Source organism: Bartonella sp. AP331QHHD (genome assembly GCF_042195905.1).
Taxonomy (GTDB): domain Bacteria; phylum Pseudomonadota; class Alphaproteobacteria; order Rhizobiales; family Rhizobiaceae; genus Bartonella.
This window is the reverse complement of sequence record NZ_JBHIPG010000019.1, coordinates 1-57,671: the sequence shown is the minus strand read 5'-3', so window position 1 is coordinate 57,671 and position 57,671 is coordinate 1. Positions and strand designations below refer to the sequence as shown.

48 protein-coding genes, 3 tRNA genes and 1 pseudogene (1 of these 52 running past the window's edge) are annotated in these 57,671 nt (G+C 37.0%); 43 read left to right on the top strand and 9 right to left on the bottom strand.

Going from position 1 to position 57,671, the window contains the following annotated elements; genetic code table 11:
* Both bafA and ndk read left to right on the top strand, forming a co-directional pair.
* Positions 1–252: the end of a BafA family autotransporter gene (gene bafA, locus ACFIMS_RS02160; RefSeq protein ID WP_375681185.1), read on the top strand. 2,358 nt of this gene lie to the left of the window's left edge; only the last 252 of its 2,610 coding nucleotides appear in the window; its start codon lies off the left edge, out of view; its stop codon occupies positions 250–252.
* A gap of 268 nt (positions 253–520) precedes the next feature.
* Positions 521–943, top strand: a complete 423-nt coding sequence (gene ndk / locus ACFIMS_RS02155) for a nucleoside-diphosphate kinase (RefSeq protein ID WP_375612918.1) — start codon at positions 521–523, stop codon at positions 941–943.
* 329 nt (positions 944–1,272) lie between these two features.
* Here the strand turns inward: ndk and pgsA are convergent, their stop codons facing one another.
* The 3 genes from pgsA to ACFIMS_RS02140 form a co-directional block, all read right to left on the bottom strand.
* A complete protein-coding gene (gene pgsA / locus ACFIMS_RS02150) occupies positions 1,273–1,854 on the bottom strand; it encodes a CDP-diacylglycerol--glycerol-3-phosphate 3-phosphatidyltransferase (RefSeq protein ID WP_273723320.1) in 582 nt (193 codons plus the stop codon).
* Positions 1,855–1,926: 72 nt separating this feature from the next.
* Positions 1,927–3,906 (bottom strand): excinuclease ABC subunit UvrC, encoded by a 1,980-nt coding sequence (gene uvrC, locus ACFIMS_RS02145; RefSeq protein WP_375638105.1) that lies wholly within the window; start codon positions 3,904–3,906, stop codon positions 1,927–1,929.
* Positions 3,907–4,305: 399 nt separating this feature from the next.
* A complete protein-coding gene (locus tag ACFIMS_RS02140; protein WP_375612916.1) occupies positions 4,306–5,169 on the bottom strand; it encodes a 23S rRNA (adenine(2030)-N(6))-methyltransferase RlmJ in 864 nt (287 codons plus the stop codon).
* Between the two features lie 1,632 nt (positions 5,170–6,801).
* On the opposite strand from ACFIMS_RS02140, the gene tatA reads away from it, so the two are divergent.
* The 9 genes from tatA (at position 6,802) to ACFIMS_RS02095 (ending at position 15,538) form a co-directional block, all read left to right on the top strand.
* On the top strand, positions 6,802–7,104 hold the full coding sequence (gene tatA / locus ACFIMS_RS02135; RefSeq protein WP_375612915.1) for a twin-arginine translocase TatA/TatE family subunit: 303 nt from the start codon (positions 6,802–6,804) through the stop codon (positions 7,102–7,104).
* A gap of 55 nt (positions 7,105–7,159) precedes the next feature.
* On the top strand, positions 7,160–7,564 hold the full coding sequence (locus ACFIMS_RS02130) for a twin-arginine translocase subunit TatB (protein ID WP_375638106.1): 405 nt from the start codon (positions 7,160–7,162) through the stop codon (positions 7,562–7,564).
* Positions 7,561–8,343 carry a twin-arginine translocase subunit TatC gene (gene tatC, locus ACFIMS_RS02125; protein ID WP_375612913.1) on the top strand — a complete coding sequence of 261 codons (783 nt, stop codon included), beginning with the start codon at positions 7,561–7,563 and terminating at the stop codon, positions 8,341–8,343. The genes ACFIMS_RS02130 and tatC overlap by 4 nt, the downstream gene beginning before the upstream one ends.
* Positions 8,344–8,404: 61 nt before the next feature.
* Entirely contained in the window at positions 8,405–9,682 is a 1,278-nt protein-coding gene (gene serS, locus ACFIMS_RS02120) for a serine--tRNA ligase (RefSeq protein WP_375612912.1), read from the top strand.
* A 133-nt stretch (positions 9,683–9,815) separates the two neighbouring features.
* Positions 9,816–10,475 carry a protein-L-isoaspartate(D-aspartate) O-methyltransferase gene (locus ACFIMS_RS02115; RefSeq protein WP_273791164.1) on the top strand — a complete coding sequence of 220 codons (660 nt, stop codon included), beginning with the start codon at positions 9,816–9,818 and terminating at the stop codon, positions 10,473–10,475.
* 155 nt (positions 10,476–10,630) lie between these two features.
* The gene (locus ACFIMS_RS02110; protein WP_375611257.1) at positions 10,631–11,812 is read left to right on the top strand and encodes a peptidoglycan DD-metalloendopeptidase family protein; all 1,182 of its coding nucleotides are present in this window, start codon (positions 10,631–10,633) and stop codon (positions 11,810–11,812) included.
* Between the two features lie 685 nt (positions 11,813–12,497).
* Positions 12,498–12,950 carry a preprotein translocase subunit YajC gene (yajC, locus tag ACFIMS_RS02105; RefSeq protein ID WP_375628961.1) on the top strand — a complete coding sequence of 151 codons (453 nt, stop codon included), beginning with the start codon at positions 12,498–12,500 and terminating at the stop codon, positions 12,948–12,950.
* Between the two features lie 462 nt (positions 12,951–13,412).
* Positions 13,413–13,799, top strand: coding sequence for an Mth938-like domain-containing protein (locus ACFIMS_RS02100; RefSeq protein WP_375681186.1), 387 nt, complete (start codon positions 13,413–13,415; stop codon positions 13,797–13,799).
* Positions 13,800–14,677: 878 nt separating this feature from the next.
* Positions 14,678–15,538, top strand: coding sequence for a phytoene/squalene synthase family protein (locus ACFIMS_RS02095; RefSeq protein WP_375681187.1), 861 nt, complete (start codon positions 14,678–14,680; stop codon positions 15,536–15,538).
* Between the two features lie 912 nt (positions 15,539–16,450).
* Here the strand turns inward: ACFIMS_RS02095 and ACFIMS_RS02090 are convergent.
* Positions 16,451–18,340, bottom strand: a complete 1,890-nt coding sequence (locus ACFIMS_RS02090; protein WP_375696336.1) for a peptidyl-prolyl cis-trans isomerase — start codon at positions 18,338–18,340, stop codon at positions 16,451–16,453.
* Between the two features lie 154 nt (positions 18,341–18,494).
* Here ACFIMS_RS02090 and tpiA point away from each other — a divergent pair, with 154 nt between their 5' ends.
* The 15 genes from tpiA (at position 18,495) to ACFIMS_RS02015 (ending at position 33,506) form a co-directional block, all read left to right on the top strand.
* The gene (tpiA, locus tag ACFIMS_RS02085; protein WP_375612907.1) at positions 18,495–19,259 is read left to right on the top strand and encodes a triose-phosphate isomerase; all 765 of its coding nucleotides are present in this window, start codon (positions 18,495–18,497) and stop codon (positions 19,257–19,259) included.
* Between the two features lie 82 nt (positions 19,260–19,341).
* Positions 19,342–19,794, top strand: coding sequence for a preprotein translocase subunit SecG (gene secG, locus ACFIMS_RS02080; protein ID WP_375612906.1), 453 nt, complete (start codon positions 19,342–19,344; stop codon positions 19,792–19,794).
* 129 nt (positions 19,795–19,923) lie between these two features.
* The gene (locus ACFIMS_RS02075; RefSeq protein WP_375638113.1) at positions 19,924–21,552 is read left to right on the top strand and encodes a CTP synthase; all 1,629 of its coding nucleotides are present in this window, start codon (positions 19,924–19,926) and stop codon (positions 21,550–21,552) included.
* Positions 21,553–21,588: 36 nt separating this feature from the next.
* Positions 21,589–22,425 carry a 3-deoxy-8-phosphooctulonate synthase gene (gene kdsA, locus ACFIMS_RS02070; RefSeq protein ID WP_273791141.1) on the top strand — a complete coding sequence of 279 codons (837 nt, stop codon included), beginning with the start codon at positions 21,589–21,591 and terminating at the stop codon, positions 22,423–22,425.
* A gap of 71 nt (positions 22,426–22,496) precedes the next feature.
* On the top strand, positions 22,497–23,768 hold the full coding sequence (eno, locus tag ACFIMS_RS02065) for a phosphopyruvate hydratase (RefSeq protein ID WP_375683096.1): 1,272 nt from the start codon (positions 22,497–22,499) through the stop codon (positions 23,766–23,768).
* 111 nt (positions 23,769–23,879) lie between these two features.
* Positions 23,880–24,287: a TM2 domain-containing protein gene (locus ACFIMS_RS02060; protein WP_375668183.1), complete on the top strand. Its 408-nt coding sequence runs from the start codon at positions 23,880–23,882 to the stop codon at positions 24,285–24,287.
* A gap of 382 nt (positions 24,288–24,669) precedes the next feature.
* A complete protein-coding gene (locus ACFIMS_RS02055; protein ID WP_375611267.1) occupies positions 24,670–25,080 on the top strand; it encodes a TM2 domain-containing protein in 411 nt (136 codons plus the stop codon).
* Positions 25,081–25,463: 383 nt separating this feature from the next.
* The gene (locus tag ACFIMS_RS02050; RefSeq protein ID WP_375611268.1) at positions 25,464–25,916 is read left to right on the top strand and encodes a TM2 domain-containing protein; all 453 of its coding nucleotides are present in this window, start codon (positions 25,464–25,466) and stop codon (positions 25,914–25,916) included.
* A gap of 182 nt (positions 25,917–26,098) precedes the next feature.
* Positions 26,099–26,410 (top strand): septum formation initiator family protein, encoded by a 312-nt coding sequence (locus ACFIMS_RS02045; RefSeq protein WP_012754998.1) that lies wholly within the window; start codon positions 26,099–26,101, stop codon positions 26,408–26,410.
* Between the two features lie 135 nt (positions 26,411–26,545).
* Positions 26,546–27,586: a pyruvate dehydrogenase (acetyl-transferring) E1 component subunit alpha gene (pdhA, locus tag ACFIMS_RS02040; protein ID WP_273791144.1), complete on the top strand. Its 1,041-nt coding sequence runs from the start codon at positions 26,546–26,548 to the stop codon at positions 27,584–27,586.
* A 16-nt stretch (positions 27,587–27,602) separates the two neighbouring features.
* The gene (locus ACFIMS_RS02035; protein ID WP_375696335.1) at positions 27,603–28,970 is read left to right on the top strand and encodes a pyruvate dehydrogenase complex E1 component subunit beta; all 1,368 of its coding nucleotides are present in this window, start codon (positions 27,603–27,605) and stop codon (positions 28,968–28,970) included.
* Positions 28,971–28,984: 14 nt separating this feature from the next.
* Entirely contained in the window at positions 28,985–30,328 is a 1,344-nt protein-coding gene (locus tag ACFIMS_RS02030; RefSeq protein ID WP_375612899.1) for a pyruvate dehydrogenase complex dihydrolipoamide acetyltransferase, read from the top strand.
* Positions 30,329–30,551: 223 nt separating this feature from the next.
* Positions 30,552–32,012, top strand: coding sequence for a dihydrolipoyl dehydrogenase (gene lpdA, locus ACFIMS_RS02025; RefSeq protein ID WP_375612898.1), 1,461 nt, complete (start codon positions 30,552–30,554; stop codon positions 32,010–32,012).
* Positions 32,013–32,079: 67 nt separating this feature from the next.
* Complete coding sequence (lipA, locus tag ACFIMS_RS02020; RefSeq protein WP_375612897.1) at positions 32,080–33,042, top strand: lipoyl synthase; 963 nt, start codon at positions 32,080–32,082, stop codon at positions 33,040–33,042.
* Between the two features lie 2 nt (positions 33,043–33,044).
* The gene (locus ACFIMS_RS02015) at positions 33,045–33,506 is read left to right on the top strand and encodes a type II toxin-antitoxin system RatA family toxin (RefSeq protein ID WP_273791149.1); all 462 of its coding nucleotides are present in this window, start codon (positions 33,045–33,047) and stop codon (positions 33,504–33,506) included.
* 599 nt (positions 33,507–34,105) lie between these two features.
* On the opposite strand, the gene ACFIMS_RS02010 is transcribed toward ACFIMS_RS02015, so the two are convergent.
* The 3 genes from ACFIMS_RS02010 to rirA are packed head-to-tail and all read right to left on the bottom strand — an operon-like array spanning position 34,106 to position 36,249.
* Positions 34,106–34,594 carry a CinA family protein gene (locus ACFIMS_RS02010; protein ID WP_375628982.1) on the bottom strand — a complete coding sequence of 163 codons (489 nt, stop codon included), beginning with the start codon at positions 34,592–34,594 and terminating at the stop codon, positions 34,106–34,108.
* A complete protein-coding gene (locus ACFIMS_RS02005) occupies positions 34,591–35,781 on the bottom strand; it encodes a bifunctional 2-C-methyl-D-erythritol 4-phosphate cytidylyltransferase/2-C-methyl-D-erythritol 2,4-cyclodiphosphate synthase (protein ID WP_375613044.1) in 1,191 nt (396 codons plus the stop codon). The genes ACFIMS_RS02010 and ACFIMS_RS02005 overlap by 4 nt, the downstream gene beginning before the upstream one ends.
* A 24-nt stretch (positions 35,782–35,805) precedes the next feature.
* The gene (gene rirA / locus ACFIMS_RS02000) at positions 35,806–36,249 is read right to left on the bottom strand and encodes an iron-responsive transcriptional regulator RirA (protein WP_375611276.1); all 444 of its coding nucleotides are present in this window, start codon (positions 36,247–36,249) and stop codon (positions 35,806–35,808) included.
* A 172-nt stretch (positions 36,250–36,421) separates the two neighbouring features.
* Between rirA and ACFIMS_RS01995 the strand changes: the two genes are divergently transcribed.
* The 8 genes from ACFIMS_RS01995 to ACFIMS_RS01960 all read left to right on the top strand — a co-directional run bounded on the left by ACFIMS_RS01995 (position 36,422) and on the right by ACFIMS_RS01960 (position 47,606).
* The gene (locus tag ACFIMS_RS01995) at positions 36,422–38,689 is read left to right on the top strand and encodes an ATP-binding protein (RefSeq protein WP_375611277.1); all 2,268 of its coding nucleotides are present in this window, start codon (positions 36,422–36,424) and stop codon (positions 38,687–38,689) included.
* 1 nt (position 38,690) lies between these two features.
* Positions 38,691–40,049, top strand: a complete 1,359-nt coding sequence (locus ACFIMS_RS01990) for a sigma-54-dependent transcriptional regulator (RefSeq protein ID WP_375611278.1) — start codon at positions 38,691–38,693, stop codon at positions 40,047–40,049.
* A 4-nt stretch (positions 40,050–40,053) separates the two neighbouring features.
* Positions 40,054–41,430 (top strand): Trk system potassium transporter TrkA, encoded by a 1,377-nt coding sequence (gene trkA / locus ACFIMS_RS01985; RefSeq protein ID WP_375611279.1) that lies wholly within the window; start codon positions 40,054–40,056, stop codon positions 41,428–41,430.
* 10 nt (positions 41,431–41,440) lie between these two features.
* Positions 41,441–42,250, top strand: a complete 810-nt coding sequence (locus ACFIMS_RS01980; RefSeq protein ID WP_375611280.1) for a hypothetical protein — start codon at positions 41,441–41,443, stop codon at positions 42,248–42,250.
* A gap of 147 nt (positions 42,251–42,397) precedes the next feature.
* A complete protein-coding gene (clpP, locus tag ACFIMS_RS01975) occupies positions 42,398–43,030 on the top strand; it encodes an ATP-dependent Clp endopeptidase proteolytic subunit ClpP (protein ID WP_375611281.1) in 633 nt (210 codons plus the stop codon).
* A 183-nt stretch (positions 43,031–43,213) separates the two neighbouring features.
* Positions 43,214–44,488, top strand: a complete 1,275-nt coding sequence (gene clpX, locus ACFIMS_RS01970; protein ID WP_273723371.1) for an ATP-dependent Clp protease ATP-binding subunit ClpX — start codon at positions 43,214–43,216, stop codon at positions 44,486–44,488.
* 183 nt (positions 44,489–44,671) lie between these two features.
* A complete protein-coding gene (gene lon / locus ACFIMS_RS01965) occupies positions 44,672–47,098 on the top strand; it encodes an endopeptidase La (protein ID WP_375612894.1) in 2,427 nt (808 codons plus the stop codon).
* A gap of 229 nt (positions 47,099–47,327) precedes the next feature.
* A complete protein-coding gene (locus ACFIMS_RS01960) occupies positions 47,328–47,606 on the top strand; it encodes an HU family DNA-binding protein (RefSeq protein ID WP_375611283.1) in 279 nt (92 codons plus the stop codon).
* 1,056 nt (positions 47,607–48,662) lie between these two features.
* Here the strand turns inward: ACFIMS_RS01960 and trmFO are convergent.
* The gene (gene trmFO, locus ACFIMS_RS01955) at positions 48,663–50,075 is read right to left on the bottom strand and encodes a methylenetetrahydrofolate--tRNA-(uracil(54)-C(5))-methyltransferase (FADH(2)-oxidizing) TrmFO (protein WP_375645457.1); all 1,413 of its coding nucleotides are present in this window, start codon (positions 50,073–50,075) and stop codon (positions 48,663–48,665) included.
* A 134-nt stretch (positions 50,076–50,209) separates the two neighbouring features.
* On the opposite strand from trmFO, the gene ACFIMS_RS01950 reads away from it, so the two are divergent.
* From ACFIMS_RS01950 to ACFIMS_RS01925, 6 genes are all read left to right on the top strand, one after another.
* A tRNA-Leu gene (locus ACFIMS_RS01950) sits at positions 50,210–50,292 on the top strand.
* 135 nt (positions 50,293–50,427) lie between these two features.
* Positions 50,428–51,855 carry a trigger factor gene (gene tig / locus ACFIMS_RS01945; protein ID WP_375628989.1) on the top strand — a complete coding sequence of 476 codons (1,428 nt, stop codon included), beginning with the start codon at positions 50,428–50,430 and terminating at the stop codon, positions 51,853–51,855.
* 130 nt (positions 51,856–51,985) lie between these two features.
* The gene (gene gatB / locus ACFIMS_RS01940) at positions 51,986–53,485 is read left to right on the top strand and encodes an Asp-tRNA(Asn)/Glu-tRNA(Gln) amidotransferase subunit GatB (protein ID WP_375696334.1); all 1,500 of its coding nucleotides are present in this window, start codon (positions 51,986–51,988) and stop codon (positions 53,483–53,485) included.
* A 181-nt stretch (positions 53,486–53,666) separates the two neighbouring features.
* Positions 53,667–54,065: an NADH:ubiquinone oxidoreductase subunit NDUFA12 gene (locus ACFIMS_RS01935; protein ID WP_375612891.1), complete on the top strand. Its 399-nt coding sequence runs from the start codon at positions 53,667–53,669 to the stop codon at positions 54,063–54,065.
* An 89-nt stretch (positions 54,066–54,154) separates the two neighbouring features.
* On the top strand, positions 54,155–54,580 hold the full coding sequence (locus ACFIMS_RS01930; protein WP_375613043.1) for a DUF2155 domain-containing protein: 426 nt from the start codon (positions 54,155–54,157) through the stop codon (positions 54,578–54,580).
* An 876-nt stretch (positions 54,581–55,456) separates the two neighbouring features.
* The gene (locus ACFIMS_RS01925) at positions 55,457–56,188 is read left to right on the top strand and encodes a rhomboid family intramembrane serine protease (RefSeq protein WP_375612890.1); all 732 of its coding nucleotides are present in this window, start codon (positions 55,457–55,459) and stop codon (positions 56,186–56,188) included.
* Here the strand turns inward: ACFIMS_RS01925 and ACFIMS_RS01920 are convergent.
* Positions 56,185–57,015, bottom strand: coding sequence for a TrmH family RNA methyltransferase (locus tag ACFIMS_RS01920; protein ID WP_375612889.1), 831 nt, complete (start codon positions 57,013–57,015; stop codon positions 56,185–56,187). The genes ACFIMS_RS01925 and ACFIMS_RS01920 overlap by 4 nt on opposite strands.
* 205 nt (positions 57,016–57,220) lie before the next feature.
* Here ACFIMS_RS01920 and ACFIMS_RS01915 point away from each other — a divergent pair.
* The 3 genes and pseudogenes from ACFIMS_RS01915 to ACFIMS_RS01905 form a co-directional block, all read left to right on the top strand.
* Positions 57,221–57,304, top strand: a tRNA-Tyr gene (locus ACFIMS_RS01915).
* Positions 57,305–57,335: 31 nt separating this feature from the next.
* Positions 57,336–57,409, top strand: a tRNA-Gly gene (locus ACFIMS_RS01910).
* A 182-nt stretch (positions 57,410–57,591) separates the two neighbouring features.
* Positions 57,592–57,671, top strand: a pseudogene (locus tag ACFIMS_RS01905) (elongation factor Tu); the annotation flags it as partial.

Here is a 57,671-nt window from a genome sequence, read left to right as displayed (position 1 = left end):
CACATGGATTCCTCATCGCTTGCGTATATTACAGCAGCATGGTTGCGTGAGAATAAAGATGACAATCAAACGTTAATTAATCAACGCCATCCATTTACCACTGACTTATCGGGGAATGCAGGTAAATTAGGAATAGGTTTAAGCAGTTTAGTGAGTGAGAAGTTAAAGTTATATGGTGAGGCCCATTATATTAAAGGGCGTAAAACAAAACAGTCCTTTCAGGGTATTTTAGGTGTACGCTATCGTTTCTAACGATATGGTTATTTTTTAATTGATCTCAATGATAATTTTGATAGGAAGCATTTAAGATTATGAAAGAAGATTCAATATTTATTGAGATTCTGTAGCGTATCTTTATGATGGGATGAGCAATTGCAGGTATTTTTATTAAAGTTTTCTTTATAATTTATTCTATGTTTTTGAGAATTTGTGTAGATTTTTGCAGAGTCACTTGGCAAAGGGTTCCTTGCTCGCTATAGAAATGGCTAGAGAATATTATAAATGAAATAAAGGTGGTTAAATGGCTTTAGAGCGTACTTTTTCGATGATTAAACCAGACGCAACCCGTCGTAATTTGACTGGCGCAATTACTAAAATGCTTGAGGATGCGGAGCTACGTGTTATTGCGTCTAAACGTGTCTGGATGAGCAAACGTGAGGCTGAAAAATTTTATGCTGTTCATAAAGAACGTCCTTTTTTTAGTGAATTGGTTGAATTCATGTCTTCTGGTCCAACCGTTGTACAAGTTTTGGAAGGTGAAAATGCAATAGCTAAAAACCGTGAAGTAATGGGGGCTACGAATCCTAGTGATGCAGAAGAAGGGACAATTCGTAAGGTTCATGCTTTATCGATTGGCGAAAATTCTGTCCATGGATCCGATAGTGCTGAAACGGCAAAAACAGAAATCGCCTTTTGGTTTCCTGAGGTAGAAATTGTTGGTTAATAAAGCGTTTATAATAATAAAGCGTATATAAGAAGCAAAAATCCGAAACACTATATTTCGGTTTTTTGCTTATGAGATTATAGATTTTTTTGAAAGCATATGGAGCATTAATCGTTTTTTTAGCTTTTAATATTGCAGCTGCTTTTACGAAAATATAAAGGCTATTTACTCTTTTTTGAATAGCTTTTATCTATACGTCCCCCTTATTTGTAATGTGCAAAAAAGCATTTTATTGATCTATCATTAATAAAAATAAATCAATCTTATGCTATTCTCATCTCTTATTTAAGTACAAAAAGATAAATCATCATTATAAAATTCCATACTATTCATAGGATAACGTGTTTTAAACCTGCACGAAAATAATCCCACCCTGTCCACAATGTAAGGAGGGCAGAAATCCACAGCATAGTAATGCCAAACTCTACTGTGTAAGGGAAAATTTTATTACCGGCTGGTCCAGCTAAAAGAAATACAATAGCGATCATCTGTACAAAAGTTTTCCATTTTGCAAGACGAGAGACAGGAACACTAACTTTTAACTCCGCCAAATATTCACGTAATCCTGATACAAGAATTTCTCTGCAAAGAATGATAATAGCTGCCCATAGAGTCCACCCAGCGATGGTACTGTCTGCGGCAAGCAAGAGCAAACAAGCAGAGACGAGAAGTTTATCGGCGATTGGATCTAACATGCGACCAATATTGGATGTTTGTTCCCAAATACGAGCAAGGTAACCGTCAAGAAAGTCAGTAATGGATGCAACGATAAAAATAGAAACAGCAATCCAGCGAGTGATATCACTTGATTGTAGTCGCCCTTCTAAAAAAAAGCATGCAACAACCATTGGGACTGCAACAATTCGTGCATAAGTTAAAATATTTGGAAAAGAAAAAGTATGATTTTTCATGGAGCCATTTTTAATTCTTGTGAAAGAGAATATATTTCCTAAACGTAACAAGGCGAAGGTTATGAAACAAGCCTATTTTTCATGAAAATGGTTATAAATTTTTTGTGCAATTGTCATAGAGATTCCCGTAACTTTTTTTAAATCTTCAAATGAGGCACTAGCAACAGCTTTGGCACTTCCAAAATGATGAAGCAATGCACGCTTTCTTGTCGGACCGATATTTTCGATTTCATCAAGTGGGTTTTTGAATGTTGCTTTTTTTCGTTTTATCCTATGAGTTCCAATCGCAAAACGGTGTGCTTCATCACGCAGACGTTGCAAAAAATAGAGGATAGGATCACGTGGAGGAAGTGTAAAGGGGGGAATACCTTTTATAAAAAATCGTTCACGTCCCGCATGACGGTCAACACCTTTGGCGATTCCAACAACTGTGAAGAGATCATTTAATTGTAATTCAGCAAGTATTGCATGTACGCTGTTGATTTGTCCTTCACCACCATCGATTAAGATAAGGTCAGGCCAAATGGGAAAAAGATCATCATCTTTTATGTTATGACTTCTATTTGGCAGATCATGCTCTTTGATAAGGCGTGAAAATCTTCGTTTAATCACTTCTTTCATCATGCCAAAATCATCGCCAGGCGTGATATCTGTTGAGCGAATGTTGAATTTTCGATATTGATTTTTAATAAATCCCATTTGACCAGCAACAATCATAGCCCCTACAGCATTTGTTCCCATGATATGAGAATTGTCATAGACTTCTATCCGGTGTGGAGGAAAAGGTAGTTGGAATGTTTTAGCAAGACCTTGAAGCAATTTTGTATGGGTGGCTGTTTCAGAAAGCTTATGTTCAAGTGCTTCATGAGCATTGAGATAGGCACGATTAACAAGAGTTTTCCGTTCACCTTGTTTAGGTAAAGAGAGGGATACTTTGTGGTTTGCTTTGAGACTAAATGCTTCTGTAAGAAGTGCCTTTTCTTCAATTTCTTCAGATAAAAGGATGCTTTTGGGAAGTGGTTTATCATCGTAAAATTGGGCAAGAAAACTCGCTAAAATTTCAGTGCGGGAAAAAGAGGGATCTGCTTTAGGAAAATAGGCACGGTTTCCCCAATTTTGCCCCATGCGAAAAAAGAACACTTGAATACAGGTCATTCCTTCTTTTTGCGCAATTGCAAATACATCCGCTTCTTTTATCGTTTGAGGATTAATACCTTGATGGCTTTGTATGTGAGAAAGGGCTGATAAGCGGTCACGATAGGAAGCTGCTTGTTCAAAATCAAGATTTTCTGCGGCTTTATGCATAGCTTGAACCATATCGCTTTTAATAGATTGATCTTTTCCCGAAAGGAACGCTTTTGCTCCTTTCACCAGTTCTTTATAATCACTGTCACTAATTTCATGAGTACAAGGTGCAGAACATCGCTTAATTTGATAAAGCAAACAGGGGCGTGTACGGTTTTCAAAAACTGAATCAGTACAGGTTCGTAATAAAAAGGCGCGTTGTAAAACATGAACTGTTTGTGTCACTGCACCAGCAGAAGCAAAAGGACCAAAATAGTGAGCTTTTCGTGTTCGAGCACCACGATGTTTGTAAAGTGCAGGCACTCGATGATCATCTGTAATCATAATATAAGGGAAACTTTTATCATCACGCAGGAGTACATTAAAATGTGGATGCAATCTTTTGATGAGATTGGCTTCTAAAAGGAGTGCTTCTGTTTCTGTATGGGTGACGATAAATTCCATATGATATGTTGCACGAATCATGCGGGTAATACGATTATTGTGTCCTTGTTCACGTGTATAGTTTGAAACACGTTTTTTGAGATTACGGGCTTTGCCAACATAAAGAATATCACCATTTTCACCAATCATCCGGTAAACCCCTGGCTTATGCGGAAGGTGTCTAACAAACTCTTGTATGAATTTGATACCTTGGAACTGATTTTTCTCATTGCTTTGATTGGCATTATGCCATGTAACATTAGAGAGAAAAGAAAGTTTTTCCCGTTCATTTTGCGGACAATTTGTATTATTTTTCAGGACCATTCCGTTTGTTACGAATATGTTGTTTGTTTAATATATGAAATATTCTTTTTTATTAAATAATGATTATTTATGTCTTTATAATTTTTTTCTATAAATAATATCTTATAACATAAGAGTATGATTTTAGAGAGCCGATCTTTCATAAAAAATATGAGAGTTGTTATTCTAAGACAGCTTTATGAATTTGCCCAATTTATCCATTAAAATGATTGAAATAAGAAATCCATGATGATTAAGAGGATAGACTTTCTAAAAGGAAAAAAATTAATTCACGCTGATCGTTATTAGCTTACCATTATAATATGTTGGTATTATCCAAAGAATCAAAGAACTTTATCATTTAATGCCTTTGTATTTTACAACATGATATTTGATTTAGAAAAAATATCAGAGAAAGATCTAACATAACAGATGTTCTTTTTGAAGCCACTTATGCGTTATTTGGGCATTTTCATCTTGTCCCAGACGGTTGATAAGAAAGGGGCTGAGTTTTTTCATTTCTTCTTCCAAAAGGTAGGGAGGGTTAATAATAATCATACCACTTCCATTCATTGTCGGTGGACTTGAACTTTTTCGGATACGCATTTCAAGCTGTAGAATCTTAGGAATTCCGGTTTGATAAAGCGCGTGAAGAAAACTTTCAATTTCTTTGTCATATTTAACAGGATACCATAAAGCGTAGATTCCTCCAGAAAAGCGACGATAGGCTTTCGTTAATCCATCAATAAGGCGGGAAAACTCTCCAGTTTTTTCAAAGGGAGGGTCAACAAGGATAAAACCACGTTTTTCTTTTGGTGGTACATGAGCATTTAAGGAAAGCCAACCATCTAAATGCAGAACTTTTGTTTGATAATCTCCTGCAAAGTTTTTTGCTAAAATATGATAATCTTCATTGTGCAATTCTATTGCGGTGAGGCGATCTTGTTTCCGTAATAATTGACGAATAAGAACAGGAGATCCAGGATAAAATACAATTTCTTTTTCCCCTTTATTGAGGGCATCAATGATATCACACCATGGACAAAGGAGTGTTCTTAAATCTTCTGGGATAGGAGTTGAAAAAAGTCGTTGGACACCTTCGCGACACTCTCCTGTTTTATGTGCTTCTAAAGAAGAAAGGTCATAAATACCGATTCCAGCATGCGTATCTATAACGCGAAAAGCTTTTTCTTTGCGTTTGAGATATTCTACAATGCGAGTGACAATAATGTGTTTAAAAACATCAGCAAAATTGCCAGCATGATAAATATGCCGATAATTCATGGAGTAAACTCTATCATATGTATAACTGTACCGGATTATTAGCATAGAATAATAGAATTGATATCCATAAAAATACTCTTGTAGAAATCAAACAATACCCTCACTCCCACATTATACACTACAGAAAAAATATTAATGTCATCAGAGCATTTATTCACAGAGCTATTTTTATATAATGAGATTAATCGTTAAAATTTTAATTTTTTTATATGAAAGATAGACAAGAAGAGATCAAACATTTCAATAGAGATATTTATGTTGTAAGAGAATTTTTTTATGACCGCGGACTCTTTCAGGAAAACTATAAAAAAACTCAATTAACGAGAATATTAGTGAAGTTTGTTGAAAAATTGAAGGGTATCTTTCAAATTCATTTTGTTTAAAGATTAAAGAATTTCAAATGCTTGATAAAAACATTGTTACATTTATAAGTTTTTTAGCAAGCGTAAAATTATGGATAGAGCAATAAAGTGCTGGTGTTATAGTGATAGATTTTTGTAAAAGTGTGAATGAATTTCATTGTTTTAAGCGGAGCCGAAGCTTTACATTATACACGCTAAATAGCTAGGTTATTGTGTATGATGCTAAAATAAAACTTTTGAAAATTGATATGTGCTCTGCAAGCTATCTCAATCAAAATGAGGAATTTTAAACTAAAGTAAATAGGTTTATCTATCTCTAACACTGTATTATCGAGCGGCTTTATGAGGTAATCTTATAAAAAAGGCTAGGATAAGAAATTCTTTTTATATGGATTATGCTTCTATACCATGCTTTTGATTGAATGTAATTTTCTATTCATGCCCATTCTGTTTTCAATACTGAGATAGGTTAAACACATGATATTATGAGAACGCATGCCCAGAATCCGGAGACTTGTAATAGTTAGAGCATACAGTGGCTTAGAGAGCTGGTTATATGGAGGTATTTTACTGAATAAAGGCACAAGCTGGTACCTTTTTTATTTTTTAGCAGTATTGCCATACCTCTTGGCACTTGAGTTGGTTCATAAAGTGCATTTTTACTCTTTCCGCTAATAGTTTTATTTACACGACAGATATTTAATTGAATACGATGATGGCTCATATTTCGTATTGTATATGGAATAATGGATGATAAAATTCCCACCCCAACGCAAAGAGTAAATGTTGTGCGTAAGATGATCGTTTTTGAAGAGACTGATGATGTGTTAAGAAAGTTTTTTAGAGATTTTTCTTTCTGATTTTTTTAATTGAATACGTAAAATGTTTTACAGCATGTTATGATTTTTATCAGTAAAGGATAATTTGGCGGAAATGTTTGTAATGATACGTACAACATTGTTTAAAAGGAAAGACATTGGCTATAGTATTTACAGGAAGATGAGTAACCTAAGAGATCAGATGAAGTTATTTTAGAAAAGTTTTTAAGTGTTTTGAACTTTGTATGAAGTGGTTTATCATTTTTGAATGGTTTGTGTTATAATACGCTAAAAAAGGATGAGAGGATAAAAAGTTCTTTTTGCAATAAAAGCGTGTAATTGCTTTTAAGTTAAGAAGAAAATATATAAGTAAGATATTATATTTGATACCTCCTTCAGAGGAAGCATGAATAAATGAAATCAAATTTAAAAGCATAAAGTTAGAGAGAATAATGGGTAATATTTTTTCACCAACGCATTTAATTATAATTTTATTGATTATCTTTGTGCTTTTCGGTCGCGGTAAAATTTCTGAATTAATGGGCGATGTTGCTAAAGGAATTAAAGCCTTCAAAAAAAATATGAAAGAAGAAGATGATAGCATTGAGGATAAAGTTGAAATGGCTCCTACTTCCCAAATGATTGATGTAGAATCTCAACAATCTCAGCCGTTATCGGTAAAACATGCAACAGCGCGCAGAAAGGTTTCTTCTGCTTCTAAAAAAAGCAAAACATCTGTTGCTAAAAAACAGTAACAAAAACGCAATCATCATTGTGCAATATTTTTTGATGAGAAAGTCGAATTAAGAGATGTTTGGGATTGACGGACCAGAGTTTATCGTAATCTTACTTGTTCTCATCATTGTCGTTGGACCAAAAGATTTACCTAAAATATTAAAGACAGTAGCAAAGATAAGAGCGTATGTGTATTCAACAGCAAATGAACTTCGTCATCAGTTTGATGATGTAATAAAACAAATCGAGCGCGATAATTTGCAAAAAGTATGTTCGGATATTAGCGATTCAAGCAAGAAGTTGGCAGAAACTTTTGATCCCACTCAAAATATATTAGAGGATATCCACGATAATTGGGATGTTAAGGAAACACATCATAAATCAAAAAAAGATAAAGAAATTTTGGAATGTGATCAAAACGTAACCAATAAAGATACGACAGTATCTATTGCTTCTAAAGATAAAGAAGATATGTCATGAATGTTAAGAAAGATGAAGTTGATGCTAATATGGCTCCACTTTTAGAACATTTAATTGAACTTCGTCAGCGAATTATTTCTGCCTTGGTTGCATTTATGATCGCTTTTATGATGTGTTTTCTTGTTAAAGATTATATTTTAAATTTTTTACTATGGCCATATCAGTGGGCAATGAAAATAGCAGAGGGTAATCCTGAGGGGATTCGTTTACAATCAACGCAAGTATGGGAAACTTTTTTAACGAAGATGAAGCTTTCTGTTTTTGGGGGAATTATTTTATCTTTTCCCTATACGGCTTTTCAGTTTTATAGTTTTATTGCACCAGGGCTTTATAAAAATGAGCGGATGGCTTTTTTACCATTTCTCATTGGGGGGCCTATTTTATTTTGTATTGGGGGAGCGTTTGTTTATGGTCTATTAGCGCCAATAATACTATGGTTTAGCCTTTCTCAACAATTTCTTCCAGATGTTCATTTAAAAATAGAGTTTATAGTGCGTATTTCTGATTATTTGGGCTTTATGACATCGTTTATCCTAATTTTTGGTTTGATTTTTCAATTACCTCTTGTCATCAGTCTTTTAACAAAAATTGGATTTGTAACATCTCATGATTTGGCGTCTAAACGAAAATGGGCTATTTTGCTCTCTTTTATCATAGCGGCAATCATAACGCCGTCGGATTTTTTTACGATGTTTGCAGTGGCTTTACCAACGATAGCACTTTACGAGATTTCAATTTTAATTGCTTACAGTATAGAAAAGAGAAGAAAATCCGCTTAAGAAAAGTGTATAATCTTATGCGATAAGGAATGAATAAAAACAATATAAATGAGGAATTTTTATGCTTGATATTAAGTGGATTCGTGACAATCCTGAGAAATTAGATAAAGCACTCGTAAGTAGAGGTCTTGAGCCACAAGCTGAAAGGTTAATACAACTTGATCTTGCACGTCGGTCGTATATTGCTAAGGTGCAATTGGCGCAGGAACGTCGCAATGCTGTTTCAAAGGAAATAGGACAGGCTTTAGCGGTATCGGATCAGCAAATGGCTGAACGTCTTAGGGCTGAAGTTGAAGAGATTAAAGCTTTTCTTTCCTCTGCAACAGTGGAAGAAAAACAGCTGACGGAGAGTCTTGAGAAACTTCTTTCAGCACTTCCAAATATTCCATTAGATGATGTTCCAGAAGGTAAAGATGAAAGTGATAATGTCGTCATTCGACATTTTGGTACACCTCCAACATTTAATTTTACACCAAAGGAACATTTTGATCTTGGTCAAGATCTCAAACAGATGAATTTTGAACGAGCTAGTCGTTTGTCTGGAACACGTTTTACAGTACTTTCAGGGGCATTAGCACGGCTAGAACGAGCATTAGGCCAGTTTATGCTTGATGTGCATGTCAATGAGAATGGTTACACAGAAGTCTCAATACCTCTTCTTGTTCGTGATGAGATTGTTTACGGAGCAGCACAATTACCGAAATTTGCTGAAGACCTTTTTCGTACAACAGATGGTCGATGGCTTATTTCCACAGCAGAAGTGCCATTAACCAATTTGGTCAACGATGAAATTCTTGAAATATCAGATTTACCACTGCGATTTTCTTCTTTATCTCCCTGTTTTCGTTCAGAGGCGGGAGCAGCCGGTCGTGATACGCGCGGTATGTTGCGTCAGCATCAATTTTGGAAAGTTGAAATGGTCTCGATTACCAGTGAAGAGCAGTCTTTAATTGAATTGGAACGTATGACGGAATGTGCAGAAGATATATTAAAGCGGCTTGGTTTGCCTTTTCGCACAGTGGTTCTTTCTACGGGTGATATGGGGTTTGCAGCGCGTAAAACCTATGACATCGAGGTTTGGCTTCCTGGTCAAGAATGTTATCGTGAAATTTCTAGCTGTTCAGTTTGTGGAGATTTTCAAGGTCGCCGTATGAATGCGCGCTATCGTAAAGAAGGCGATAAAAAATTGCATTTTGTTCATAGCCTTAATGGTTCTGGTACGGCTGTTGGACGTTGTCTTATTGCCGTACTTGAAAATTATCAACAGGCTGATGGATCAATTATTATTCCAGATGTTTTACAACCTTATATGGGAGGCATGCGCTGTATTACTGCTTAATTTTACGAAAGGAGAGACAATATGCGTTTATTGCCAAGAGGTGATGATACACAGACGCAAGTTTTTGCCATTTTAAAAGAAGCAGTTTGTCAGTATGATAAAAGTGCACCTCCATTGGAGATTGAATGATACTATGGGGCAAAAGGGTATTTTACAATTTCGTGAGGAGTTAGCCGCTCTTGTACTGAAAATGCGTAGCAAAGGCATTGATGACGTGCGATTTTTTTCGGCATTAGAGAAAATTCCGCGTCAACAGTTTGTTGCTGCTCCTTGGTTCAATAGTGCTTATGATAATAAAGTTATTCCCCTTGAGTGTGGTGAATATATGGAACGTTTGGAAGAACAACTCTTAATTCTTTCGGCATTATCGTTGAAAAAAAGGCATCGTGTCTTAGAAATTGGTACAGGATCTGGTTTTTGTACTGCTCTTATGGCATGTCTGAGTGACCGTGTGACAACGATTGATCGTTATAAAACGCTTGTTGATTTAGCACGCCAAAAATTTCAAACTTTAGGAATTGAAAATATTGTTATACGGCAGATTGATGGAAGTCATAGCGTGACAGGCTTAGGATCATTTGATCGCATTCTTATTTGGCCATCACGTTTTGATGAACCAAAGGAATTTTTAGAACTTTTAGCTGAAAATGGAATTCTCATTCAGGCGATAGGACCTGACGAAGGGGTACAAACGGTGACGCGCTATACAAAAATTGGTAGTCGATTTGAGTGTTTAGAACTGTTCCAAGTGCGTTACCAACCTTTTATTAAAGGCATTGCGGAGATACTTTAATTTTTAAAAGCTAAGAAGTTTCTGCGAATTGTCTACGTTAAATTCATTTTGATCTTATATAAAGATATTTATGAATAAAACATCTCATTTTAACTCTTCGGTAATTTAAAAAAGCTTTAATGGAGTGAGTTGATTATTGATGAGTGAGCAAAACGATGTGTCTAAAAGCTTTGGATAATATTTTCCAGCATAATTTTCAGAGAATAACTTTGTTAGCGGTGGTAACTATTGTTGCTGGTTGTAGTTCTGGTACACAGCGTTTTTCCAATACGTTCTCTCATCGTACGGTATCATCTCAATCAAATATATCAAGCACTATGTATACAGACCCGCGAATGCTATCATACGGTAGTGGTATGATACAAAGCACTGAATTGCCACCTGTGGAATCAAGCGATGATTCGTGGGGAGATGATAATTCCCCCTATAATTTTCCACATCAAGATAGGATAACTTCTTCTGATGGTCGCGTTATGGGCTCCCCTCCACGTAATCTTGGAACACTTTCTCGTTCACAAATGGATAAATCTCCTATTTTTCGGCGGAATTCTTATATTGTCCAGAGCGGAGATACACTGCTCAGTATTGCACGACAAGTAGGGGTTAGTGTTGAGGCATTAAAATTAGCAAATGGTATAAACAGCAATTCCATTTATATCGGTCAGGTCCTTGTTGTTCCAAGCAGGCGTACATTAGCAGCTTCAAATGCACACAATAATAACGATTGGGCAGTGTCAACAACAGAATCTGCATCCCAATCTCAAGTGATGTCCTCTATAAAAAACAAGAAGTCCTCTCCTATATATAAAGCTCCTGTAACAACGCCACCCTCTGCAAAGATGAACAAATCAAGTTCTGAGAAAAATTTTTCTAAACAGATGACGCAATTGAAACATGAGACTGGTTTGTCAAGTACTGTTACGAATACAGATAATATGACGACTCCGCAAGCCACAGGAATTTCTAAGATGCGTTGGCCAGTACGAGGGCGTTTATTAAGCCAGTTCGGTCAAAAAAAGGGAACAGTAATGAATCGAGGAATAGATATTGCAGTGCCTGAAGGGTCTTCGGTAAAGGCGGCAGAAAATGGTGTGGTTATTTATGCGGGAGATGGACTAAAAGAGCTTGGTAATGTTGTGATGATTCGACATGAAAATGATATTATCACTATTTATGGATGTAATAGTAAGCTTGTTGTTAACAAAGGACAAAGGATAAGACGCGGTGATGAGATTGCTAAATCTGGTGTTTCAGGAAATGTTAAAACGCCACGTGTCTATTTTGAGATGCGTAAGAATTCATTACCTGTTGATCCCCTTAAATATTTAGAAAACTAATTTATTGATGACTTTTACATTTGAATAGTCTTACAGTTTATAGAAAATTCATGAAAAACAATTGATTTTCTTAAATTAATAACATTGCAGCAAAAAATCATTGGTTTTAGAAAAGTAGTTCGTTGGGGTCGTTAGATATTACCATCTTTGTATTTATGAAAGTGTAAGACAATAGTATCATACTATTTGTCAGCTTTGAGTGTTCCAATTGCTCTTGCATTTGAGAGAAGCATGAAAAAGATATTTTCACGCCTTTCTTAAAAAGTTTTTATCTACAGGCTCATTTAATATGTGTGACGTGCAAGAAAATCGTTTTGATTAATTCAGAAGGTTTGAAATGAGAGCGTTTTATTGTATTTAGATCTGTCATTTGATATCAAAAACGATAAATTATCTATATAAATTAAGTTTGTTCATTAGAAAAATTATCTTGTATAATTTATTGAGTTAGTGAAAAGATTTGTATTGTAGGATATACAATAGGGGAAAGTGAATCTATTTTTTAAGATTTTTCTCATTGTATTTTGGTATTCTGCCTCTTAAGGATTTATTGTATTTTTGTAAAGCTGTGATTAGATTATGTAGTTATTGCTTTTTATGATAAATTCTTTAGGAATTTTTTCTGTATCGGAATTTCATTTTAATAGAGTGGGAAATACCTGAGGTTTAACTATAGGAGATAAAAATGTTTATTACGAACGCTTATGCTCAAGTTGCAGGCGATGTTTCCGGTGGAATTTCATTTGCTAGCGCTGTCCCATTCATTTTAATTTTTGCAATTATGTATTTTTTTATCATTCGTCCACAGCGTGCCCAAATGAAAAAACGCCAAGAAATGCTTAATGCAGTACGTCGTGGTGATACAGTTATAACGGGTGGTGGTATTATCGGCAAGGTTACGAAGGTTCACGACGAGAGTGGTGAATTAGAGGTTGAAATTGGTGAGAGTATGAATATTCGTGTTATTCGCTCAACATTAGCTGATGTGCGCGTTAAAGGTGAGCCGGTTGCAGAAAAAAAATCAAAACTTAATGCTAAAGCAAAAAGACCACAAAAGTCTAAATCTAAAACGACAACGAAAGAAGATATGAGTATCTCTGAAGAGAAAAAAGCTATATCAAAGGAAAATGCATCTTAAGGTGTAATGGCAGTTTATTACATTTTTTAAGCATTTTTATAAAAAGCTTGGCAAGATCAAGACAATTTCATTGAAAAAGAGGCTTTTATAGTGGCTACAGAAAATGGAGTTTTTGTTTTCTTTAGATTATTAAAATAGTTGTTTTATTTATAGAATATTACGCAATTTTTTTCTGTTTTTTAAACAAGATCATTGTTTTTATAAAAAGCAATTTGTGAGTAAATAAGCTGAGGAAACTTTTTAAAAGATAGATTTATTTAAGCAGGTATAGCATTTTACCGCGGTTTATTCCCAAATTTTCATATATTTGTTGTATGAGAAGATTAGGGCATTATATAAAAATTTTTACTTCAATACTAGGCTATGTTTAACATATCAATGTTTATATCAGCCTTATTTTAATTTTTATGATGAGAAGAAGCAAAGACAATTGGATTATTCAAAAATAAAAGGTGCATATTCATGTTCGATGCAATTCAAATTCGTGAAGCACATTTTCCAAGTCGCGCACCTATTGATGCTTATGGAAATGGTGGGTTTCGTTTTGCTGATATGTCTCATAGAGGTTCTATTATTTGTGTACCATCAGGTATTTATGGCATTGAGATGGCAGTGCCTGTTCCCACTCAAAGGGATATATCTCGTATTTTAGAAGAAGCTTCTGAAATCGAAGTTTTATTAATAGGTACTGGAATTGAATTATTACGATTACCTGAAGAGTTACGGGTGCTTTTATGGGAAAAACGTATTTCATCAGATACAATGAGTACGGGAGCGGCGGTGCGTACATTTAATGTTTTATTGGCTGAAGATCGCGCTGTTGCGGCGTTATTATTTGCGGTAGAATAGAGTATTGTTTAATAAAACAAAGGCTCTGGTCTAGCATGAAAGACTTGTGTGATTATTTTCTGCGCTGTAAAATACTGTCGTTTAAGGCGGTGATATAAGGGTATAGAATATACATAACTTAACACATTAAGTGTTTTTTAAATACAGCAGCAAGTATTCAGGACAAAGTTTGCTCATAGTTCCTAATGAATCACATGAGTGATCAGCTCTTGGCACTTAAGACGGTTCATAAGAGGCATTTTAATTCTTTCTTATACAGTTTTTACCTACAAGCCAGTTCCGCTTGTGACGTGCAAGGGAATAGTTTTTATTGATGTAACATGGAATTGGTTTGAAATGAAAGTATATCTACGATATTTGGGATTCTAATTTAACATACAAAACACAAAATTATCATTATAAATCAATGCGTTTATAGTAACAGAAACGTACCGAGAGCAATTGGATTTTTTACAAATTGGTGTTGGTAAGAGCCTTTGTCTTTTAGGATGGGGAGGAGGTCAATGATTTGATGAAGTTTTTGTGATCAGTGCATTTTTTATAAAATAACATTGTCATCTATCCACTGAAAAAGTGTCTTGCATTGTTTGTTGTTCAAATTTTACTATGCATGTTACGATTGGTTTTTAGCTTTTTTATTGCAAATGAAAACTTGAAGTCCGATAAGATAAGTTTTATCAGAAAAATTATTTATTTAATTTTTTTCTTTCTAAAACGAAAAGGGATTAGAAAAGAAATTTTAATTCATAATACAGTTAAGAGACACATTTAAAAATCTTATTTTCTGAACTGTATTTGCTTATCCTTCATTTTTTAATATGAATAAAAAGAGGGTATTAATTTAATTGCTAAAAAAGGGACGTTAATAGGTTCATAGAATGATAGGCTCTCTTCCTTATTGTCTTGATATTTTACGTACCATAGATCGTGATCGCTATATATCGGTTTTATTTGCACCTAAAAAAAAGCGCCAAGCATTGGCTGCTCTTTATGTATTTAATGCTGAAGTTTCTCGTATCCGCGAAAGTGTACATGACCCACTCATAGGAGAAATACGGTTACGTTGGTGGAATGATGCTATTGCTCATGGTGAAATGCAAACGAGTGGAAACAATCCGATTTTGAATGATTTATTAAAAGCAATCACTCTTTTTAATTTACCTAAGACAGCTTTTTTACGTTATTGTGATGCGCAAATTTTAGATCTTTATCACAATCCAATAGAAACACTTCATGATCTAGAGCATTATTGTGGTGAGACAGCAGGCATAATTTTACAGCTTTCTTGTCAGATATTAGATCCTGAAACTGCACAAGAGTTTACAGATATCTATGAACATGGAGGGATTTCTCAAGGATTAAGCGGTGTATTGCGTCTTTTATCATTCATGCAATCACGATATCAATATTATTTACCCACTGATATATTAAAGGCTGTAGGAGTGAATAGGGAAGATTTGGAATCTCATCGTCTCAGCGATCAACAAAAGGGTTGTATTGTTGAAGCTATGGTAGCATTATCGCGCGATCATTATACCCAATTTTACGAGTATTCTTGTACTTTACCTAGAGTTCTTAAGCCAGCTTTTCTTCCATTGGTCATTGTACCAGCTTCTCTTCAAAAAGCTATACAGTTGGGGGCAGCAATTTTTCAAGAGAGTGCAACTTTGCCATTGATGTATCGCTATTGGTTGATAACAAGGGCAGCAATAAGCGGCAATTTTCCAAAGATATTGTAAAAAAATATTACTACGTTGGAATGCGTAACATGTAGACTGATTTTTTCATATGAAGATAAAAGGAGCTATTGTGATTCCAAACCATTTTTTTGTTATAAAAAATGTTGATGTTTTGGTTGTTATGAACGCAAAAGAATAAGAAATTTTATGATCTTGAAAATACGCTGTATTTCTTCATCAGTAATATGTTTTATTCAGAGTATTGGATGGGTGAGATGCAGAGAAAGAAAAACATGAGATAAATCTTAATACATTGGTTTGTTTGAAGAAGAACTTTTAAGTACTCTGAATGTATTGATTGTATCTCATTTGCAAATGAAATGAAATTTCTATTTTATGAGAGAAGTTATCTTAGCAGTCTATAAGTCTATAAAAAACTCTTATTTTTGAGAAATTATAACATCATAATTGATGACTGTTATGATTGATGAATATATTGATTTATAATGATAATACGTTTTTTCTTATATTGAATGAGAGTCTTGAATAGAAAAAGATTTCTCCATTTTTATAATGAATTTTAAAAATAGTTTTTTTATCTATTATAAGTTGGATGTGTAAATGAAATCATTTAAGGAAGAAGCAATACGCTCCCTATGAATGAATATTAAGAGTAGCAATATAATGAGCTATGAATGAATGACGATAGGGATGATGTTTATAGCTTAATGGGCGGCAACCTTTACGACCTTTGGATGGATAATGTTTTTTAATGCATTGCAAAAACGATTCTACATTCCATTGACTATTTTCTCGCAAATCCATACATGCACTGTTTTGCGAGAAAATGAATCATTATACAAACGCTGATCCTAAGATATGCAGACAAGAAATCCGTCTTACCTCTTCAACTATAGACGAAGAGCTGATGAAAACTTTATCAATAAGTTCTTAAAATTATGCACAATCTTTTTATTGGAGAGCGTTAAAGATCTGATTATAATTTGTGCTATTAATTTCCAAAGGATGTTCTTTATTGGCAACTTGTAGCATTTCTAGCTTGAGATCTTCTCTTATCATCATATCTATATTGGCGCGGACCTCAGTTGAAAGATTATGAGACGTGATATCTTTAGGCATGGTTACAGTCTTTATTTGATAAATGATGCGGTTTGTTGCAACCGGACCTTTTATGATGCCATAATGACCTTTGGGAGCGGAAAATAATGCTTTAATGCCTTCAACGCCAAGGGTTTCAGATGAGTCTTGACGCCGGAGGGTTGGTGTTGTTTGTTTTGTAACACCAAGGGTATGAGCAAGAGCAACAAGACTTTTTCCTTCCGTGAGCTGTTTGAGAGCATTTTGGGCTTTTTCATCAAGAAGACGTTGGATTTCCTCATCTTTCCATTGAGAAAGAACATCTAGCTTAGCCTCTTCAAGTGTCTTATCACGGGAAGGAATAATTTTATCGACCTTGTACCAGAGATATCCACCATTTTGAAAAGAGAGAGGATCAAGATCGACTCCTTCGTTTGATTGATAGATGGCATTCAGTAAAATATCTTTTTGAGGTAAATCCGTGAGTATTGCACCTTCAAGCGTTTTTCCCGTTTTATCAATAGTAATTGTGCGCAAAGATAACTTGTATTGGTCAGCTAACTCTTTGAGAGAAGCACCCTCAAAACGAGCATTTTCAATGGCAGCATAATTGTTACGGATATCATCAGTAGCACGATTTTTGGCAAGTATTTGGCGAATATTTTCTTCTACACTTTCAAAAGGAAGAGAGCTTGAAGGTTCAATATGCGTAACGCGAATGAGAACAGGTCCCTGTAAGTCATTTATCACAGGACTGACTTGGCCTTGTTGAAGTTCAAAAATTTCAGATGTCAGATGATTAGGACGTTCGTTTTCTGCGAGAGGACCTTTTTTTATGTCATTAAGAGTCTTTTTTTCAGCTTTTACCAGTTCATCAAAACTCAATCCATCAGCTATTTTTTTTGCTGCATTATCGGCTTCTTCGCGTGAGGGGAATCGCAGTTCTTCGAATGTACGCTTTTCAGGCGTTACAAAACGTGAAGCATTTTGTGTATAATAGGCTTTCGCCTCATCTGTTGAGATATCTTTAGGTTTTACAAAATCATTAAGTTCCATAGATAGCAAAGAGACAGTACGGTATTCTGGAGCACGAAATTGACTTTGATGTGTTTCAAACCATTTTTGTAATGTTTCGTAATCAGGATCAGCAATTGTTTTCTTTTCTTTTAGATCAATAACGAGATAATCAGCAATACGCATTTCTCCTTGATAAAGAGCAAGTGCTTTATAAAAGAGATTTGGTGCCTTCATATCAGAAAGTAAAGCAGCAATAAGCTGATTACGCTTTTCTTGTTTGGTGTAATAATTAAGAAAAGCACTTTCACTAATACGTAAATGCTGAAGATAGTTATAAAACAAGTTTTTATCAAAAGTGCCATTTACCTGGAACATCTTATCAGAACCAATCGTATGAGCTATTGTATCTTTTGAAAGACTTATTTTCATTTTACGTGCTTGTTCATCAAGCAGTACATTTTGTTGTAATTGATTAAATACAAAAGCAGGAATTTGGTATTGCTGCATTTCATTTGTTGTAAACATTCGTCCAAGATGAGCAGCATATGCTAAACGTGCGCTTTGATCGGCGAGTGCAAGACGATAATCATCGACAGTTACTGTGGACTTTCCAGAAGTAATAAGATCTCTTTCACTTTTTTTGTGTAACTGCGGTACCCCCCATAAAAGAATGAAGCATAAGAGTAAAATAGCAAGGAAAATTCTAAAAATCCAAGAATTTGTAGCATTTCTTATGATGTCAAGCATTGTTCAAGTCCATTTTTAATGTGAGTTATTATCAAAGCTGTAATGGAATTTGCAATAAAGAGATGAAAGATGCAAGCTTTAAAGACTTGCTTTCATTTTATAATTTGGTAACTACAGATAAACAATGTATTGCAAAAGCTCTTGAGGTGAAAATATGTCTCAAAATATTCGGCCTTTTCTTGCTGGAAATTGGAAAATGAATGGAACGAGTGAATCGCTTGGAGAGTTGCGTGCTATTGCTACAGGCGTTAGCTCTGATCTAGGTCATCTATTTGAAGCCCTAATTTGTGTTCCAGCAACGCTTTTATCGCGTGCTTCTAATACGCTGAATGGTGAAAATCTCCTTTTAGGAGGACAAAATTGTCACTTTGATGATCATGGTCCTTATACTGGAGATATTTCAGCTTTTATGCTTAAAGAAGCGGGAGCAAGTCATGTTATTATTGGGCATTCAGAACGTCGTACAGTGTACCAGGAAAATGATGCGATTGTCTGTGCCAAAGTGCAAGCTGCGTGGCGAGCAGGTCTTGTGGCTCTTGTATGTATTGGTGAAACATTGGAGGAGCGTAATAATAATAAAGTACTGGATATTCTCACGCAGCAGCTTGAAGAATCTCTCCCAGATGATGCAACAGCAGAGAATACCATTATCGCTTATGAACCAGTTTGGGCAATAGGCACCGGCAATACAGCGACTCCAGAAGATATTGCAAAAGTACATCATTTCATTCGTGATAGGGTGCGCTCTCGTTTTGGTGATGAAGGCAATAAGATACGTTTGCTTTATGGTGGATCCGTAAAACCATCCAATGCATTTGAGCTTTTAAGCATTGCTCATGTTAATGGTGCTTTGATAGGTGGAGCAAGCTTAAAAGCGATTGATTTTTTAACTATTTGCGATGTTTGTCGTAAACTATAGCAGAGAAATTTGAGTTTCCCCTTGGATTGTGCGTTATTTATGTGTAAATAGCTATTAAAGAGTTATTTGAAGAGCAGGGTTTATGCAAACAGTACTTATAGTTATTCATTTTTTGATTGTGATTACTTTGGTTGGTGTTATATTAATTCAACCTTCAGAAGGTGGTGGGCTAGGTGTGAGTAATAGCTCAGGGTTGATGAAAACTCGTGGATCTCGAAACCCTTTAACACGTTTGACTGCTATTTTAGCCTGTTGTTTTTTTGTTGTGTCTATTGGACTTACCGTGGTGAGTAATATATCAAATTCTAGTTCTGATATCTTAAAGCGTATACCGGTTAATTCAGAACAGAATTCTACCAATAAAGACTCAGGATCAGTCCCATCGTCAGATGGTGAGTCTTCCCCTTCTATTCTTGAACAGCTAGGAGGCACTTCGAATTCTTCGCAGGAACAGAAACAGTCCACAAATCCTGAAGCAGAAAGTCCAGTTCCTCAGGTTCTTGAAAATACAGTTCCCGATAACAGTACAAAATAGTTTTTTAAGAAAACATAGACTTTTTAAAAAAGGTGATTTTTTTCGCCTTTTTTATTTTAGAAGAAAAATTGTTTCTTTTTGCATTTTTTGCTGGAAAAATCATTATAAATTGCTTATCACCATAAGCCCATGGCACGTTATGTTTTTATTACTGGTGGTGTGGTTTCTTCCCTTGGAAAAGGCATCGCAGCGGCGGCGTTAGCAGCGTTATTACAGGCTCGTGGCTATCGCGTACGTCTTCGCAAACTTGATCCTTATTTAAATGTTGATCCAGGTACGATGTCACCTTATCAACATGGTGAAGTATTTGTGACCGATGATGGTGCAGAAACGGATCTTGATCTTGGTCATTATGAGCGTTTTACTGGGCGTTCTGCAAATAGCCAAGATAATATTACAACAGGGCGTATTTATCGCAATATCATTGAACGAGAGCGGCGTGGTGATTATTTGGGGGCAACAGTCCAAGTTATCCCTCATGTTACAGATGAAATTAAGAGATTCATTACGATGGGAAATGAAGAATTTGATTTTGTTTTGTGTGAGATAGGTGGAACGGTTGGTGATATTGAAGCAATGCCTTTTCTAGAAGCGATTCGTCAGCTTCGCAATGAGCTACCGAGACAAAATGTCGTTTATGTCCATCTCACATTAATGCCTTATATTCCTTCAGCAGGTGAATTAAAAACGAAACCAACACAACATTCTGTCAAAGAATTGCAAGCAGTTGGTATTTCTCCTGATATTTTGCTTGTACGTGCAGATCGATCTATTCCAGAAACAGAACGGTGCAAATTATCACTTTTTTGCAATGTTCGCTCCAATGCAGTCATTCAGGCATTAGATATGCCAACAATTTATGATGTTCCTATGGCATACCATAAGGAGGGTTTGGACTCTGAAGTTCTTTGCGCTTTTGGAATCGATTCGGCACCTTCCCCCAAAATGGATCGTTGGGAAGATATTACGCATCGTATTCACCATCCTGAAGGAGAAGTTACGATTGCTGTTGTGGGAAAATATACGGGCTTAAAGGATGCTTATAAATCTCTTATTGAAGCGATTGCGCATGGTGGTTTAGCGAATAGAGTGAAGGTTAGTATTGAGTGGATTGATTCGGAGCTTTTTGAAAAAGAAGATTCTGTTTCAGCTTTACAAAAAGCCCATGGAATTTTGGTTCCAGGTGCTTTTGGGGCACGAGGGGCAGAAGGGAAGATTCGAGCAATTCAATTTGCGCGAGAGCGTAAAGTTCCATTTTTAGGGATTTGTTTTGGGATGCAATTAGCTTGTATAGAAGCTGCGCGCAATATTGCACAGATTGAGAATGCTTCATCAAGTGAGTTTTGCGAAACAGACAATCCAATTGTAGGTTTAATGACAGAATGGCTTAAAGGAGACGTTCTTGAAAAACGTACAAGAAATGGTGATCTCGGCGGTTCAATGCGCCTTGGTGCTTTTGCTGCTGAATTAAAAGAAGAGAGTCATATTGCTCAAATTTATGGGGTGACCAAGATTGTCGAGCGACATCGTCATCGTTATGAGGTCAATATTGATTATAAGGATAAGTTAGAACAGTGTGGTTTGATTTTTTCTGGGATGTCTCCTGATGGTATTTTACCAGAAACGATAGAATATGTAGATCATCCATGGTTTATTGGTGTTCAATATCATCCAGAATTAAAATCCCGTCCTTTTGATCCACATCCGCTTTTTTCTTCTTTTATTGAAGCTGCTGTAGAACAAAGTCGATTAGTTTAATGCATAAATTGGGTTACTTTGCTTTTGAGGGATAAAATGACTAAACCAAATGCCCGTGTGAAAGTTGGAAATATGATTTTTTCAAATGAAATGCCTCTTTCATTAATTGCAGGGCCGTGTCAGATGGAAAGTCGTGATCATGCTTTTGAAATGGCTGGTCGTATTAAAACAATTACCGATCAGCTTGGTATCGGGTTTGTTTATAAATCAAGTTACGATAAAGCCAACAGAACCTCTTTGGGGGCGGCACGTGGTATTGGTCTTGAAAAAGCAATGTCCATTTTTTCTGATTTAAAAAAAGAGTTTAATTGTCCCATATTAACTGATGTGCATACAGAAGAGCAATGTACAATTGTTTCTTCTACAGTTGATATTTTACAAATACCGGCTTTTTTATGTCGTCAAACAGATCTTTTGGTAGCAGCCGCCAAAACAGAATGTGTTATTAACATTAAAAAAGGTCAGTTTTTAGCGCCGTGGGATATGGAGAATGTTTTAAAAAAGGTTGTTTACAGTGGTAATCCGAATGTTATGCTTTGTGAGCGAGGCACGTCATTTGGTTACAACCGACTTATTTCTGATATGCGTTCGTTGCCTATTTTACGTTCATTTGGAGCTCCTGTTATTTTTGATGCAACGCATTCTGTTCAAGAACCTGGGGGGCAGGGGGCTTCATCTGGTGGACAGCGTCAATTTGTTGAAATTTTAGCGCGTGCAGCTGTTTCTGTTGGGGTAGCTGGTATTTTTTTAGAAACACATCAAGATCCAGATAATGCACCTTCTGATGGACCCAATATGGTTAAAGTTGATGATTTACAAAGATTGCTTGAGACTTTAATGGAATTTGATTATCTGTCAAAAAAGTTGAGTTGAGAAGAGAAAAAATATTTCATTAATAGGGCATTATAAATGAATCGAGACTTTTATTGGATAAGGAAACACATATGACTATAATTGTCGATATCATTGGGCGTGAAGTTCTTGATAGCCGTGGTAATCCAACGGTAGAAGTTGATGTTCATTTGGAGAATGGAGCTTTTGGTCGCGCTCTGGTTCCTTCGGGAGCTTCAACAGGAGCACATGAGGCTATAGAGCTTCGTGATGGTGGTTTGCGCTATCAAGGGAAAGGTGTTGAAAAAGCGGTTGCTGCAGTTAATGGCGAAATTCTTGAAGAACTTGGTGGGCGGGATGCAACAAATCAAATTGCTATTGATCAAGCAATGATTGCTTTGGATGGAACGCCAAACAAAGCCCGTCTTGGTGCCAATGCACTTCTTGGTGTTTCATTAGCTGTTGCGAAAGCAGCTGCGGATTCATTAAATTTACCTTTGTATCGTTATATTGGTGGTACACAAGCGCATATTCTTCCAACCCCCATGATGAATATTATTAATGGTGGCGTTCATGCTGATAATTTGATTGATTTTCAAGAGTTTATGATTATCCCTATAGGAGCTCCTACTGTAAGAGAAGCTATCCGTTATGGCGCTGAGATTTTCCATGCATTGAAAAAGCGTTTAAAAGATGCAGGTTATAATACCAATGTTGGTGATGAAGGTGGTTTTGCACCTCAATTTAAAAGTGCTGATCAAGCAATTGATTTTATTATGGAATCTATCATGATATGTGGTTATAAACCAGGTGAACAAATTGCCATTGGTTTAGACTGTGCTTCAACCGAATTTTATAAAAATGGTTCGTATTTTTATAAAGGTGAGGGGAAATGCCGAGACATCCAAGAGCAGGTAGATTATTTAGCGCAGCTTGTGAAAAATTATCCTATTATTACAATTGAAGATGGAATGGCAGAGGATGATTGGGAAGGTTGGAAGCTACTTACTGACACAATTGGAGAAAAATGTCAGCTTGTTGGCGATGATTTGTTTGTAACGAATTCAGCACGTTTGCGTGATGGTATCAAAATGGGGGTAGGCAATTCTATTCTCATAAAAGTTAATCAAATTGGTACATTGAGTGAAACACTTGATGCTGTAGAAGTAGCACATAAAGCAGGTTATCGTGCCATTATATCTCATCGTTCAGGCGAGACAGAGGATTCTTTCATTGCAGATCTTGCTGTTGCAACGAATTGTGGACAAATTAAAACAGGTTCTCTTGCACGTTCGGATAGATTAGCAAAATACAATCAACTTATTCGTATTGAAGAAATGCTAGGAGCCCAAGCGCATTATGCGGGTGATTTATATCGTGTATAGTTGTGAGCAAAAAATATGAAAGTATAAGATCATTTAGATTATGAAATTGAGATTTCTTATCAAAGGCATATACGCAATAATTTTTAAGTGTTTAAATTTATAGGGATTAAGATGAGAGGTATAATTATTAGTCAAGATCAAGGAAATTATCTCGTTTCGGGTGATGATGGTAAACGTTATCAGTTTGCGACTTGGGATTGGTTGGGAAAGAATCCACCAAGGATTGGTAATGCTGTTGATTTTGTCTGTGAAGGAGGTGTTGTCAGTTCTGTTTTCCCATTGTTGAGACCAGGTACAGAGAACACAAAGATAATGTTCGCACTGCTTTGTTGGGTTGCAGGTATCTTTGGTGTCCATCGCTTTATGGTTGGTAAAGTTAGGACTGGGGCTTTAATGCTGGTTCTATCTTTATCATTGTTTGGATTGATAATTACCGGCATTTGGGCAATTGTTGATTTTATAGTCATTCTTGGAGGAAGATTTACGGATAAAGATGGAAATCAGATTACAGATTTGTGAAAATCTTATAATAAAAAAAGGTAATTTAGCTCGCTTTTTATTTTTATAAATATATTAAGTTGCATCATGCAAAATTATTGTACTATATTTATTTAATATGAGATATTAAAAAACATGTACAGCTAAGTAAAAGTATTGAAAAAGATAATGCTATTTTATATGGGTAAAGCAAAGATATAAATCAACTAAAGCATGTTTTTTGTTACTGCTTATAGCAGGGGGAAATATTAGATTATTGGGGAGTTCCGAACTATTTTAACTTCATGTTTATCATGGTGAGTACGAATTGTATTTACACCGTGAGGTTAATCCGCATATTATCGAATTAGAAATAATCTCTTTATGAATAACACATGAGGAGCAGCTTTATAGGTGGGCAAGAATGAAAGGTAAGATTATTGGTCAGGATCAAGGAGATTATTTTGTTTCAGGGGCTGACGGTAAGCGTTATCAATTTTCAAGTTTCGATTGGTTAGGAAAAAAAACACCAAAAGTGGGTGATACCGTTGATTTTGTATATGAAGATAATGTTGTTAAATCTGTTCTCCCTCTCGTGAGTAAAACTCAGTCAGAAAAATCAAGATTGGCGATAGCACTTGTTTGTTGGTTTTTTGGATGGTTGGGAATTCATCGCTTTATGGCAGGTAAAGTTGGAACGGGTATTGTAATGCTTCTTATAACGATAACAGGTATAGGGCTGTTAGTTACTATACCGTGGTCATTCATTGATTTTATAGTTATTTTATCCGGATATTTTAGGGATGAAAACGGGGATAAAATTATAAATTGGTAGAAATTTTAGAATAATATAAAATGTAAAGAGTGAGGCACTTTCTTTACTTTTAATGTTGTCAATATATTAATTTAATAATGTAAATTATTTTAATATATGTCTTTAAATGTGAAATATTAAAGAAAATTATGAATATTTAAATAAAACTATTGAAAAAGACTGTACTATTTCATATGAAAAAAGCAAAGGTGCAAATCGAACAGCGTGCTTTGTATTACCACTTGTAATTGCGGGAATTTTAAGTTGTTGGGGAATTTTTAGCTTTTTAAATTGTCATATATCACGGTGAATGCAGACTGTATTCATGCTGTGAGGTTTATTCAACATATTATCATATTAGAAGAAAAGCTTCTTTATGAATAACAATTTTATAGGTGGTGAAGATGAAAGGTAAGATTATTGGTCATGATCAAGGAGATTATTTCATTTCAGGGGCTGATGGTAAGCGCTATCAGTTTGCGAATTGGGATTGGTCAGGAAAAACGCCGCCGAAAGTTGGTGACGTCGTTGATTTTGTGTGTGAAGGGGATACCATTAAATCTATTTTCCCTATCTCAACTGAAGGTCAGTCACAGCAATCAAAAGTGACGTTAGCGGTCGTTTGTTTTTTTCTAGGTGGACTAGGACTTCATCGTTTTATGGTTGGTAAAGTTGGAACGGGCATTGCAATGCTTCTTATAAATATAATAAGTGTAATAAGTATAATAAGTGTAATATTTATGCCGGTAGGGCTTATAGGAATTTTTTTGATAATTACACCTTGGGTATTGATTGATTTTATAGTCATTTTAACAGGAAGTTTTAAGGACAAAGATGGGTGTAAAATCACAACTTAGAGGATATCCAATATTTATAATATAAAAAGTGGGGCATTCAGCTTACTTTGATCGTATTAAGGGGGGGATAAATTGAAATAACAAATTATTTTGGTGTAGATTTGGTAATGAGGTATTAATCAAAATCATGCATAGTTGGGCAAAATATCAAGAAATTTGTGCTGTAAAGACTGTGCTATTTTATGTGGACAAAGCAGAAACGTCGATCAATCAAAGTACGCTTTGTACTACCTCTTATGACGGTGGGAGTCTTAAGCTATTTCAGTTATCACATTTATCATGGTGAGTATGGATTGTATTCACGCAGTGAAGTTAATCAGCATATTAGCGAATTAGAAAAGGAGCTTCATAAAATAGAAGCTGAGCGGATATTCATGGAAAAGCGTATTTCTCTTTTACGCAATGGGCATATAGAAAAAGATATGTTGGATGAGTATGTCCGAAAGAATTTGAACTTTTCTAAGCCAAATGAACTGACAATCTTAATACCTTGAAATGATACCAAAGGTAAATGAAAAATCGCTTAATTTAAACAACAATCAGCAATGATATTGTTTAAGCCGATTGATAAGGCTTGTAACTTTTGTTCGTAAAGGTTATTCCTAAATAATCATAAAAGGGAGTTTAATATGGCAGAACGACTTAAAAAAAATTCTGCGTCGGCGGCGCGCACTGCATTATCAAGCACCACAAAGAAAGCACCAATAGCAGATTTTACAAAAGAAGAAGAAATTGATGCTTATCGTGAAATGCTTTTAATTCGCCGTTTTGAAGAAAAAGCAGGACAACTTTATGGTATGGGGCTTATAGGGGGATTTTGTCACCTTTATATTGGTCAGGAAGCCGTTGTTATAGGAACATTGAAAGCGGCAAAAGAAGGTGATCAGGTTATTACGTCTTACCGTGATCATGGTCATATGTTAGCGGTTGGGATGAGTCCGCGTGGGGTTATGGCAGAATTAACGGGGCGCCAAGGTGGTTTTTCCAAAGGGAAAGGTGGCTCGATGCATATGTTCTCTAAAGAAAAGAACTTTTATGGAGGACATGGTATTGTTGGTGCGCAGGTTCCAATTGGTTCAGGTTTGGCATTTTCGAATCAGTACCTTGGTAAAGATAATGTGACATTGGTTTATTTTGGTGATGGTGCTGCAAATCAGGGGCAGGTTTACGAGAGTTTTAATATGGCTTCACTTTGGAAGCTTCCCGTTGTTTATATTATTGAAAACAATCAGTATGCTATGGGAACGTCAGTTTCACGTGCATCTGCAGAAACTGATTTTTCCCGACGTGGTCTTTCTTTTGAAATTCCAGGTATTGTTGTTGACGGTATGGATGTTCGATCAGTAAAAGGAGCTGCTGATGAAGCAATTTCTTGGGCACGCTCAGGTAAAGGACCGATCATTCTTGATATGCAGACCTATCGCTATCGTGGTCATTCCATGTCTGATCCAGCAAAATATCGTTCAAAGGAAGAAGTCCAAAAAATAAAAGAGGAGCACGATCCGATTGATCAAGTAAAAAGTCGGATTCTTAAAAAAAATTGGGCGAGCGAAGACGATTTAAAATCTATTGAGAAAGAGGTCCGTGCAATTGTTGCTGATGCGGTAGATTTTGCACAAAGTGATCAAGAGCCAGATGCTTCTGAGCTCTATACTGATATTTTAGTTTGATGCGAGGGAAGCAAGTATGTCTATTGATATTTTGATGCCGGCGCTTTCACCAACTATGGAAGAAGGTAAACTGTCTAAATGGCTCAAGAAAGAAGGTGATAAGGTTAGCTCTGGCGATGTTATTGCTGAAATTGAAACGGATAAGGCTACAATGGAAGTAGAGGCCGTTGATGAAGGTACTCTTGGTAAAATTTTTGTGCCTGAAGGTTCAGAAGGCGTAAGGGTTAACACTGTTATTGCAATTTTGTTAGAAGAAGGTGAGCGTGCTGAGGATATTTCGCAACCTACTGATACAGCACAAAAACCTAAGGAATCTGCTCTTTCTCTGCCTTTGTCAGTTCCGCAGGCTGCTCCTACTTTTGATACATCTCTTAATTTTGATATTCCAGCGGGAACACAAATGGTTACAATGACAGTTCGTGAAGCACTTAATCAGGCTTTGGCTGAGGAAATGCGGCGTGATGAAAAAGTTTTTCTCATGGGGGAAGAGGTCGCGCAATATCAAGGTGCCTATAAGGTTAGTCAAGGTTTGTTGGAAGAATTCGGAGAACGCCGAGTTATTGATACCCCAATTACAGAGCACGGCTTTGCTGGGCTGGCTGTTGGGGCTGCTTTTGGTGGGTTACGTCCTATTGTCGAGTTTATGACCTTTAATTTTGCGATGCAGGCGATGGACCAAATTATTAACTCAGCAGCCAAAACACGTTATATGTCTGGTGGACAAATGACCGCTCCTATGGTTTTCCGAGGTCCCAATGGTGCGGCTGCCCGTGTTGGTGCTCAACATTCTCAATGCTATGCTGCATGGTATAGTCATGTACCAGGTCTGAAAGTTGTCATGCCTTATAGTGCTGCAGATGCAAAAGGTTTGCTGAAAGCTGCTATTCGTGATGATAATCCTGTTATTTTCCTTGAAAATGAGATTTTGTATGGGCATCAATTTGATGTTCCTCAACTGGATGACTTTCTTTTGCCTATTGGTAAGGCACGTATTCATAAGTCTGGACAAGATGTGACGATTGTTGCATGTGGAATTGGGATGCATTATGCTGTTCAAGCGTTACCAGAAATTGAAAAACTTGGTATTGATGTTGAATTGATTGATTTACGAACCATTCGCCCTATGGATCTTCCAACAATTCTTTCGTCAGTTAAAAAAACAGGTCGTTTGGTAACAATTGAAGAGGGATTTCCTCAGTCATCCGTGGGAACTGAAATAGCAACGCGTGTTATGCAGCAGGCTTTTGACTATCTTGATGCGCCAATTGCTACGATTTCTGGCAAAGATGTTCCGATGCCTTATGCCGCTAATCTTGAGAAGTTGGCTTTGCCTAATACTGCTGAAATTATTGAGGCAGTTCAGGCTGTGACATACAGAGCATAACGGAGGAAAGCATAATGCCCATTAAAATTACAATGCCAGCGCTTTCCCCTACGATGGAAGAGGGAAATTTAACAAAATGGAATATTAAGGAGGGAGATAAGGTTTCCTCTGGTGATGTTATTGCTGAAATTGAGACGGATAAAGCGACAATGGAAGTCGAAGCCGTTGATGAAGGTAGGGTTGCTAAAATTGTTGTTCCTGCTGGAACACAAGGCGTTAAAGTAAATGCTTTAATTGTTGTTTTAGCAGAAGAAGGTGAAGATTTAGCTGAAGCTGCAAAAGTTGCAGAAGAAATCTCTTCTTCTACAAGACAAAAACCAGAGGGCATCAAACAGACAGATTCTCTGAAACAGACGGACTCAAAGGGAATAAAAATGTCTCATGAATCATCAACTGGGCAATTAATACAGCAAGATAAAAAGGAAGCTCGTCTTTTTGCCTCTCCCTTAGCGCGGCGATTAGCATCTCAGGCAGGTCTTGATTTATCCCTTATTTCTGGAAGTGGTCCGCATGGGCGCATTATTAAGCGCGATGTAGAAAAAGCTGTGAGCAGCGATATGTCTAAAGTGTCTTATTCATCATCGATAGGGGAGCTAATAGCTACAGGTGCTTCGGACAAACAGATATTGAAACTCTTCAAAGAGGATGAATATAGCTTCGCTCCCCATAATAATATGCGTAAAACAATCGCGACACGTTTGGTGGAATCAAAACAGAGAGTCCCACATTTCTATGTAACGGTAGATTGTGAACTTGATGCGCTATTAGCACTGCGTACACAACTAAATGCTGCTGCTCCAATGGTTAAGGGGCAGGAAGAAACTCAGCCTACTTATAAGCTTTCTGTTAATGATATGGTGATCAAAGCTGTTGCACTTTCTTTGAAAGCGGTTCCTGATGCGAATGTTTCTTGGCTTGAAGGCGGGATGCTTCATCATAAACATTGTGATGTTGGGGTTGCTGTTTCTATTCCCAATGGATTAATTACACCGATTATTCGCCATGCAGAGAAAAAGCCGTTATCACTTATTTCCAAAGAGATGAAGGATTTTGCAAAGCGTGCGCGCGAGGGCAAGTTAAAAATGGAAGAATATCAGGGTGGAACAACAGCTGTATCAAATATGGGCATGTATGGTATAAAAAGTTTTTCGGCTATTCTTAATCCACCGCATGCGACGATTTTTGCGATTGGTGCAGGGGAGCAACGCGCCGTTGTTAAAAATGGTGCATTAGTTGTTGCGACAGTTATGTCAGTTACGCTTTCTGCGGATCATCGTGCTGTCGATGGTGCTTTAGCAGCAGAGCTCGCGCGGACTTTTAAGAAGATGATTGAAAATCCATTAGCAATGTTGGTTTGAACTGTTTAACAGTTCTTCACGTAAATTGTGAGAGAGTGTATTTAAGAGAATAGAAACAAATTTAAAGAGTTTGAAGAGCAGAGGTATTGCTATTTCTGGTTTGGGTAAAGCATTTACGTGAAGCTTAAAGCAAAGACATAAGATAATTCTCTCATATTGTTTTACAGTCTTAAGTTCAAAAAATGCATATCCATTTTATATATATATCCATGGAGGAATTACTGTGGCAAATCTTTATGATGTAATTGTGATTGGATCAGGTCCAGGCGGATATGTAACCGCAATTCGTGCAGCACAATGTGGCTTTAAGACTGCGATTGTTGAACGTGAACATTTGGGAGGGATCTGTTTAAATTGGGGATGTATTCCAACAAAGGCCCTTCTACGTTCAGCGGAAATGAAACATTTTGCTGAACATGCGACAAATTATGGATTAAAAATTAATGGTTCAATTGAGGCAAACATCAAAGATGTTGTGGCACGTTCACGGGGTGTTTCAGCACGTTTAAATGCTGGTGTTGGTTTTTTAATGAAAAAAAACAAAATTGATATTATCTGGGGTGAAGCAAAGCTTACTAAAGAAGCAAAGGGAAGCCTTCCTGCGGAAATTATGGTTTTTTCATCCTCCAAACCGATTATGCAACCGCAAAATCCAGTCCCTAAAGGGACGTTAGGGGAGGGAACTTATCAAGCAAAGCATATCATTATTGCAACGGGCGCACGTCCTCGTGTCCTTCCTGGTATTGAGCCAGATGGAAAACTCATTTGGACTTATTTTGAAGCTATGATACCGCCAGCAATGCCAAAATCGCTTTTGGTTATAGGGTCTGGGGCTATTGGCATTGAATTTGCTTCTTTTTATCATGATATGGGGGCGACAGTAACTGTTGTTGAAATGATGCCCCATATCATGCCTGCTGAAGATATTGAAATTTCAACGTTTGCTCGTAAACAGTTAGAGAAAAAAGGTTTACGCATTCTTCGTCAAGCAAAAGTAACAAAGGTTGAAAAATCTTCCGATTCTGTAAGTGTACATATTGATGTTCAAGGTAAAATAGAGTCAATGACTGTTGACCGGTTGATTTCCGCTGTTGGGGTGCAAGGTAATATTGAGAATCTTGGTTTAGAAGCTTTGGGAATAAAAACCGATCGCGGCTGCATTGTAACTGATGAATGGAGTTGGACGGGGGTGGAAGGTATTTATGCTATTGGTGATGTAGCAGGCCCTCCTATGTTGGCCCATAAAGCAGAAGAAGAAGGTGTGATATGTATTGAGCATCTTGCAGGTTTGAAAAGCGCTCATCCACTTGATAAAAGAAAAATTCCAGGGTGTACATATTGTACACCACAGGTTGCCTCTGTAGGGCTTTCAGAAGCGGCAGCAAAAGAAGCAGGTTATGATATACGTATTGGTCGTTATTCTTTTGCTGCGAATGGTAAGGCGATTGCTTTGGGTGAAGATCAGGGGTTAGTAAAAACGATTTTTGATAAAAAAACAGGACAGCTTCTCGGGGCCCATATGGTAGGGGCTGAGGTAACAGAATTGATACAGGGTTTTGTTATTGCTATGAATCTTGAAACAACAGAAGAAGAATTAATGCATACTGTCTTTCCACATCCGACCTTATCGGAAATGATGAAAGAAAGTGTATTAGATGCTTATGGTCAAGTTTTAAACGCTTGATGACTGGATTGTATGAAAAATTTTATATTTTTGATTGTTACTTCGTATTTATAAGGCAAAGGCTTAAATGGTTACGGTTGTTGATAGAGTTGCAAATAGACGATTGCGTCATCCTGAAAAGGCACATCGTCCTGATACAAGCGTTCAAAAAAAGCCAGATTGGATTCGTGTAAAAGCGCCAACATCACCAATTTATAAGGAAACACATAGTATTGTACGTACGCATAAGTTAGTGACTGTATGTGAAGAAGCTGGTTGTCCTAATATTGGCGAATGTTGGAGCCAGAGGCATGCTAGCTTTATGATTTTAGGTGAAATATGTACGCGTGCTTGTGCTTTTTGTAACGTTGCAACAGGTATTCCACTTGCCGTTGATGATAATGAGCCAGAACGTGTCGCTGATGCTGTTGCACGGATGGAATTAAAACATGTTGTCATTACATCTGTTGATCGTGATGATCTTGCTGATGGTGGTGCTGAGCATTTTGCAAAAGTTATTTATGCGATTCGTCAAAAAACTCCTAAAACAACAATTGAAGTTCTTACACCTGATTTTCGTCATAAGGATGGCGCTTTAGAAGTTGTTGTTGCTGCTAAGCCTGATGTTTTTAATCATAACTTAGAAACAGTTCCTTCTAAATATTTGAAGGTCCGTCCAGGGGCACGTTATTTTCATTCAATTCGTTTATTACAACGTGTTAAAGAACTTGATCCAACAATTTTTACAAAATCGGGAATTATGGTTGGCCTTGGGGAGGAGCGAAATGAAGTTTTGCAATTGATGGATGATTTGCGCGCTGCTGATGTTGACTTTATGACAATTGGACAATATTTGCAGCCTACACGAAAACATCATCCAGTTGTTCGTTTTGTGCCTCCTGAAGAATTTGAGTCTTTTGCCAAGATTGGTAAAGTAAAAGGATTTTTACATATGGCCTCCAATCCTCTAACGCGTTCATCTCATCATGCTGGAGATGATTTTGCCATTTTGCAAAAAGCGCGTGATGAAAAATTTTCCTTACAGAGATAATTATGCCGATTTTTACAATACATCGGCAGATCACCCATAGTGCCAGTGAAATGTTTGATCTGGTTTCAGATATTGAGCGTTATCCTGAATTTTTACCAATGTGTGAGTCTTTAATAATACGTTCTCGAAAAGAATATGGAAAAAAAATATTGCTTCTTGCGGATATGACCGTTGGCTATAAGATTATTCGTGAAACTTTTACGACTCAAGTATTTCTTCAGCCGGAAAAAAGTCTTATAGAAGTTAAATATATTGATGGTCCATTCAAATATCTTGAAAATCGTTGGGCCTTTCATGATATTGAAAATACCAATGCATGTAATGTAGAGTTTTTTATTGATTATGAATTTAAAAGTAAAACGCTTGGATTAGTGATGGGCTCAATGTTTGATATTGCGTTTCGTAAATTTACCGAGGCTTTTGAGAAGCGTGCGCATCAGATTTATGGCTCTACGGTAACATAGTCTATTCTGTTATTTTTTAACAATACCTATTGCTTAAACAGCGTGAAGGTGAAAACCGGTTTCCATCTTTACTATTTGTTTTTAATTCAGCTTTCAAAAGCATATTGAGGGAATATCATTTTAAATGATGAAGATGATGCACAGTTTCATGCTTTTGTTTCTCTCTTTTTTAATGGATGCACACTCGTTAAACAAAACGCCCAAATAGAACATGCTTGCGTCATACCCATTTCATAATAGTGCTCATAATAAATAGTATAGATTCTCGTAAAAGTATATAAAATCTACATCTGTACACTTATGAAGAAGTTCTCCTGTATCATTTATTTGCCATCTCTCAAGATGTTGTACCAGCTCTTAGCACTTGAGAGAGAGGTACAAGTTTCCCTTTCATTAATCATTTTATTTATACAGTTTTTTCTCTTGTGGCGTGTAAGTGAATAAATTTGATTAATTCAACCTACACAGGACTAAAGTGAGATAATTTTAGGCTAGTCAGATCGTTCATTTTCAAGTTGTGATACAATAAAATTTTTTCAAGATGTTGACGATTATAGACTCGATGGGGAATAAAGAATTTTGAAATTAGTATGGGGAATTCAGTGAAGCAATTCCAGAATCATTTTAAAAGCATTTTCAACAGTTGCATGGCGGATAGCATTGCGATTAAGATGAGCAAAGTGCATTTCTTTGTGCAGGGGGGAGTGGTTTTTATAAGCTACTGCGCAATGCACAAGTCCTACAGGTTTATCAAGACTTGCACCTCCTGGACCAGCAATTCCTGTTACAGAAACTGCAATGTCAGCTTGTGAATGTTTTAATCCACCCTCAGCCATTGCAAGAGCAACTTCTTTTGAAACGGCACCATAGGTTTTTATAAGTTCAGCACAAACGCCAACAAGGCGTGTTTTAGATTCATTTGAATAAACAACAAATCCACAATCGAGAACATCTGACGATCCTGCTATATTTGTGAGGCATGCAGCAATGAGTCCCCCTGTACAAGACTCTACAGTTGTTAACAGCAAACCTTTTTGGCGAAAGGTATTAAGAACTTCATGTGCTTGTTTTTCACAAAGATATGTCATTGGGGAATTTCTCCTGAATAAAGGACGCTCACTGTTGCAAGAGCAGCAATTCCCTCACCACGACCAATAAATCCAAGCCTTTCATTTGTTGTTGCTTTGATAGAGATACGATCAGGTGTTATTGCAAGTATTGTTATAAGATTTTCTGTCATGGCATGACGATATGGACTAATTTTAGGATTTTCAGCGATAATTGTGATATCAACATTGGCGATACGACCACCTGCTTGTTTTATAATATCAAGAGCATGACGGAGAAAAATTTCTGATGATACATTTTTCCATTGAGGATCAGAGGGAGGAAAATGTGTACCGATATCTCCAGCACCTTGAGTTGCAAGAAGGGCATCTGTTAATGCATGAAGAGCAACATCCGCATCGGAGTGTCCATTTAATTTTTTATGAAAAGGGATTTTTATACCACATAATATAAGAAAATCACCATCCTCAAAAGAGTGAACATCATAACCATTGCCGGTACGAATATCAGGAAATATTTGCATTTTCTTTTGGAGATATAAATGTGCAGTATTAAAATCTTCATGCCATGTAATTTTTATGTTGTTAGGATCTCCAGGAACGGTACGCATAGGAATTCCAAACCATTCGGCAATTGCAGAATCGTCAGTGAATTCTTGTTTGCAAGCTTGTTTTGCTTGTTTATGGGCCGCTAAGATATGTTCAAAGGGAAAACACTGTGGAGTTTGTGCACTATAAAGATGGGTACGGGGAATTGTTTCTAAAACATGCTGATTATTTATACGTTTAAGGGTATCAGAGATGGGCAGAACAGGAAGAACACCTTCTTGAGGCGTGATAGTGTTGTGAATGTTATTAAGAAGCTTGTTTTCGATAAAAGGGCGTGCACCATCATGAATATGCACATATTGGGGGGCAAATTTTTTGAGTGCCTGAAGTCCATATAAGGTAGAGATTTGACGTGTATTGCCTCCTTCAACGATAATAAGGCGCTCTTTAAAATCGTCAATAGCTTGTTCACAGATTTGACGATCTTCTGGATGAATAACAAGAATAATTGTTGTGATAGCTGGATGCTGCAAAAAACAATGCACGGTATGATAAATAATTGGCTTTTGTCCTAGAAGCCGATATTGTTTTGGAATTTTATGGGGAGATCCTGCTCTTTCACCCCGTCCAGCGGCTAATATTATTGCTGCAATAGAAATACTTAATCTCCTTGTATTATAATCTTAGTTTGCTTTTTTGTCATTAATTTTAAAATGATTTTGAAAGGATGGTTGTTGTAGATCAGCAAGGGATATCACGGATAACACCTCAAAAAAAGCATTTAATGCTTTTTGAAGTGCGGTATTTAAACCACAAAAATCAAACAAGGGGCAAGTTGGTTCTGCAGTATCGAAACATTCTGCGAGGGAAAAGTTGTCTTCTGTTACTTTCACAACATCCGCGACTGAAATTTCTGCTGCGGGTTTAGCCAATCTAACTCCACCATTGCGTCCACGCACTGTTTGTATAAAACCTGCTTGAACAAGCAGCTGAAGGATTTTAAATAAAAAAAGCTCTGAAACGGCATATGCTTTAGCAATTTCTGGAACACGACTGAGAGTTCCCTGATTATCTGCACAATACATAAGCATTCGAAGAGCATAATTTGTTTGTTTTGTTAATCGCATCTCATTTCCTTCGTAAAGTATCGTCGAACACAGTCTATTTTAAAGATATTTTGCAAAATGTAGAAGTTTTTTCTCGTTGACTATATTTGCCTATTTTAAATGTAGTATTAGTATTGTCAATTTTTGCTACAAAAGGTTATATGAGAATAATGGGATAAGGGTATGTAAGCTCATGACGAATATAACATCTGTGACGAATCTTCAAGACATAGATAAAAATACTTATAACGATGAGTTGTATCGTTTAAGTAAGGTATATATTTTTTTAGGGATTACAATTATTGTATTGGCTTTACTTACGGCCTCTGTTTCATTTATTATTCTTATTGGATTAACTCCTGTTGTTCCCAGTAGAACAGTAACCCTTATTCTTATAGGAATTAATAGTTTTTGGGTTTTAGGGCTTATTGTCATCGTTTTTTATGAGATGATACCGATCATTCGTGCTTGGCGTTCAAGGCGTGCAGGATCGCGTCTTCATGTGCGCCTTATTTCATTGTTTGCACTTGTTGCGACAATGCCAGCTGTTGCTGTAGCTCTTGTATCGGGTCCAGCACTAAATTTGGGACTTGATCGATGGTTTGATACAACAACGCGGCAAATTGTGGGCTCTTCTATTGATTTAGCAAATGCTTATGCAGATGAAATGCTCCAAAATTTAAAAAATTTATCCTACGCGATGGCATTTGCACTTGATAACAAAAAACTCTTAGAACGTAATCCAGCTGAATATAGGATGCAATTGACGCGTCATGCTCTAGGACGCAATTTGCGTGGTGCATTTTTGTTAAGTTCTAGTGGAGCTATTTTTGTATCGAGTGCTCTTGGTGATGAAGATAAACTGCCAATTCCTCCTTCTCATCTTATTGAACGTGCAACCAGTGCGAGACCTTTTTCTTTTCAACCAGGCGTTCATGATTATTTTGGTATTATTTTAAAATTTACCAATATTCCAAACACATTTTTATATTTGGTGCGTGACGTTGATAAAGGTGTTTTATCTGCTTTGCGTTTGACAGAAGTTAATACAGATCGTTATCGTGATTTAAATGAGAATCGCCTGCTGACACAGATTGCATTTGGTATGCTTTATTTGTGTCTTTTTTTTAGTTTATTCTTATCAGCCATTTGGGCTGCTATTGCTGTTGCTGATCGCTTAGTACGTCCTATTCGTCTTCTCATTAGTGCTGCCGATGATGTTGCTTCTGGAAATATGGAAATTTTCGTGCCAGTACGAGCAAAAGATGGAGATATTGGGCAATTATCCAAAACTTTTAATTACATGGTCAGTGAATTGAAAAGTCGGCGTAATGAATTGATTGCAGTGCGTGATCAAATTGATGAAAGACGGCGTTTTTCTGAAGCTGTGTTATCGGGTGTAACAGCGGGAGTAGCAGGTATAGATGATAATGGTGATATCACCATTATCAATCGGTCTATTGAAGCGATGTTTGATATTCGCTCAGAGCGCGTTGTTGGAAAAAGTCTTTTATCTTTAAGCGCTGAAATTTGGCAGGTTTTTCAGTTTGTGCGTTCATTGGATCGTAAAAACCATCGTGAGCAGGTCACTTTAAACGTTGCAGGAAAAGAGCGTGTCTGTAATGTCCAAGTTACGATGGAGGAGGATGATGGACAAGGGCAATCTTGGGTTCTAACAATTGATGATATTACAGACCTTGTTGCAGCGCAACGTACAGCGGCGTGGGCGGATATTGCGCGGCGTATTGCACACGAAATTAAAAATCCTCTTACACCTATTCAGTTATCCGCTGAACGCATTCGTAAACGTTATAACAAAGCTATTACACAAGATAGAGAGGTCTTTGAGCGGTGTATTGACACAATTATTCGGCAGGTTGGAGATATTGGGCGTATGGTTGATGAGTTTTCCTCTTTTGCACGTATGCCCAAACCCAAAATGCATATTTTAGATATACGAGAATTGTTGCGCGAAGCATGTTTCTTGATAGAGGTGACGCGACATGATATTCATTTTGAGCAAGATTTAGGAACTCTACCACTTATGGGTGCATTTGATAACCGTCTCATTGTACAGGCTTTTTGCAATGTTATCAAAAACGCGAGCGAATCCATAGATTCAGTTATGCGAGAGGAAAATATTCACGGTCATATTCTTATCCGTTCTTATCGTCAGGAAGAATGGGTGGTTGTGGATGTTGTTGATAACGGGAAAGGACTTCCTAAAGAGCAAAGACAAAAGTTATTAGAACCCTATATAACAACGCGGGAAAAAGGAACAGGGCTGGGGTTAGCTATTGTGCGCAAAGTTATTGAAGATCACGGTGGTTTCATGGAGCTTCATGATGCACCGGAGAGTTTTTATGAAGGTCGTGGTGCGATGATCCGTTTGATATTTCCAGCGGATGGGGGTAAGCAGGGTAATATTATACAAGCCATAAATCATAAGATAGGGGAATAGTATGGTATCAGATATCTTGATTGTTGATGATGAAGCAGATATTCGTGAGCTTGTTGCTGGTATTTTAGATGATGAAGGTTATGAAACGCGTGTTGCTTGTAACTCTGATGAAGCATTGGCTCAAATTAGTGAGCGTATTCCAAAGCTCATTTTTTTGGATATTTGGCTACAGGGTAGTCGTCTCGATGGTTTAGCACTGCTTGATGAAATTAAAACACAATATCCGGCTCTTCCGGTCGTTATGATCTCTGGTCATGGTAATATTGAGACGGCTGTTTCCGCTATAAAGCGAGGGGCATATGATTTCATTGAAAAACCTTTTAAAGCTGATAGACTTGTATTGGTTGCAGAGAGAACACTTGAAAATTCAAATTTAAAACGTGAGCTTTTAGAATTGCGAAAGCGTTCGAACGAGACATTAGAGTTGCTCGGAAAATCGACAGTTATAAAAAATTTGCGTCAAATCATAGAAAAAGTAGCACCAACCAATAGTCGCATCATGATAACAGGTCCTTCAGGGGCAGGAAAAGAGACTGTTGCACGAGCTATTCATGCGCTCTCAACGCGTTCGAATGGGCCATTTGTTACAATAAATGCTGCAACGATTACTCCGGAAAGAATGGAAATAGAGCTGTTTGGCAGCGAAATGGAGGGAAGAGAGCGTAAAATTGGTGCCTTAGAGGAAGCTCATGGCGGTATCTTATATCTTGATGAAATTGCTGATATGCCGCGTGAGACTCAAGGGAAGATTCTTCGGGTTTTAACGGGGCAAACATTTGAGAGAATTGGCGGCACAAAACGTGTTAAGGTGGATGTCCGTATCATTTCTTCGACAGCGCAAAATCTTGAAAACCTTATTTCTGATGGGCGCTTTAGGGAGGATCTTTTTCACCGTCTTTCCGTTGTTCCTATTGTTGTTCCGCCCCTTTCAGCGCGTCGTGAAGATATTCCAGAACTTGTACATCATTTTGTAAAAACAATATCACAGCAGGTTGGGATTAAACCGCGTGCAATCAGTGATGATGTGATTGCTATTTTGCAAACGCACGCTTGGCCGGGTAATGTGCGGCAATTACGTAATAATATTGAGCGTCTTCTTATTCTTGTGCGGGATGGTGATGGTCCTATAACAGCGGACTTTCTTCCCAGTGAAGTAAGTGATTCTTTGCCACGTCTTCAAATGGATTCAGATGAAAGTATAATGGATTTGCCGTTACGTGAAGCTCGAGAATTATTTGAAAAGAGATATTTAGTGGCGCAGATTGGGCGTTTGGGTGGAAATATATCACGTACTGCTGAATTTATAGGCATGGAGCGTTCAGCTTTGCACCGTAAACTTAAAGCGCTTGGAGTTTCTTAAAGCGATGCGTATTATTATTTGTGGAGCAGGACAGGTTGGTTATGGGATAGCAGAGCGTCTTGCTGCTGAAAATCACGATGTTACTGTTATTGATATTGAAACGAGATTAATTGAAAAGATTCGCGATACATTGGATGTGAGAGGTTTTGTTGGTCACGGTTCACGGCCTGAAGTTCTTTTGGCTGCAGATGCAGACAAAGCTGATATGTTGATTGCTGTCACTTTGTTTGATGAAGTTAATATGGTAGCTTGCCAAGTAGCACATTCATTATTTAATGTGCCCACAAAAATTGCTCGTATTCGCTCACAATCTTATTTAGAACCACGTTATAAGACGCTTTTTTCCAGAGAGAATATTCCCATTGATGTGGTTATTTCGCCAGAAGTTGAAGTTGGGGAAATGGTTTTGCGCCGTATTGCTTTACCTGGTGCAATAGATGTTCTTTATTTTTGTAATGATGATATTGTGGCACTAGCTTTGGAATGCATGGAAGATTGTCCCGTTATTAATACACCTTTGCGTCAATTAACAGAGCTTTTTCCAGATCTTCATACGACGGTTACTGCTATTAAACGTGGCGCGGAATTATTGGTTGCACATTCAGAAACGCAACTACGCGTTGGTGATATAACCTATCTTGTTGTTTCTCGTGAACAGATGCGTCGTGCTGTTGGGCTTTTTGGTCATAAAGAACAAGATGCCCACCGCATGATTATTGCAGGGGGTGGCCACATTGGCCTTTATGTTGCACAGGCTATTGAAAAGCGTTTCCATAAATTAAAATTGAAGATCATAGAAGCGCATAGAGAAAGAGCCCTCACAATTGCTGATCAGCTTGAAAAAACAACAGTTTTATACGGTAACGTGTTAGATCCAGTGATTCTTCAAGATGCGGGAATTGATCAGTCCGATTTAATGATTACATTGACCAATCAAGATCAGGTTAATCTCTTAAGCGCTATTATTGCTAAAAGATTGGGCTGCAAAGCCAATATGGTATTGATTAATAATGTTGCCTATCAAGAATTTAGTCGTGCTGTTGGTGTGGATGCATATCTTAATCCCCATAGTGTTACAATATCGAGAATTTTGCAACAAATGCGCCGTGGGCGTATTCGTTCTGTTCATTCAGTTTTTAATGGCCGAGCAGAAATTATTGAAGCTGAAGTGATGCAAACATCTTCATTGGTTGGTAAGTCATTATCAGAGCTCAATTTATCAGATGGTTTGAGAATTGGTGCAATTTATCGCAATAAGACAATAATACAGCTTTCGGCAGATACGCGTATTTTGTCTGGTGATAGAATAGTGATTTTTGCTCTTGCTGATAGGGTTCGTGATGTTGAACAACTCTTTCGCGTAAGTTTAGAATATTTTTGATGTATTATCTATGGATATTTGTACTTTTTGGTATAGTGGACAATTAAGATTGGTAGATAGGCTTTGTTTGTCTTCAATGGTTAAAACTGGACAGCGCGTTAAGCTTTTTAGTTATGATAAAAAAATAGATAATCTCCCTGCTGGTGTTGAGCTGTATGAAGCCGAATCAATTTTACCACGCTCAGCAATTTATCGCCTTGATCCCGATTTTTCTGATGATAAACTAGGGTGTACAATTGTTCAGTTCTCGGATTTTTTTCGTGTTATGCTGATGAAATATCAACAAGGTGTTTGGTTAGATACAGATGTTTACCTTGTTAAACAATTTCATCCAGATGCGGATAAGGTTTGGTTGGCAAGAGAAAATAATACAAGAGTAGGCGTTTCTGCACTTTATTTTCCGCCCAATAACCCTATTATAAAAATATTTGAGGATTATTGGGCAGGTGCAGAAATTATTCCTCATTGGCTTGGGTTTAAGCGTCGTGTTTGGAGACCGTTCTGGTTAAAGAGGAAAAACATGCCGATTTTACCGGGAAATCTTGGCGTTACAATATTTGGCAATGATGGTATTTCACGATTAGCAAAACGATATGGTTTTTTTCATGAAGCAAAGGAAAAGGAAACTTTTTATTATTGGACTGGGCGAAAAACTGAACGTATTTTTGAACCAGCTTTTGGCGTAAAGCCGCTTACAGATTCACGCTTGATAGGTTTTCATATTCACAGAAAGACAAAGACTACGAAAAGACCTCAGGAAGGAAGTTTTTACCATTGGGCGGTATCTCGCATTCCGGATGTTCATCATTTGTTTAGGTAGAGTTATTATTGCTATTTTAACTATTGAGATTTTAATCTATCTTATACAATCTCTTGATTGTAGCTTGCACAAGAGAGTAATGTTAACATATGGACAAAAACATTGAATGTGTAAAGAGCGGTTGTTATATGAACGGAAAGTAAAAATATGAGTGATCCAATGAAAACAGCATTAAGCCTTGTTCCTATGGTTATTGAACAAACAAATCGTGGTGAACGGGCCTATGATATTTTTTCCCGTCTTTTAAAGGAACGGATTATTTTTATTAATGGACCTGTTGAAGATGGTATGGCAATGCTTGTTTGTGCACAATTGCTTTTTTTGGAAGCGGAAAATCCTAAAAAAGAAATTAGTCTTTATATTAATTCTCCAGGTGGTGTCGTAACATCTGGTATGGCTATTTATGATACTATGCAGTTTATTCGCCCTCCTGTTTCTACGCTTTGCATGGGGCAAGCGGCATCTATGGGGTCTTTATTATTAACGGCTGGAGCAAAAGGTCATCGTTTTACATTGCCAAACGCACGTATTATGGTGCATCAACCATCTGGTGGTTTTCAAGGTCAAGCTTCAGATATTGAGCGACATGCGCAAGATATTATAAAGATGAAACGGCGTTTAAATGAAATTTATGTTCAACATACGAGTCAAGATTATGAGGTTATAGAGAGAACTCTCGATCGCGATCATTTTATGACAGCAGAAGAAGCCAAAGCGTTTGGCTTAGTTGATGATGTTATACAATACCGTGCAGAAACTGAAAAAGAAGAAAAAGATTAAGAATTTTTATAGAAAAAACAGCTACTTTAAATCAAAGAGTTTTATAAAAAATATCGCAAAATAAGAGAAACACCTAAAAGTATTGAGACATGCATGGTTTTCTATATGTCTTTTAGTTTTCATGATGAAAGGCTTCCTTTGAAAAGGCAAAGTGTTCATATATTGTGGTGAAAGGAAAGAAAAATGAGCAAAATTAGCAATAGCGGGAACGAATCAAAAAATACTCTCTATTGCTCGTTCTGCGGCAAGAGTCAGCATGAGGTGCGTAAGCTCATTGCGGGGCCTACTGTATTTATCTGTGATGAATGTGTAGAGCTTTGCATGGATATTATTCGGGAAGAAAATAAGTCTTCTGGGGTTAAGGTGCGTGATGGTGTTCCTACGCCACAGGAAATTATAACAGTTCTTGATGACTATGTTATTGGTCAGCAGCATGCAAAGCGTGTTCTTTCTGTTGCTGTTCATAATCATTATAAACGGTTGGCGCATCAGTCTAAAAGCAATGATATTGAGTTGGCTAAATCAAATATTCTTCTTGTTGGTCCAACGGGTTGTGGTAAAACTTATCTTGCACAAACATTAGCACGTATTATTGATGTGCCTTTTACGATGGCGGATGCGACCACTTTGACTGAAGCGGGTTATGTGGGAGAAGATGTTGAAAATATTATTTTGAAGCTTCTTCAAGCAGCAGATTATAATGTTGAACGTGCGCAGCGTGGTATTGTTTATATTGATGAGGTTGATAAGATTTCTCGTAAAGCAGACAATCCTTCTATTACAAGAGATGTTTCGGGGGAAGGAGTTCAGCAAGCATTATTAAAAATTATGGAAGGAACGATTGCTTCTGTTCCTCCTCAAGGTGGACGTAAGCATCCGCAACAAGAGTTTCTTCAGGTTGACACCACAAACATCTTATTCATTTGTGGGGGAGCTTTTGCAGGTTTAGAACGGATTATTTCAGGGCGTGGTGAAAAAACTTCTATTGGTTTTTCTGCGACTGTTAAGGCTCCGGATGAGCGTTGTGTCGGTGAAATTTTTCGTGATTTAGAGCCTGAAGATCTTATTAAATTTGGTTTAATACCAGAATTTATTGGGCGGCTTCCTATAGTCGCTACCTTAGAGGATTTAGATGTTAACGCCCTCATGCAAATTTTATCCCAACCTAAAAATGCGTTAGTAAAGCAATATCAGCGTCTTTTTGAAATGGAGAATGTTGAGTTAGCATTTCATGAAGATGCTTTACGTGTTATTGCAAAGAAAGCAATTGAACGTAAAACTGGTGCTCGTGGTTTACGTTCTATTATGGAGAAGATCCTTCTTGAGACGATGTTTGAGCTACCGGCTCTTGAAGGCGTTCAAAAAGTGGTTATTTCGAGTGATGTCGTTGATGGTAAAGCGCGTCCTCTTTATATTTACTCAGAACGTGCAGAAGATAAAGAAAATGTATCAGCATGACATTGTGCGATGCACAATATAAAAGGTGGTAGTGAACGGTATTTGATAGGTGTTTCTAATAATATCATTATAATGCTTGATTTATGTATGAGTAATTACCACTTCATGTACAGTGAAGAGCTGAGATTTTCTAAAGGTGGGCTAATTGTTGTAGATAGCTCATAGGCTCCAGAAAGGAGAGTTATGCAATATATTGATGAAAAGACAGATGAAGTAAGAGATGGGGTTTATGCTGTTTTACCTCTTCGTGATATTGTTGTCTTCCCCCATATGATTGTTCCACTTTTTGTGGGCCGCGAAAAATCAATTCGTGCTCTTGAAGAAACGATGGCGGTTGATAAGCAAATACTATTGGTGACACAAAAAAATGCTTCTGATGACGATCCAAAATCAGAGGATATTTATCATATTGGTACATTTGCTAATATTCTTCAACTTTTAAAGCTTCCTGATGGTACTGTAAAGGTTTTGGTTGAAGGAACTGCACGTGCAAAAATTAGTCAATTTGCTTTAAGTGAAGGTTATCATCAGGCTTTTGCAACTGTTACAGAAGAACCTAGAGAGAGTGATGTTGAGATTGAAGCTCTTTCAAGGTCAGTGATTACTTATTTTGAAAACTATGTAAAGCTTAATAAAAAAATCTCTCCTGAAGTTGTGAATGCGATTGGCCAGCTTGATAATCCTTCTAAGCTTGCCGATACGATTGCTTCTCATTTGATGATTAAACTGGCAGAAAAACAGGAAATATTAGAGCTCTTACCTGTGCGGGCCCGTCTTGAACGTGTTTTGTCCTTCATGGAAGGAGAAATTTCTGTTTTGCAGGTTGAAAAACGTATTCGTTCGCATGTTAAACGGCAAATGGAAAAAAACCAACGAGAATATTATCTCAATGAGCAGATGAAGGCTATTCAAAAAGAGTTAGGAGCAGGTGATGATAGCCGAGATGAACTCTCTGAATTAGAAGAACGTATCAAGAATACAAAACTATCCAAGGAAGCACAGGAAAAAGCTGGAGCAGAATTGAGAAAATTACGGAATATGTCTCCTATGTCTGCAGAAGCGACAGTTGTACGTAACTATCTTGATTGGTTATTAGCAATGCCTTGGGGTAAAAAATCTAAGATTAAAAACAATTTAGATTTTGCTGAAAAGGTCATGAATAATGAACATTTTGGTCTTGAAAAAGTTAAGGAGCGAATTATTGAATATTTGGCCGTACAAAGTCGCGCGTCAAAGATAAAAGGTCCCATTATTTGTTTGTTAGGTCCTCCAGGTGTAGGGAAAACATCATTAGCGCGCTCTATTGCAAAGGCAACGGGACGTGAGTATGTTCGTATCTCATTGGGAGGTGTCCGAGATGAAGCAGAAATTCGTGGACATCGCCGAACATATATTGGCTCGATGCCTGGGAAAATTATCCAGTCTATGAAAAAAGCAAAAAAATCTAATCCGCTTTTCTTGCTTGATGAAATTGATAAAATGGGCCAAGATTTTCGTGGTGATCCTTCATCCGCTTTATTAGAAGTTCTTGATCCTGAACAAAATGGTACATTCATTGATCACTATTTGGAAGTTGAATATGATCTTTCTGATGTCATGTTTATCACAACTGCCAATACGCTTAATATTCCAGGTCCGTTAATGGATCGTATGGAAATTATTCGTATCGCTGGTTATACTGAATGTGAGAAAATGGAAATTGTTAAACAGCATCTTTTACCAAAGGCACTAAAAGATCACTGTTTATCTAAAAAAGAACTCAGTATTTCTGATGGCGCACTAAGGTCAATTATTCAGTTTTATACACGTGAGGCAGGCGTTCGTAACCTTGAACGTGAACTCATGAAAATTTCCCGCAAATCCGTTACAAAAATTCTCAAAACACATCAAAAATCTGTAAAAGTTACAGAAAGTAATATTCATGATTTCTTGGGTGTTAAACGTTATCATTACAATCAGATTGAAGGAGAAAATCAAGTTGGTGTTGTAACAGGTCTTGCGTGGACAGAAGTCGGTGGAGAGTTATTGACTATTGAAGGAGTTATGATGCCCGGCAAAGGGAAGATGACTGTAACTGGAAATTTACGTGATATTATGAAAGAGTCCATTTCAGCGGCAGCATCTTATGTACGTTCTCGTGCTGTTGATTTTGGTATTGAACCTCCACTTTTTGAAAAACGCGATATCCATGTTCATGTTCCAGAGGGTGCGACACCAAAAGATGGCCCATCGGCTGGGATTGCAATGGTGACAGCAATTGTTTCGGTCCTTACAGGAGTAGCTGTGCATAAAGATATTGCAATGACTGGTGAAATTACTTTACGTGGACGCGTTTTACCCATTGGTGGATTAAAAGAAAAACTCTTAGCAGCTCTTCGAGGAGGGATAAAAAAAGTACTTATTCCTGAAGAAAATGCAAAAGATTTGGTTGATATTCCTGATGATGTCAAAAATAATATGGAAATTATTCCGGTAAATCATGTGAGTGAAGTTTTGAAACACGCTTTGGTTCGTTTTCCAGACACTATTGAATGGAAAGAACCCTCTACAGGGGCTGTGCCAATCCGGTCAGAGAGCAGTGATAGTGAAGGAATACAGATTGCGCACTGATTCACTTATCTCATTTATAACGGCATTTTTTAGGTGGTAGAAGATGTTGTTGAGGTTATTATTCTGTTTTTTGTTGGAAAAAGTGAAAAATTCCGTGAATAACTGTGATTATTGCTAAAAAAACAATGTTTTGGATAAAAATAAGACTTCTGTTTGCTGTACTTTTCAATAAACTGACCAATAACATGATTAAGTCATGTTCAGGTAATATAGGGAAAGGAAATATTTTATGAATAAAAGTGAATTCGTTAGCTCCGTTGCTGAAAAGGCAGGTGTTTCGAAAGCGCAAGCTGGTGCTGTTGTTGATGCTTTTATGGCTTCTGTAACAGAAGCTTTGGCTTCAGGGGGAGATGTTCGTCTTCCAGGTTTTGGCACTTTTGAAGTTTCTCATCGTGCTGCAACAAAGGGGCGTAATCCTTCAACTGGTGCTGAAATCGATATTCCAGCACGTTCTGTACCCAAATTTTCTGCAGGAAAAAGCCTTAAAGAAGCAGTTAATAAAAAATAATTTAAGCTACATTAAAAAAACCCGATTTATTTATAAGCGGGTTTTTTTAACACATGTGTTATGCTTGTTTTTCACATAAAACTTTGAGATCCTTGCGATATTTTTTATTTTCATGTATTGCTGAAATATATTGTTTTTAGTCTTTTCAATGAAATATTGTACTGTATTAATTGAGCGCGGGTATGGCTTATAAAATGTAATATTAACTTTTATTACGCTGAAGTGTTACGGTATTTATTTCAAAACAAGATCCGTAAATAATATGAAGCGGAAAACTCTGTAAAGTCCATAAAAGTTATTATATATCACCATTTACGCTTAATAAAAGTGCATGTTGGTGCCACCTTGCTATCTATTTTCTCAGTTCCTATAATGTTGCGACTAGCCCCAGATATCTGAGACGAGTGCATAAGGGATAGTTTTATTCTTTTACTCTTATACGCCAACCTTTCTTGTGACGCACCAAGAGGATAATTTTATTGATTTATTATAAGATCCTGAAATAAAAAAATCTTTTGATATTCAGATTTGGTTTTTAATATTGGGATTTTTCTTGGCATTTGAGAGGGGAGAGATAGCTCCAGCTCTATCCTACAAATATTTTTTCCATATCTTTATTTCACTTGTGATATGCAAGCGAGTATTTTTCCTTCATCATACAAGAGTTAAAATGAGAGAACATCACAAATTTTGAGGGAGGAAGTTAAAAAACAGAAAAATTACTCTTATAAAATAATATACATTACGTAATATAAAAACTATTAATAAAGATAGTACAGTATTACTTGTGTATCTCCATTTATTTATTTTGATTATTCATAATATGTTTATATAATTATTTTGTTTTTAGTCATTAAATCATATTAAATTATTGATAGCGGTAAAGTTTTTTTATAGCCAAAAGTTATTTTACAGCATCTACATAATTGAATAAATGATGAAACGTAGGGTAGTATTTATTGATTGGGGGAGACAGTCTTTAAAAGGCTTTAGAATGATTTTTTCACGAGAGTTATAAAGATCTATTCAGTAGGAGAGAGGCGAATCGTGTGTTTTTTATAAACAGGAGCTCTTTGATTCTTTATTTGCTAACCACTGAGTACAATCATTGAGAGCTCTCGCTGTTATGGCTTGTTTTTTTACTAATTTTTTTTCTTTACTTGGTAAGCGTTTTCCTGAATGTTTAATAGAAGCAATAGGCGGAAAGAGTCCGAAATTGATATTCATTGGCTGAAAAGATTGTGTTTCTGCTTTTTCATCTATGATGTGTCCCCCTGTAATATGATTCAAAAGGGCTCCGAATGCTGTAGTTTGTGGGGGTAGGCAAGGGGAAATATGATGATATTCGGCAGCAGCAAAACGTCCAGCAAGAAGCCCTATTGCCGCTGATTCTACATAACCTTCACATCCGGTAATTTGCCCTGCAAAGCGTAGTTGTTTTTTTTGTTTTAAACGAAGGGTTTGATCAAGAATAATTGGCGAGTTGAGGTAGGTATTGCGGTGAAGACCACCAAGACGCGCAAACTCTGCTTTTTCAAGACCGGGAATCATTCTAAAAATGCGAATTTGTTCACCATATTTCAATTTTGTCTGAAAGCCGACCATATTATAAAGCGTTCCAAGTTTATTATCTTGGCGTAATTGAACGACGGCATAGGGTTTAACTGTAGGGTTATGGGCATTAGTTAAGCCCATAGGTTTCATAGGACCATGTCTTAACGTTTCAAGTCCGCGCTCAGCCATAATTTCAATGGGGAGGCATCCATCAAAATAGGGCGTTTTTTCAAAGTCACGAAACTCTGTTTTTTCAGCATTTTTTAACGCTTCAACGAATGTTTCATATTGTTCTTTGTTGAGGGGACAATTAAGATAATCTTTTCCTGTTCCCTCAGGACCAATTTTATCATAGCGAGACTGATACCAACAAATGTTGATATCAATACTGTCGGTATGGATAATAGGTGCAATTGCATCAAAAAAAGAAAGAGCTTTTATACCGGTTATTGCTTGTAATTTTTGAGCAAGTGCAGGCGATGTAAGGGGGCCTGTTGCAATGACAACATGTTTCCAAGCTTTAGGAATTTCTTGAACTTCTTCACGTTTGATTGTTATAAGAGGGTGGTTTTCTAGTGCTGTTGTAACGGTTTTTGAAAATCCATCACGGTCAACGGCAAGAGCACTCCCTGCAGGGACTTTATTGGTATCAGCAGCTTTCATAATTAATGATTTCGCTAATCGCATTTCAGCATGGAGAAGTCCTACGGCATTTGTTAATGAATCATCGCAACGAAACGAATTTGAACAAACCAGTTCTGCCAATTTATCGGTTTTATGGGCATCTGATTTTTTTTCGGGTCGCATTTCATGCAAAACAACAGAAATTCCTGACTGAGCGATTTGCCAGCTTGCTTCACACCCCGCAAGACCGCCACCGATGATATGAATTGGGATATCAAATGTCTTTAACATAATTGACTTTTAGCGTAAGCAGTTATGTATGAAAAGCATAGATTTTGTTTTTTTTAATATATTTGTTTGCTTTTTTTCTGTAATTAATGGTATAGAAACGCCGCTTGTATAAGGTTATTAGCTTGTAAGTTTGAGCGGATGTGGCGAAATTGGTAGACGCACCAGATTTAGGTTCTGGCGGGAGACCGTGGGGGTTCGAGTCCCTCCATCCGCACCAAAGCAATCCCTTAAGTGCTACGGATTTCTACGTGTCTGAAATTCCGCTTCATGGTAAATGTAACACTCGAAGTGTTAGAATGTAATGATTATTAGAGTGGGTTGATCCCTCTCCTTAGAAAAATGAAGGTGTTTAATGCAGGTTACCGAGACGCTTAATGAAGGACTGAAGCGCGAAATTAAGATCGTGGTTCCAGCGAAAGATTTAGAAGAAAAGTTGAATGAACGATTGGATGATACCAAGGGAAAAATCAAGCTTAATGGTTTTCGTCCCGGTAAAGTGCCTAGTGGGCATTTGCGAAAAATGTATGGTAAATCCTTTATGGCGGAGATTCTCAATGAGATACTCAGTGATGCACCCCGTTCTATTTTAGCGGACCGCAATGAACGTGCAGCGATGCAGCCAAAAATTGATATAGATGAAGATGAAAAAATTCTAGATGGCAAAGCTGATTTTACTTTTAGTTTAAAGTATGAAGTTTTACCAAAAATTGACATTAAAGATTTTGAACATATTAAGGTTATCCGTGAAATTGCAATTATTCCTGAACAGGATATTGATGATCAAGTCAATCGCGTCCTTTCTTCTACGCGTAATTATTCTCTAAAAGAGGGGAATTCTGAAGAAGGTGATCGCATTACCATAGATTATCAAGGTAAGCTTGAAGGCGTTCCATTTGAAGGTGGGGCAGATAGTGATGCACAACTGATTCTTGGGTCAAAACAATTTATTCCTGGTTTTGAAGAGCAATTGGTTGGTGTGAAAGCTGGGGATGTAAAAACGATTTTTGTTAAATTTCCTGATAATTACAGTGCGGCACATTTGGCGGGACGGGAAGCAGAGTTTGACATTACTGTCAAAGCTGTCTTTAAACCAGATGAATTAAAAATTGATGATGAAGCAGCGCAAAAAGTTGGTTTAGAGTCTCTAGATCGCTTACGTGAGGTCGTTCGTGGGCAGATTGAAAGCCAATATGGTTCAGTGACACGTCAAAAAGTTAAGCGTCAAATTCTTGATGCTTTAGATGCTGATTATAATTTTGAGATTCCTGAAGAACTTTTAGAGGTTGAGTTTAACAATATATGGGCTCAGGTTAATGATGATTTGAAAAAGGCTGGGCGCAGTTTTGAAGATGAAGGTATTACAGAAGAAAAGGCACGTGAGGAATATCGTGTCCTTGCGCAGCGTCGTGTTCGTCTTGGTTTGGTGCTTTCTGAAATTGGAATGAAGGTTGGTGTTAAAGTTAGTGAGGATGAGCTAAAAGCAGCAGTTTTTGATCAGGTTCGCCAATATCCAGGACAAGAGAAAGAGATTATGGATTTTTTCCGTAAGACTCCGGAAGCTGTTGAAAATCTACGTGCTCCGATTTTTGAAGAAAAGGTCATTGATCATTTATTAGCACAGATAAAAGTCACAGATAAAGAAGTGACGGTTGAAGAGTTGATGAAAGAATATGACGAATCAGATGTCCCTGAAGAAAAGCAGGCAAAGAAAAAGTCTGAAGTGAAAGAAAAGTCTACAGAGAAAAAAACAGCTAAGAAAAAGGCTCCTAAAAAAGCTTAATATTTATGCAAACAACACAAGCCCGATAAAATCGGGCTTGTGTTGTAAGATTTATGTCCTGGGGTTACACTGAGAGAATGGTTTTAGATAAGCCATGAGTAAATTTTAAAATATTGGTAGTGGATTGGCAATGAGCATCATTGATACGCGTACTCCTGATTCTAAGCGTTTTATTTCTGGAGTTACAGGTGATTGGGAAGTCATCATTGGCATGGAAGTTCATGCGCAAATCATATCAAATTCAAAACTTTTTTCAGGAGCATCAACAAAATTTGGTGCAGAGCCGAACAGTCATGTATCACTTATTGATGCAGCCATGCCAGGTATGTTACCTGTTCTTAATCAAGAATGTGTTCGTCAAGCGGTTCGAACGGGGTTAGGATTAAAGGCGCATATTAATTTAAGATCTGTTTTTGATCGCAAAAACTATTTTTATCCAGATTTACCGCAGGGGTATCAGATTTCTCAATTTCGCTATCCGATTGTGGGAGAGGGAAAGATTATTATATCTGTTGGTCCAGATTCGAATGGCCAATTTGAGGATATTGAAGTGGGAATTGAGAGGTTGCATCTTGAACAAGATGCTGGAAAATCGATGCACGATCAACATCCAACAATGTCTTTTGTAGATCTTAATCGTTCTGGTGTTGCTCTTATGGAAATTGTTTCCAAGCCTGATATGCGCTCATCAGATGAAGCCAAAGCCTATATGACAAAATTGCGTACGATTGTTCGTTATTTGGGCACTTGCGATGGCAATATGGATGAAGGTTCTATGCGTGCAGATGTCAATGTATCTGTTCGTCGTCCTGGTGAAGATTTTGGAACGCGCTGTGAAATTAAAAATGTTAATTCTATTCGCTTTATTGGTCAAGCAATTGAATATGAAGCGCGTCGTCAGATCGCAATTTTAGAAGATGGAGGCGTCATAGATCAAGAGACTCGGCTTTTTGATGCCGCTAAAGGTGAAACGCGTTCTATGCGCTCAAAGGAAGAAGCGCATGACTATCGTTATTTTCCTGACCCTGATCTTTTACCATTAGAATTTGATCAAGCATTTGTGGATGCTTTGGCAGCAGACTTACCAGAATTGCCTGACGCTATAAAAGCACGTTTTATTAAGGAAATGGGATTGACAGTGTATGATGCTTCCATTCTTGTGACAGAAAAGGCTATTGCTGATTATTTTGAAGAGGTAGCGCGTGGGCGTGATGGAAAAATAGTTGCCAATTGGGTGATTAACGACCTTTTAGGGGCTTTAAATAAAGATAATCGTGAGATTGAAGAGTCACCAGTATCGCCAAATCAATTGGGAAGCATTATTGATCTTATAAAAGAAGGAGTTATTTCTGGAAAAATTGCCAAAGATCTTTTTGAGATTATTTGGAATGAGGGGGGAGATGCACGCCAAATTGTAGAAGAACGAAATATGAAGCAGGTAACGGATACAAAGGCTATTGAAAGAGCTGTTGATGAGATCGTTGCCAATAATTCTGATAAAGTTGCGCAAGCAAAGCACAAACCTGCTTTAGCTGGTTGGTTTGTTGGACAGGTAATGAAAGTAACAGGTGGTAAGGCAAATCCCCAAGCTGTTAATGAATTGGTTAAGATGAAACTTGGCATAGATTAAATTTTATGGGGTGGAGAAGAAGCCATACATATGATATCTTCTTGAAATTAAAGGATAGCACGTTAACCTATCAATTGGAATTGTAGTTGAATTTACTAGTAACTTTTTCGATAATTTCAATCGTTAATAATTTTATTCCAACGATTAATTTCATGAGCGCACTAAATGAATGGAATAGCAGATGGCTCGTTTTTTTAAGCAAATCTTCACATGGTGGAATGGTAATACCATTGGTACGCGTTTTTTCACATGGCGCAAAGGTAAGCGGATAGGGGAAGATCAGTTTGGAAATATATATTATGAAGGAGGACTTCATAAGGATGGTTATCCGCACCGTTGGGTTATCTATAAAGACTATTCTGAGGCCTCTACTATTCCACCAGGTTGGCATGGCTGGATTCATCATCGCTGTGAGTGTCCACCAACACAAGAGGATTATCATCCTTATGAATGGGAAAAGCCTCATGTTGCAAATATGACAGGAACAAGTGAGGGCTATCGACCAAAGGGAGCTATCACCTCCAATGGAGAGCGTTCTTGTGTGCATGAAGATTATGATGCGTGGTCACCTAAAAAATAACATGTTTTAATGTGCGTGTGTATTTTTGTCTTATTTGACTCTATGTTATGAAAAGAATTATTTTTTAAGGTGCGATTGATTTTGATATGATGAGATTTTTTTTATTGTTAGGGGTGAGGCATTTTATATATATTTTTTTAATGGGAATTTTAGTGTTTTTATCCTTAAATAATGGGGTGCGGGCTGAGCGTATTAGCAATGGAATTGCTGTTTTTGCAGGTCTTGACAAAATCACGGGACGGACCACACGTTTTGAAGTTACTCTTGGTAAAATTTATCAGTACGGTGCATTACAGGTAACACCACGTGCGTGTTATACGAGCTCTAAAGATGAACCCACGCGTACAACTGGTTTTGTTGAAGTCAATGAAGTAACATTAGATAAAAAAGTACGGCGTATTTTTACAGGATGGATGTTTGCAGATAGTCCTGGTTTGAACGCTGTTGAGCATCCTATTTATGATGTGTGGTTAAAGGATTGCAAGCAGAATGCTCAAGATCTTCCTCTTCAATAATTAGTGTGTTATCTATTTATAATACATTGATTTATAATGGTCCTTTATCATTTTACAACTTAATAGCAAATTCCTATGATTACCTCATTTAATTTTTTTTATATTGAATAATCCAAACTATTCTCTTGCGCGTTACAAGTGGCGGATGTGTCAATAACACTGTCTAAAAAAGGAATAAAAAATTCCGTCATGAACTGTTTAAATTCAAAGATGCATCATTAGAATCAACATATTTTTTAAGTGTTTCATAAGAGACAGTTCTTGAATTATATCTGTTAAAGGTTGAAATGAAAGGCTTGTTTATATTTGTTAAAGAGATGAACTGACGCTTTTGCATGTATGAGGGAAACAGATTATCAAGTAAGTAATTTATCATGAAACACTAATTATTATATCTAGAGAACGCTGTATTGGTATTTTTTCTCATAGAGATGTCGTTTTTCGTTCAAAGCATAGAAGCAATGCAGGCCATATTAATGGAAAAATTGAGATTTAAGATTCTTTAAAGTTTATCAATCGAAGTATAGCTTGGTTAAAAAATGCAATAATCAATATATTTCTAGTAAGAAAATAATGTTTATATATTTTTATTATACACCACCTCATAAGTGAGTTTGTCTATTCGTAAGTTCTTGTATATTGCATGGTAACTTCACATTTAAGTAAGCGGGATACCACTAAGTTTGTAAATCATATTCTTGATATCCATGCTTTTTAAAATCTTTTGTATAAAATACACGTGTTTTCATGTAGAGCTATTGAAAATTTAAAAAGGGGTTTCGAAGAGGCGTTGAGAAGATTCTGCATCACTGGGAATGGTATATTTATTTTGTATAAAGTATAACCCATTTTCTAAAAAATACGAGATTTTATACAATGAAAGTTTCTAGTCACCAACATAATGATGTTTCCCGATTGCCAAAACAACCTAAAGAACCCTTATTGAATGTTCCATTTATTATAGTTGTTTTGATAGCATTTTGTTTTTGTCTTTATTGCATTTCTCAGTATTTTTTTTCTCATCAGGTTTATGTTGAAAGCCTTGAGCTTTTTTCATTTATACCAGCATTGTTTAAGAGGGATCCTGTAGCATTTTGTTATACCATGGTGAGTTATTCATTTATGCATAGTAGTTTTAAACATGTTGCTCTTAATATGGTTTGGCTTTTGGTTTTCGGCTCTCCTTTAGCAAGGCATTTTGGTGTTTTACGTTTTTTAATTTTTTGGGTGTTAACGGCAGTTATTTCTGTTTTGACTTATTTTACATTTCATCAAGAAAGTACCATATCACTTATTGGGGCGTCAGGTGCCGTATCTGGAATGATGGGTGCTATTGCACGTTATGGTTTTCCTAGTGGTAATCTAGCTGTCAATGCGCAGAACGAAAAACTTTTAGGACCTTTATTATCTGTCAAAAAAGCTCTGTGTTCTAAGGGGGTTCTTGTTTATATGAGTGTATGGCTGACGACTGATTTGATCATAGGTATTTCTTCTATTTTGTTTGAAGAAAATGGCATCTCAATAGCATGGGAAGCTCATATTGGCGGGTTTTTTGCGGGTTTTTTGTTGGTTGGTTTTTTTGATGTTTCACAAAAAATTAAAAACTAGAATCTAAGATATTGATGTGCCACATAAAGAGCTATTGTTGCTGCATTTGAAACATTTAATGATTTAATATTTCCAGGCATGTCAAGGCGTGTTAAAGCGCAAACGGTTTCGCGTGTTTTTTTACGTAAACCTTTACCTTCTGCTCCTAAAACAAGAGCAATTTTATTCCCTGTTAATGCTGTTTCTAGAGGTTGGTCACCTTCTGAATCGAGACCAAAGCTTGTAAAACCTGTTTGATGAAGTTCTTGAAGAGCTTCAGCAAGGTTTCGTACGGTAATATAATGAATCATTTCCAGAGCTCCAGATGCCGCTTTCGCAAGAACACCGCTTTCGTGGGGAGAGTGACGGCAAGTTGTAATAAGTGCTTTAGCTTTCAATGCAACTGCAGAGCGCATAATAGCGCCAACATTATGTGGATCGGTAATTTGATCCATGACAATGACCAGATCAGTATTGGTTAGTTCCGACAGTTTGCATGGTTTGAGGGGGAGAGTTTCCAAAACAATACCTTGATGAACAGCCTCACTTCCAACAAGCGAATCAAGATATTTTGGGGTGCATAATGTAACAGAGCAAGGATAATCTGATTCGGATATATTTAATCGTTTTAAGGCATTTTGTGTAACGTAAAGACATTTTAAAATTCTTTTTGGGTTTTCTAAAGCAGCCTGAACAGAATGAATGCCATAAAGATGGATGATCTCTTGCTGTAAAGAAGCAGCTTTCTTCTTTGGGTGTGTAAAAGATCGAGAAGGAGAGCCTTTTGTATCGCGATATCGGCGACGCAAACGAGCATAATGAGAATTTTGTGATGTTTTTTCTTTCATAGCTTCTTTATAACGTGTTAATAAGAAAAATAGAGAGAAAAAATCTATGATTTAAAATTATGAGCAGGAAATTTGTACAGAATTGTATTTATTCTGTTGACAGATACAATAGTAATCGTCATAACCACTTCGCAATCAGATTGAATTGAATGGGTATTCAAGATGGTTGTCGTGATGTCTCATTGCGCGACTTTATCGGTGTAATGGAGGGGTGCCCGAGTGGTTAAAGGGGGCGGACTGTAAATCCGTTGCGTATGCTACGTTGGTTCGAATCCAACCCCCTCCACCATTCATCGAAGGAGAGTTAGTACGTGGGTCATGCGGGTATAGCTCAATGGTAGAGCAGCAGCCTTCCAAGCTGAATATGCGGGTTCGATTCCCGCTACCCGCTCCAAATGATTATTGATGATTGGGCAAATAGGTATGATGGAGGATATTCCATTTATAGATTTGGTGGGGTTTTCCGTCTAAGAGTTGTGGTGATTAGGCTGTTTTCAGTCTGGTCAGACTTAAGTTTTGCAGAACTGTCCCTAGGTGCTAATAAAATATAGGGAATAAAACAAGAGATTAATAGCAATGGCGAAGAGCAAGTTTGAACGAACAAAACCGCATGTTAATATTGGTACGATTGGTCACGTTGATCATGGGAAGACCTC

Coding starts and splice junctions, on each gene's coding strand:
- ndk (WP_375612918.1), top strand. CDS start 521: ATGGCTTTAGAGCGTACTTTTTCGATGATTAAACCAGACGCAACCCGT.
- pgsA (WP_273723320.1), bottom strand. CDS start 1,854: ATGAAAAATCATACTTTTTCTTTTCCAAATATTTTAACTTATGCACGA.
- uvrC (WP_375638105.1), bottom strand. CDS start 3,906: ATGGTCCTGAAAAATAATACAAATTGTCCGCAAAATGAACGGGAAAAA.
- ACFIMS_RS02140 (WP_375612916.1), bottom strand. CDS start 5,169: ATGAATTATCGGCATATTTATCATGCTGGCAATTTTGCTGATGTTTTT.
- tatA (WP_375612915.1), top strand. CDS start 6,802: ATGGGTAATATTTTTTCACCAACGCATTTAATTATAATTTTATTGATT.
- ACFIMS_RS02130 (WP_375638106.1), top strand. CDS start 7,160: ATGTTTGGGATTGACGGACCAGAGTTTATCGTAATCTTACTTGTTCTC.
- tatC (WP_375612913.1), top strand. CDS start 7,561: ATGAATGTTAAGAAAGATGAAGTTGATGCTAATATGGCTCCACTTTTA.
- serS (WP_375612912.1), top strand. CDS start 8,405: ATGCTTGATATTAAGTGGATTCGTGACAATCCTGAGAAATTAGATAAA.
- ACFIMS_RS02115 (WP_273791164.1), top strand. CDS start 9,816: ATGGGGCAAAAGGGTATTTTACAATTTCGTGAGGAGTTAGCCGCTCTT.
- ACFIMS_RS02110 (WP_375611257.1), top strand. CDS start 10,631: ATGTGTCTAAAAGCTTTGGATAATATTTTCCAGCATAATTTTCAGAGA.
- yajC (WP_375628961.1), top strand. CDS start 12,498: ATGTTTATTACGAACGCTTATGCTCAAGTTGCAGGCGATGTTTCCGGT.
- ACFIMS_RS02100 (WP_375681186.1), top strand. CDS start 13,413: ATGTTCGATGCAATTCAAATTCGTGAAGCACATTTTCCAAGTCGCGCA.
- ACFIMS_RS02095 (WP_375681187.1), top strand. CDS start 14,678: ATGATAGGCTCTCTTCCTTATTGTCTTGATATTTTACGTACCATAGAT.
- ACFIMS_RS02090 (WP_375696336.1), bottom strand. CDS start 18,340: ATGCTTGACATCATAAGAAATGCTACAAATTCTTGGATTTTTAGAATT.
- tpiA (WP_375612907.1), top strand. CDS start 18,495: ATGTCTCAAAATATTCGGCCTTTTCTTGCTGGAAATTGGAAAATGAAT.
- secG (WP_375612906.1), top strand. CDS start 19,342: ATGCAAACAGTACTTATAGTTATTCATTTTTTGATTGTGATTACTTTG.
- ACFIMS_RS02075 (WP_375638113.1), top strand. CDS start 19,924: ATGGCACGTTATGTTTTTATTACTGGTGGTGTGGTTTCTTCCCTTGGA.
- kdsA (WP_273791141.1), top strand. CDS start 21,589: ATGACTAAACCAAATGCCCGTGTGAAAGTTGGAAATATGATTTTTTCA.
- eno (WP_375683096.1), top strand. CDS start 22,497: ATGACTATAATTGTCGATATCATTGGGCGTGAAGTTCTTGATAGCCGT.
- ACFIMS_RS02060 (WP_375668183.1), top strand. CDS start 23,880: ATGAGAGGTATAATTATTAGTCAAGATCAAGGAAATTATCTCGTTTCG.
- ACFIMS_RS02055 (WP_375611267.1), top strand. CDS start 24,670: ATGAAAGGTAAGATTATTGGTCAGGATCAAGGAGATTATTTTGTTTCA.
- ACFIMS_RS02050 (WP_375611268.1), top strand. CDS start 25,464: ATGAAAGGTAAGATTATTGGTCATGATCAAGGAGATTATTTCATTTCA.
- ACFIMS_RS02045 (WP_012754998.1), top strand. CDS start 26,099: ATGTGGACAAAGCAGAAACGTCGATCAATCAAAGTACGCTTTGTACTA.
- pdhA (WP_273791144.1), top strand. CDS start 26,546: ATGGCAGAACGACTTAAAAAAAATTCTGCGTCGGCGGCGCGCACTGCA.
- ACFIMS_RS02035 (WP_375696335.1), top strand. CDS start 27,603: ATGTCTATTGATATTTTGATGCCGGCGCTTTCACCAACTATGGAAGAA.
- ACFIMS_RS02030 (WP_375612899.1), top strand. CDS start 28,985: ATGCCCATTAAAATTACAATGCCAGCGCTTTCCCCTACGATGGAAGAG.
- lipA (WP_375612897.1), top strand. CDS start 32,080: ATGGTTACGGTTGTTGATAGAGTTGCAAATAGACGATTGCGTCATCCT.
- ACFIMS_RS02015 (WP_273791149.1), top strand. CDS start 33,045: ATGCCGATTTTTACAATACATCGGCAGATCACCCATAGTGCCAGTGAA.
- ACFIMS_RS02010 (WP_375628982.1), bottom strand. CDS start 34,594: ATGACATATCTTTGTGAAAAACAAGCACATGAAGTTCTTAATACCTTT.
- rirA (WP_375611276.1), bottom strand. CDS start 36,249: ATGCGATTAACAAAACAAACAAATTATGCTCTTCGAATGCTTATGTAT.
- ACFIMS_RS01995 (WP_375611277.1), top strand. CDS start 36,422: ATGACGAATATAACATCTGTGACGAATCTTCAAGACATAGATAAAAAT.
- ACFIMS_RS01990 (WP_375611278.1), top strand. CDS start 38,691: ATGGTATCAGATATCTTGATTGTTGATGATGAAGCAGATATTCGTGAG.
- trkA (WP_375611279.1), top strand. CDS start 40,054: ATGCGTATTATTATTTGTGGAGCAGGACAGGTTGGTTATGGGATAGCA.
- ACFIMS_RS01980 (WP_375611280.1), top strand. CDS start 41,441: ATGGATATTTGTACTTTTTGGTATAGTGGACAATTAAGATTGGTAGAT.
- clpP (WP_375611281.1), top strand. CDS start 42,398: ATGAGTGATCCAATGAAAACAGCATTAAGCCTTGTTCCTATGGTTATT.
- clpX (WP_273723371.1), top strand. CDS start 43,214: ATGAGCAAAATTAGCAATAGCGGGAACGAATCAAAAAATACTCTCTAT.
- lon (WP_375612894.1), top strand. CDS start 44,672: ATGCAATATATTGATGAAAAGACAGATGAAGTAAGAGATGGGGTTTAT.
- ACFIMS_RS01960 (WP_375611283.1), top strand. CDS start 47,328: ATGAATAAAAGTGAATTCGTTAGCTCCGTTGCTGAAAAGGCAGGTGTT.
- trmFO (WP_375645457.1), bottom strand. CDS start 50,075: ATGTTAAAGACATTTGATATCCCAATTCATATCATCGGTGGCGGTCTT.
- tig (WP_375628989.1), top strand. CDS start 50,428: ATGCAGGTTACCGAGACGCTTAATGAAGGACTGAAGCGCGAAATTAAG.
- gatB (WP_375696334.1), top strand. CDS start 51,986: ATGAGCATCATTGATACGCGTACTCCTGATTCTAAGCGTTTTATTTCT.
- ACFIMS_RS01935 (WP_375612891.1), top strand. CDS start 53,667: ATGGCTCGTTTTTTTAAGCAAATCTTCACATGGTGGAATGGTAATACC.
- ACFIMS_RS01930 (WP_375613043.1), top strand. CDS start 54,155: ATGAGATTTTTTTTATTGTTAGGGGTGAGGCATTTTATATATATTTTT.
- ACFIMS_RS01925 (WP_375612890.1), top strand. CDS start 55,457: ATGAAAGTTTCTAGTCACCAACATAATGATGTTTCCCGATTGCCAAAA.
- ACFIMS_RS01920 (WP_375612889.1), bottom strand. CDS start 57,015: ATGAAAGAAAAAACATCACAAAATTCTCATTATGCTCGTTTGCGTCGC.